General features: G+C 72.2%; 53 protein-coding genes (2 of these 53 cut by a window edge). 35 read left to right on the top strand and 18 right to left on the bottom strand.

The features are described from left to right. The 3 genes in view from ACWD0F_RS37310 to ACWD0F_RS37300 are tightly spaced (at most 31 nt apart) and all read right to left on the bottom strand, a layout consistent with a single transcriptional unit that may run on beyond the window. Positions 1-366: the 5' portion of a D-sedoheptulose-7-phosphate isomerase gene (locus ACWD0F_RS37310; RefSeq protein ID WP_449884715.1), read on the bottom strand. 234 nt of this gene lie to the left of the window's left edge; only the first 366 of its 600 coding nucleotides appear in the window; it begins with the start codon at positions 364-366; the stop codon falls past the left edge of the window. 31 nt (positions 367-397) lie between these two features. Next, positions 398-610, bottom strand: coding sequence for a HypC/HybG/HupF family hydrogenase formation chaperone (locus ACWD0F_RS37305; RefSeq protein ID WP_449884793.1), 213 nt, complete (start codon positions 608-610; stop codon positions 398-400). Positions 611-615: 5 nt separating this feature from the next. Beyond that, a complete protein-coding gene (locus tag ACWD0F_RS37300) occupies positions 616-1,116 on the bottom strand; it encodes a phosphoheptose isomerase (protein ID WP_449884713.1) in 501 nt (166 codons plus the stop codon). Between the two features lie 210 nt (positions 1,117-1,326). On the opposite strand from ACWD0F_RS37300, the gene ACWD0F_RS37295 reads away from it, so the two are divergent. Next, entirely contained in the window at positions 1,327-2,145 is an 819-nt protein-coding gene (locus tag ACWD0F_RS37295) for an SAM-dependent methyltransferase (RefSeq protein ID WP_449884711.1), read from the top strand. 9 nt (positions 2,146-2,154) lie between these two features. Here the strand turns inward: ACWD0F_RS37295 and ACWD0F_RS37290 are convergent, their stop codons facing one another. Next, positions 2,155-3,720, bottom strand: a complete 1,566-nt coding sequence (locus ACWD0F_RS37290) for an IclR family transcriptional regulator domain-containing protein (protein WP_449884708.1) — start codon at positions 3,718-3,720, stop codon at positions 2,155-2,157. Between the two features lie 116 nt (positions 3,721-3,836). On the opposite strand from ACWD0F_RS37290, the gene ACWD0F_RS37285 reads away from it, so the two are divergent. The 14 genes from ACWD0F_RS37285 to ACWD0F_RS37220 all read left to right on the top strand — a co-directional run bounded on the left by ACWD0F_RS37285 (position 3,837) and on the right by ACWD0F_RS37220 (position 16,702). Beyond that, positions 3,837-4,586, top strand: coding sequence for a CoA transferase subunit A (locus tag ACWD0F_RS37285; RefSeq protein WP_449884705.1), 750 nt, complete (start codon positions 3,837-3,839; stop codon positions 4,584-4,586). Then, the gene (locus tag ACWD0F_RS37280; RefSeq protein ID WP_449884702.1) at positions 4,583-5,212 is read left to right on the top strand and encodes a CoA transferase subunit B; all 630 of its coding nucleotides are present in this window, start codon (positions 4,583-4,585) and stop codon (positions 5,210-5,212) included. The genes ACWD0F_RS37285 and ACWD0F_RS37280 overlap by 4 nt, the downstream gene beginning before the upstream one ends. Further along, the gene (locus ACWD0F_RS37275; protein ID WP_449884699.1) at positions 5,209-6,357 is read left to right on the top strand and encodes a thiolase family protein; all 1,149 of its coding nucleotides are present in this window, start codon (positions 5,209-5,211) and stop codon (positions 6,355-6,357) included. The genes ACWD0F_RS37280 and ACWD0F_RS37275 overlap by 4 nt, the downstream gene beginning before the upstream one ends. A gap of 5 nt (positions 6,358-6,362) precedes the next feature. Beyond that, a complete protein-coding gene (gene pcaH / locus ACWD0F_RS37270; protein WP_449884697.1) occupies positions 6,363-7,103 on the top strand; it encodes a protocatechuate 3,4-dioxygenase subunit beta in 741 nt (246 codons plus the stop codon). After that, a complete protein-coding gene (pcaG, locus tag ACWD0F_RS37265) occupies positions 7,100-7,624 on the top strand; it encodes a protocatechuate 3,4-dioxygenase subunit alpha (protein ID WP_449884695.1) in 525 nt (174 codons plus the stop codon). The genes pcaH and pcaG overlap by 4 nt, the downstream gene beginning before the upstream one ends. Then, positions 7,611-8,882, top strand: coding sequence for a 3-carboxy-cis,cis-muconate cycloisomerase (pcaB, locus tag ACWD0F_RS37260; RefSeq protein WP_449884693.1), 1,272 nt, complete (start codon positions 7,611-7,613; stop codon positions 8,880-8,882). The genes pcaG and pcaB overlap by 14 nt, the downstream gene beginning before the upstream one ends. A 2-nt stretch (positions 8,883-8,884) precedes the next feature. Continuing rightward, the gene (pcaDC, locus tag ACWD0F_RS37255) at positions 8,885-9,979 is read left to right on the top strand and encodes a bifunctional 3-oxoadipate enol-lactonase/4-carboxymuconolactone decarboxylase PcaDC (protein WP_449884790.1); all 1,095 of its coding nucleotides are present in this window, start codon (positions 8,885-8,887) and stop codon (positions 9,977-9,979) included. A 92-nt stretch (positions 9,980-10,071) separates the two neighbouring features. Further along, a complete protein-coding gene (locus tag ACWD0F_RS37250; RefSeq protein ID WP_449884690.1) occupies positions 10,072-10,944 on the top strand; it encodes an alpha/beta hydrolase in 873 nt (290 codons plus the stop codon). A gap of 54 nt (positions 10,945-10,998) precedes the next feature. After that, positions 10,999-11,316, top strand: coding sequence for a YciI family protein (locus ACWD0F_RS37245; protein ID WP_449884688.1), 318 nt, complete (start codon positions 10,999-11,001; stop codon positions 11,314-11,316). Positions 11,317-11,319: 3 nt separating this feature from the next. After that, positions 11,320-12,069, top strand: coding sequence for a tyrosine-type recombinase/integrase (locus ACWD0F_RS37240; RefSeq protein ID WP_449884686.1), 750 nt, complete (start codon positions 11,320-11,322; stop codon positions 12,067-12,069). Positions 12,070-12,356: 287 nt separating this feature from the next. Further along, on the top strand, positions 12,357-13,004 hold the full coding sequence (locus tag ACWD0F_RS37235) for a hypothetical protein (RefSeq protein ID WP_449884683.1): 648 nt from the start codon (positions 12,357-12,359) through the stop codon (positions 13,002-13,004). Positions 13,005-13,439: 435 nt separating this feature from the next. Then, complete coding sequence (locus ACWD0F_RS37230; protein WP_449884681.1) at positions 13,440-14,702, top strand: hypothetical protein; 1,263 nt, start codon at positions 13,440-13,442, stop codon at positions 14,700-14,702. 102 nt (positions 14,703-14,804) lie between these two features. Continuing rightward, the gene (gene ctaD / locus ACWD0F_RS37225) at positions 14,805-16,466 is read left to right on the top strand and encodes an aa3-type cytochrome oxidase subunit I (protein WP_449884678.1); all 1,662 of its coding nucleotides are present in this window, start codon (positions 14,805-14,807) and stop codon (positions 16,464-16,466) included. Positions 16,467-16,471: 5 nt separating this feature from the next. Then, positions 16,472-16,702, top strand: a complete 231-nt coding sequence (locus ACWD0F_RS37220; RefSeq protein ID WP_449884676.1) for a hypothetical protein — start codon at positions 16,472-16,474, stop codon at positions 16,700-16,702. Positions 16,703-16,828: 126 nt separating this feature from the next. Here the strand turns inward: ACWD0F_RS37220 and ACWD0F_RS37215 are convergent, their stop codons facing one another. Next, a complete protein-coding gene (locus tag ACWD0F_RS37215) occupies positions 16,829-17,437 on the bottom strand; it encodes a Dps family protein (protein ID WP_449884673.1) in 609 nt (202 codons plus the stop codon). A gap of 179 nt (positions 17,438-17,616) precedes the next feature. Here ACWD0F_RS37215 and ACWD0F_RS37210 point away from each other — a divergent pair, with 179 nt between their 5' ends. From ACWD0F_RS37210 to ACWD0F_RS37200, 3 genes are all read left to right on the top strand, one after another. Continuing rightward, entirely contained in the window at positions 17,617-18,873 is a 1,257-nt protein-coding gene (locus ACWD0F_RS37210) for a cytochrome P450 (RefSeq protein WP_449884671.1), read from the top strand. A gap of 389 nt (positions 18,874-19,262) precedes the next feature. Continuing rightward, a complete protein-coding gene (locus ACWD0F_RS37205; RefSeq protein ID WP_449884668.1) occupies positions 19,263-20,096 on the top strand; it encodes an SAM-dependent methyltransferase in 834 nt (277 codons plus the stop codon). A gap of 191 nt (positions 20,097-20,287) precedes the next feature. Continuing rightward, positions 20,288-23,956 (top strand): S8 family serine peptidase, encoded by a 3,669-nt coding sequence (locus ACWD0F_RS37200; protein WP_449884666.1) that lies wholly within the window; start codon positions 20,288-20,290, stop codon positions 23,954-23,956. A 126-nt stretch (positions 23,957-24,082) separates the two neighbouring features. Here the strand turns inward: ACWD0F_RS37200 and ACWD0F_RS37195 are convergent, their stop codons facing one another. Then, on the bottom strand, positions 24,083-24,964 hold the full coding sequence (locus tag ACWD0F_RS37195; RefSeq protein WP_449884664.1) for a diacylglycerol/lipid kinase family protein: 882 nt from the start codon (positions 24,962-24,964) through the stop codon (positions 24,083-24,085). Positions 24,965-25,062: 98 nt separating this feature from the next. Here ACWD0F_RS37195 and ACWD0F_RS37190 point away from each other — a divergent pair, with 98 nt between their 5' ends. Both ACWD0F_RS37190 and ACWD0F_RS37185 read left to right on the top strand, forming a co-directional pair. Next, positions 25,063-25,803 (top strand): phosphatase PAP2 family protein, encoded by a 741-nt coding sequence (locus tag ACWD0F_RS37190; protein ID WP_449884661.1) that lies wholly within the window; start codon positions 25,063-25,065, stop codon positions 25,801-25,803. Then, positions 25,790-26,473, top strand: coding sequence for a phosphatase PAP2 family protein (locus ACWD0F_RS37185; protein WP_449884658.1), 684 nt, complete (start codon positions 25,790-25,792; stop codon positions 26,471-26,473). Before ACWD0F_RS37190 ends, ACWD0F_RS37185 begins: the two co-directional genes overlap by 14 nt. Here ACWD0F_RS37185 and ACWD0F_RS37180 read toward each other — a convergent pair. From ACWD0F_RS37180 to ACWD0F_RS37155, 6 genes are all read right to left on the bottom strand, one after another. Continuing rightward, a complete protein-coding gene (locus ACWD0F_RS37180; protein ID WP_449884655.1) occupies positions 26,450-28,051 on the bottom strand; it encodes a phospholipase D family protein in 1,602 nt (533 codons plus the stop codon). The genes ACWD0F_RS37185 and ACWD0F_RS37180 overlap by 24 nt on opposite strands. After that, a complete protein-coding gene (locus ACWD0F_RS37175) occupies positions 28,048-28,839 on the bottom strand; it encodes a DUF1206 domain-containing protein (RefSeq protein ID WP_449884653.1) in 792 nt (263 codons plus the stop codon). The genes ACWD0F_RS37180 and ACWD0F_RS37175 overlap by 4 nt, the downstream gene beginning before the upstream one ends. Positions 28,840-28,991: 152 nt before the next feature. Then, a complete protein-coding gene (locus ACWD0F_RS37170) occupies positions 28,992-32,333 on the bottom strand; it encodes a S8 family serine peptidase (RefSeq protein ID WP_449884650.1) in 3,342 nt (1,113 codons plus the stop codon). A gap of 260 nt (positions 32,334-32,593) precedes the next feature. Continuing rightward, on the bottom strand, positions 32,594-34,543 hold the full coding sequence (locus ACWD0F_RS37165) for a sensor histidine kinase (protein WP_449884647.1): 1,950 nt from the start codon (positions 34,541-34,543) through the stop codon (positions 32,594-32,596). Between the two features lie 85 nt (positions 34,544-34,628). Beyond that, a complete protein-coding gene (locus tag ACWD0F_RS37160) occupies positions 34,629-35,876 on the bottom strand; it encodes a sensor histidine kinase (RefSeq protein WP_449884644.1) in 1,248 nt (415 codons plus the stop codon). 149 nt (positions 35,877-36,025) lie between these two features. Next, a complete protein-coding gene (locus tag ACWD0F_RS37155) occupies positions 36,026-36,760 on the bottom strand; it encodes a maleylpyruvate isomerase family mycothiol-dependent enzyme (RefSeq protein WP_449884643.1) in 735 nt (244 codons plus the stop codon). Positions 36,761-36,959: 199 nt separating this feature from the next. On the opposite strand from ACWD0F_RS37155, the gene ACWD0F_RS37150 reads away from it, so the two are divergent. Both ACWD0F_RS37150 and ACWD0F_RS37145 read left to right on the top strand, forming a co-directional pair. Continuing rightward, on the top strand, positions 36,960-37,733 hold the full coding sequence (locus ACWD0F_RS37150) for a SigB/SigF/SigG family RNA polymerase sigma factor (RefSeq protein ID WP_449884640.1): 774 nt from the start codon (positions 36,960-36,962) through the stop codon (positions 37,731-37,733). A 303-nt stretch (positions 37,734-38,036) separates the two neighbouring features. Beyond that, on the top strand, positions 38,037-39,215 hold the full coding sequence (locus ACWD0F_RS37145) for a serine hydrolase domain-containing protein (RefSeq protein ID WP_449884637.1): 1,179 nt from the start codon (positions 38,037-38,039) through the stop codon (positions 39,213-39,215). Between the two features lie 13 nt (positions 39,216-39,228). Here the strand turns inward: ACWD0F_RS37145 and ACWD0F_RS37140 are convergent, their stop codons facing one another. The 4 genes from ACWD0F_RS37140 to ACWD0F_RS37125 form a co-directional block, all read right to left on the bottom strand. Next, complete coding sequence (locus ACWD0F_RS37140; RefSeq protein ID WP_449884636.1) at positions 39,229-39,585, bottom strand: PRC-barrel domain-containing protein; 357 nt, start codon at positions 39,583-39,585, stop codon at positions 39,229-39,231. 30 nt (positions 39,586-39,615) lie between these two features. Next, on the bottom strand, positions 39,616-40,083 hold the full coding sequence (locus tag ACWD0F_RS37135) for a proteasome activator (protein ID WP_449884633.1): 468 nt from the start codon (positions 40,081-40,083) through the stop codon (positions 39,616-39,618). Positions 40,084-40,168: 85 nt separating this feature from the next. Next, positions 40,169-41,293, bottom strand: a complete 1,125-nt coding sequence (locus tag ACWD0F_RS37130) for an acyltransferase family protein (protein ID WP_449884631.1) — start codon at positions 41,291-41,293, stop codon at positions 40,169-40,171. Between the two features lie 99 nt (positions 41,294-41,392). Continuing rightward, complete coding sequence (locus ACWD0F_RS37125) at positions 41,393-41,806, bottom strand: STAS domain-containing protein (RefSeq protein ID WP_449884628.1); 414 nt, start codon at positions 41,804-41,806, stop codon at positions 41,393-41,395. A 280-nt stretch (positions 41,807-42,086) separates the two neighbouring features. On the opposite strand from ACWD0F_RS37125, the gene ACWD0F_RS37120 reads away from it, so the two are divergent. After that, on the top strand, positions 42,087-42,461 hold the full coding sequence (locus tag ACWD0F_RS37120) for a DoxX family protein (protein ID WP_449884626.1): 375 nt from the start codon (positions 42,087-42,089) through the stop codon (positions 42,459-42,461). Here the strand turns inward: ACWD0F_RS37120 and ACWD0F_RS37115 are convergent. Both ACWD0F_RS37115 and ACWD0F_RS37110 read right to left on the bottom strand, forming a co-directional pair. Continuing rightward, positions 42,449-44,755: an FdhF/YdeP family oxidoreductase gene (locus ACWD0F_RS37115; RefSeq protein WP_449884623.1), complete on the bottom strand. Its 2,307-nt coding sequence runs from the start codon at positions 44,753-44,755 to the stop codon at positions 42,449-42,451. The genes ACWD0F_RS37120 and ACWD0F_RS37115 overlap by 13 nt on opposite strands. Before the next feature lie 85 nt (positions 44,756-44,840). Then, complete coding sequence (locus ACWD0F_RS37110) at positions 44,841-45,635, bottom strand: cyclase family protein (protein WP_449884621.1); 795 nt, start codon at positions 45,633-45,635, stop codon at positions 44,841-44,843. Between the two features lie 131 nt (positions 45,636-45,766). Between ACWD0F_RS37110 and ACWD0F_RS37105 the strand changes: the two genes are divergently transcribed. The 12 genes from ACWD0F_RS37105 to ACWD0F_RS37050 all read left to right on the top strand — a co-directional run. Beyond that, on the top strand, positions 45,767-46,576 hold the full coding sequence (locus ACWD0F_RS37105; RefSeq protein WP_449884618.1) for an IclR family transcriptional regulator: 810 nt from the start codon (positions 45,767-45,769) through the stop codon (positions 46,574-46,576). A 26-nt stretch (positions 46,577-46,602) separates the two neighbouring features. After that, the gene (locus ACWD0F_RS37100; RefSeq protein WP_449884616.1) at positions 46,603-48,012 is read left to right on the top strand and encodes a dihydroorotase; all 1,410 of its coding nucleotides are present in this window, start codon (positions 46,603-46,605) and stop codon (positions 48,010-48,012) included. Between the two features lie 9 nt (positions 48,013-48,021). Beyond that, a complete protein-coding gene (locus tag ACWD0F_RS37095) occupies positions 48,022-49,218 on the top strand; it encodes a CaiB/BaiF CoA transferase family protein (RefSeq protein ID WP_449884613.1) in 1,197 nt (398 codons plus the stop codon). Further along, positions 49,219-49,830, top strand: a complete 612-nt coding sequence (locus tag ACWD0F_RS37090; RefSeq protein ID WP_449884610.1) for an isochorismatase family protein — start codon at positions 49,219-49,221, stop codon at positions 49,828-49,830. 4 nt (positions 49,831-49,834) lie between these two features. Further along, the gene (locus ACWD0F_RS37085; protein WP_449884607.1) at positions 49,835-50,335 is read left to right on the top strand and encodes a MaoC family dehydratase; all 501 of its coding nucleotides are present in this window, start codon (positions 49,835-49,837) and stop codon (positions 50,333-50,335) included. Continuing rightward, on the top strand, positions 50,332-51,384 hold the full coding sequence (locus ACWD0F_RS37080) for an LLM class flavin-dependent oxidoreductase (RefSeq protein WP_449884604.1): 1,053 nt from the start codon (positions 50,332-50,334) through the stop codon (positions 51,382-51,384). Before ACWD0F_RS37085 ends, ACWD0F_RS37080 begins: the two co-directional genes overlap by 4 nt. Further along, positions 51,381-52,595: a CaiB/BaiF CoA transferase family protein gene (locus tag ACWD0F_RS37075; protein ID WP_449884602.1), complete on the top strand. Its 1,215-nt coding sequence runs from the start codon at positions 51,381-51,383 to the stop codon at positions 52,593-52,595. The genes ACWD0F_RS37080 and ACWD0F_RS37075 overlap by 4 nt, the downstream gene beginning before the upstream one ends. After that, positions 52,592-54,118, top strand: a complete 1,527-nt coding sequence (locus ACWD0F_RS37070) for an MmgE/PrpD family protein (RefSeq protein WP_449884599.1) — start codon at positions 52,592-52,594, stop codon at positions 54,116-54,118. The genes ACWD0F_RS37075 and ACWD0F_RS37070 overlap by 4 nt, the downstream gene beginning before the upstream one ends. Beyond that, complete coding sequence (locus tag ACWD0F_RS37065; protein ID WP_449884597.1) at positions 54,115-55,158, top strand: RidA family protein; 1,044 nt, start codon at positions 54,115-54,117, stop codon at positions 55,156-55,158. The genes ACWD0F_RS37070 and ACWD0F_RS37065 overlap by 4 nt, the downstream gene beginning before the upstream one ends. Continuing rightward, entirely contained in the window at positions 55,155-55,625 is a 471-nt protein-coding gene (locus ACWD0F_RS37060) for a MaoC family dehydratase (protein ID WP_449884595.1), read from the top strand. Before ACWD0F_RS37065 ends, ACWD0F_RS37060 begins: the two co-directional genes overlap by 4 nt. Then, on the top strand, positions 55,607-55,981 hold the full coding sequence (locus ACWD0F_RS37055) for a MaoC/PaaZ C-terminal domain-containing protein (RefSeq protein ID WP_449884593.1): 375 nt from the start codon (positions 55,607-55,609) through the stop codon (positions 55,979-55,981). Before ACWD0F_RS37060 ends, ACWD0F_RS37055 begins: the two co-directional genes overlap by 19 nt. A gap of 61 nt (positions 55,982-56,042) precedes the next feature. Next, positions 56,043-56,248: the beginning of an acetyl-CoA acetyltransferase gene (locus tag ACWD0F_RS37050; RefSeq protein WP_449884591.1), read on the top strand. The gene runs 919 nt beyond the window's last position; only the first 206 of its 1,125 coding nucleotides appear in the window; it begins with the start codon at positions 56,043-56,045; the stop codon falls past the right edge of the window.

The following is a 56,248-nucleotide window of genomic DNA, read 5'->3' as shown; positions in this document are numbered from 1 at the left end:
GGCGATGTCGCCCGCGCCGCCGAGCGCGGCGAGCTGGCGGGCGAACACCACCTCGAACCCCACGTCGTTGCCGAGCGCCGTCACCAGCGCCGTGTCGCAGGCCAGGGAGACGGCCGGCAGGCCGCGCGCGGTGAACAGCTCGGCGACCGACCGCGCGTCCGTGCTGCTCCCGCCGTTGCCGAAGGTGAACAACCGCCCGCCGCCCCGGAAGGCGGCGGCCAGCGCCGCCGCGCCCGCCACCAGCGCCTCCTGCTGCTCGCCGAGCACGCGCTGCCGCAGCTCCAGACTCTCGCGGGCCTTCGCGGCCGTGGAGGCCCGCACGTCGAGCGGGTCCCGCCGCAGGAACGGGTACAGCGTCCCGGTCACGACTCCACCCTTTCGGCCACGATCGTCCCGGTCACGGGTCCGCCGTTTCGACCACGGCGATCGCCTCGCCCGCGTGCACGAGCACGGTGTCGCCGACCCGCACCGCCACGAGCGCCACGCTGATCTCCTCGACCCCGCCGCAGGTCTCGGCCTGGGCCAGCCCCATCGGCAGCAGCGCCGTGACCTTCACCCGTACGGCGACGTCGCCGCACGTCAGGCAGGACTCGCAGGCCGCCTCGTCCATGCCGCTCACGCGCCCGGCTCCGCGTCGTAGAACACGTGAACCAGCTCCCACAGCAGGTGGTACATCGTCATATGGATCTCCCGCGCGACCAGCGGATCGTCGCTCCGCGCCGGCAGCACGTGATCCGCCTCCGCGCACGTCTCGTTCGCCGTCAGGGCGACGGTCAGCATGCCGAGCCCCCGAGCGGCGGCCAGATCGCCGGCCGCCGGCCGCACGCCCACGGCGATGTCCCGCGGCCGGCCCAGGACGGTCAGCCGGGACGGCTCGGCGCCCACGCAGAGCGCCGGCAGCGCGCGCTTGCCCACGATCACCGGATGGGCGAACTCCACCGCCACGTGCGCCGCGTCCGCCGCGCCCTCGGCCCGGCCGAAGGCCAGCAGCCCGCCGCCCTCCCGGAACCGGGCGGCCATGGCGGCCGCGGCGTCGATGACGGCGTCGGCGCCGTCCACCAGCGCCAGGCCCGCGGCGTCACGCCCGGTAAGGAACCGATCCAGCACTCCCGCCATCCCAGCCTCCCGCTTATCGCCTCACATCGCCCATTCCACCGTCCCCGGGTACGGACAGTGACGTGTTCTCCGCAACGCGTCAGGCAAAGGTCCCGGCAAGATTCGCCGCCCCGCGCAGGGCTTGAACACCGGGCCCGTGGATCACGAGAATGATCCGCGACAGGAGAGCCGTTCTCTACGCCGGCGACCGCTCCAGCCCAGGGAGACGATGTGACAGCTCCGCAACCGCACGTCCCGGGGATCGACCCGTCGATTCCCAGTGTGGCCCGGATGTACGACTACTACCTGGGCGGTAAGGACCACTTCCCCGCCGACCGCGAGGCCGCCGAGAAGATCATCGCGATCGTTCCCGAGGTGCGCGAGACGGCGCGCGACAACCGCGCGTTCATCGGCAAGGCCGTGCGCCTGATGGTCGGGCAGGGCATCAGGCAGTTCCTCGACCTCGGGGCCGGTCTGCCCACCCGGGAGAACGTGCACGAGGTCGCGCAGCGGGCCGCTCCCGGGACCCGGGTGGTCTACGTCGACAACGACCCGATCGTCCTGGCGCACGCCCGCGCGCTGCTGGCCGGCGACATCGGCACCGTCGCCGTCTGGGGCGACGTCACCGATCCGGAGGCGATCCTCGGCGACCCCGGCGTCCTCGCCCACGTGGACTTCAGCCGGCCTGTGGGGGTGCTGATCTCGGCCGTGCTGCACTTCGTGCCCGATCACCGGCGGGTGAGCGACATCGTGACGGCGCTGCGCCGCCCGCTGGCGCCGGGCAGCCATCTGCTGATCTCCCACTTCTACGCGCCGGACGTGGCGGATCCGAAGGTCAGGGCGGGGCAGCAGGTGTACAAGACGACCAGGCCGGCGGCGCTGACCGCGCGTTCCCTGCCGCAGATCGCCTCCTACTTCGACGGCCTGACGCTGCTGGAGCCCGGCCTGGTGCCGGTGCGGACCTGGCGGCCGGAGTCCGAGCCCGACCGGCTGCTCGAAGCCGACCTGACCGTCCCCGGGCTCGTCGGCGCGGTCGGCCGCCTCCCCTAGCCGCCGCGTTCAGGGGCGGACGACGTGCGTCTCCGCTGATGGCCGGGGGGTGGCCGGATAGTGCCGGAGGTCGTCCTCCATGCCGGCGGCGGCCGCGTCGAGTGCGGGCAGGACGTCGCGCAGCAGGTCCTCGGGGGTGGCTCGGCTGGCGTGCGTGGCCACGTTCACGGCCGCGACGACCCGGCCGTCCCCGTCGCGCACGGGCACCGCCATCGATCGCACGCCCTCCTCCAGCTCCTGGTCGACCAGCGCGTAGCCGTCCTCGGCCGCCTGCCGCAGGGCCGCCGCGAAGGCGCCCGGAGAGGTGATGGTGTGGCTGGTCAGCGGCTTGAGCGCGATGGCGGCCAGCCGCTCGGCGGGCTGGTCGGCCAGCAGGACCCGGCCCATCGAGGTCGCGTACGCGGGGAACCGGGTGCCCACCGTGATGTTGACGGTCATGATGCTCACCGTGGCCACGCGCGCGACGTACAGAACGTCGTCCCCCGACAACACCGCGACGGAGGCCGACTGGTGGAGGCGGGCCACCAGGTCGGCCAGGTGCGGCTGGACGACCTCGCCCAGCGTGCGCTCCGACAGGTGGGCGTAGCCGAGCTCCATCACCTTGGGCAGCAGGACGAAGCGGGAGCCGTCGGAGGCGGCGTATCCGAGGTGCTCCAGGACCTGCAGTGACCGCCTGACGGTGGCCCGGGGGAGCCCCGTGCTCCTGGCGGAGCCGGCCAGGGTCGCGCCGCCGGGCTCCGCGCCGAGCGAGACCAGCACGGCCAGGCCGCGGGCCAGCGACTGCAGGTAGCCGGGGCCCAGCTCCTTCTTGACGGCACGCGAGACGTCCACGGCGGCGGCCACCGGCCGCTGCGCGGGCGGCCGGTGCACCGGGGCGGAGGCGGAGCCGGGGACAGGACCGGGGCCGGGGACAGGACCGGGGGCGGGGGCGGGCGGGGCAGCCAGGGTGGACTCCATCTCCGCGACCGTCTTGAGCAGCCGGGGCAGGGCGTGCTCGCGCAGGCCGGCCACGGTGTGCCTGCTGCTGTGGCTGACCACGCTGACCGCGCAGACCGGCGTGCCGTCGCGGTCGCGGACGGGCACCGCGACGGCGATCAGGCCAGGCTCGATGAGCTGGTCGTCCTCGGCCCACGTCGCCGCGGGATCGAGCAGCGCCAGGCCGGCCGCGCACCGGGCGGCGGGCAGCAGGTCCCCGACCCGGAAGGCCACCGACATCGTGCGCCGCCGGGTGAACTGGCCGATGAAGCGCACCCCGTCGCCGTCCCGCACGGCCAGCGACACCGACTCCTCCAGCTCCCCGGCCAGCCTCTCGGCGAGCAGGGACAGGGCGTCGCGCAGGCCGCCGCAGCGCAGGTAGGCCGCGCCCAGCTCCATCAGGCGCGGGGCGAGCAGCACGTCACGCTCCCGCGCCCGCAGGTGGCCCAGGTGCACGAAGGTCGCCAGGACCCGGTCGACCGTGGACCTGGCCAGGCCCGTCTCCTGCACCAGGTCGGTCGCCCGCATGCGGCGCACGGGCTCGGACGTCAGCGCGCGCAGAACGCGGAGCCCGCGTTCCAGAGTCCCGGCCGGTTCCATCTCGTCTCCGCTGAGTCAGGGGCGCTTTGACAGGAATGCTGCTATGTACGCATACTCAACTGCATAATAACGAACTAAAGTTCACTATGCGAACACATCCCGGTGAATGGAGCGTCGTGCGGAGAGACAAGGTGGTCGCGACCGCCGAGGAGGCGCTGGCGGGCGTGCGTGACGGCGCGTCGTTCGCGGTCGGCGGCTTCGGCCTCAGCGGCATCCCCAACGTTCTGATCCAGGCCCTGTACGACACCGGGGTGAGCGGGATCTCCGTGGTGTCGAACAACTGCGGCGTCGACGGCGGCGGCCTGGGCATCCTGCTGGCGGCCGGGCGCATCGCCCGCGTGACCGCCTCCTACATCGGCGACAACAAGGAGTTCGCCCGGCAGTATCTGGCCGGGGACCTGGAGGTCGAGCTGACCCCGCAGGGCAGCCTGGCCGAACGGCTGCGCGCGGGCGGCGCCGGCATCCCCGCCTTCTACACGCCCGCCGGGGTCGGCACCCCCGTCGCCGACGGCGGCCTGCCGCTGCGCCACAACCCCGACGGCACGGTCGCCGTCGCCTCGCCGCCCAAGGAGGTGCGCGAGTTCGACGGCCGGACGTACGTGCTGGAGCACGGCATCAGGACGGACTTCGCGCTGGTCCGGGCGGCGAAGGGGGACCGGCACGGCAACCTGGTCTTCAACAAGTCGGCGCGCAACTTCAACCCGCTGTCCGCGATGGCCGGGCACGTCACGGTGGCCGAGGTCGAGGAGCTGACCGAGCTGGACCCCGACGAGGTCCATCTGCCCGGCGTGTTCGTCCAGCGGGTCCTGGTGCTCACCCCCGAGCAGGCCGCGGACAAGGCGATCGAGAAGAGGACCACGTCATGAGCTGGACCCGCGACGAGATGGTCGCCCGCGCGGCGGCCGAGCTGCGCGACGGCGACTACGTCAACCTCGGCATCGGGCTGCCCACCCGCATCCCGTCCTTCCTCCCGCCGGAGGTGGACGTGATCCTGCACTCGGAGAACGGCATCCTCGGCGTCGGGCCCTACCCCGCGCCGGACGCGCTCGACCCCGACCTGATCAACGCCGGCAAGGAGACGGTCACCGTGCGCTCCGGCGCGGCGTTCTTCGACTCGTCGTTGTCGTTCGGCATGATCCGGGGAGGGCACATCGACGTGGCGGTGCTGGGCGCGATGCAGGTCTCCGCGCGCGGCGACCTGGCCAACTGGATGGTTCCCGGCAAGCTGGTCAAGGGCATGGGCGGGGCCATGGACCTGATCCACGGAGCCCGCAAGGTCATCGTGATCACCGACCACAACGCCAAGGACGGCTCCGCGAAGATCGTCAAGGAGTGCTCGCTGCCGCTCACCGGCCAGGCGTGCGTGCACCGCGTCATCACCGACCTCGCCGTCCTCGACATCACCGAGGACGGGCTGAGGCTGGTCGAGACCGCGCCCGGGGTGAGCGTGGCCGAGCTGCGCGAGCGTACGGAAGCTGAGGTTCTGGCATGAAGACCGTCTACGTCGTGGACGCGGTCCGCACCCCCTTCGGCCGCTACGGCGGCGCGCTGTCCGGCATCCGCCCCGACGACCTGGCCGCGCACGTCGTCAGGTCGATCGCCGAGCGCAACGACCTGGAGGCCCCCGACGAGGTCATCCTCGGCAACGCCAACGGCGCCGGCGAGGAGAACCGCAACGTCGCCCGCATGGCCGCGCTCCTCGCCGGGCTGCCGGTCACGACGCCCGGCTCGACGGTGAACCGGCTCTGCGGCTCCGGCATGGAGGCCGTCATCCAGGCGTACCGGATGATCGCGCTCGGCGACGCCGCCACGGTCATCGCCGGCGGCGTGGAGTCGATGACCCGCGCGCCGTGGGTGCTCCCCAAACCGGACAAGGCGTTCCCGGCCGGCGGCCAGGAGCTCGTCTCCACCACGCTCGGCTGGCGGCTGGTCAACCCCGGCATGCCCCCCGAGCACACCGTGCCGCTCGGTGAGGGCGCCGAGCTGATCGCCGACAAGCACCGCGTGGCGCGCGCCGATCAGGACGCGTTCGCGCTGGCCAGCCACCAGAAGGCGGCCAAGGCCACCTTCGACCGCGAGATCGTCCCCATCAACGGCCTGACCAGGGACGAGGGCATCCGCGCCGACTCTTCGCCGGAGGCGCTGGCCAAGCTCAGGCCCGTCTTCCGCAAGGACGGCGGCACGGTCACCGCGGGCAACTCCTCCCCGCTCAACGACGGCGCGGCGGCCCTGCTGCTCACCGACGAGGCCGGGCTGCGCGGCCGCGAACCCCTGGCCAGGATCACCGCGAGCGCGTCCAGCGCGCTCGAACCGCGCTACTTCGGCCTCGGTCCCGTCGAAGCCGCCACCAAGGCCCTGGCCAAGGCGGGCAAGGACTTCGGCGACCTGACCACGGCCGAGCTGAACGAGGCGTTCGCCGCCCAGGTCCTCGGCTGCCTGGCCGAACTGCCCGCCCTCGACCCCGCGATCGTCAACCCGGACGGCGGCGCCATCGCCCTGGGCCATCCGCTCGGCGCCTCCGGGGCCCGCATCACCGGCACCGTGGCCCACCGGCTGGCCGCGGCCGGCTCCGGCACGGGGCTCGCCACCCTCTGCATCGGCGTCGGCCAGGGCCTGGCCGTCATACTCGAAAGGTAGGCACCATGACCCCCCTCACCCAGGGCGAGATCGACCGCGAGATCGCCGAACGCCACGCGGCAGGCGGCGGGGACCATCCGGCCCGCGACTACGCGCCCTACCGCAGCACCCTGCTGCGCCATCCGCGCCAGCCGCTGGTCTCGCTGAAGGACCCGGAGGCCGCCGAGCTGTCCGGGCCCGTCTTCGGCGTCTCGGACGTGACCGCGCTCGACAACGACCTGACCCGCCAGCACCTCGGCGAGCCCCTGGGCGAGCGGATCACCGTACGGGGCCGGGTGCTCGACCGGCAGGGCCGCCCGGTCCGCGGCCAGCTCCTGGAAGTCTGGCAGGCCAACGCCTCGGGCCGCTACCCGCACCAGCGCGACGACCACCCGGCCCCGCTCGACCCCAACTTCACCGGCGTCGGGCGCTGCCTCACCGACGGCGACGGCGGCTACTCCTTCACCACGATCAAGCCCGGCGCCTACCCGTGGCGCAACCACACCAACGCCTGGCGGCCGGCCCACATCCACTTCTCGGTGTTCGGCGCGGCCTTCACCCAGCGCCTGGTCACGCAGATGTACTTCCCCGGCGACCCGCTCTTCCCCTACGACCCGATCCTGCAGTCCGTGACCGACGACAGCGCCCGGCAGCGGCTGGTGTCCACCTACGATCACGACCTGTCCACGCCCGAATGGTCGCTCGGCTACCGCTGGGACATCGTCCTCGACGGCCCCGCCGCGACCTGGATGGAAGAAGGCCGATGAACCCCACCCCCTCGCAGACCGTCGGCCCCTTCTACGGCTACGCGCTGCCGTTCCCCGGCGGCGGCGACATCGCCACCGGCGGGATCACCCTCCACGGCCACGTCTACGACGGCGCCGGCGAGCCGGTGCCGGACGCGCTGCTGGAGTTCTGGCAGGCCGACGCGGACGGCGGCCTGAGCGGCGCTCCCGGCACACTCCGCCGCGACCCGGTGAACGGCGCGGTCATCGGGCGGCACGGCGTCGACTTCACCGGCTTCGGCCGGGTGCCCACCGGCCTCGACGGCCGCTGGACGCTGCGCACGCTCGTGCCCGGCACCGGCTACATCAGCGTCTGCGTGTTCGCCCGCGGCCTGCTGCACCACCTCTACACCCGCGTCTACCTGGCCCCGCACGCCTTTCTTGACACACTGCCGCCTGAGCGGGCACAGACCTTGCTGGCGGCGCGTGAGCGCGACGACCTCTACCGGTTCGACATCCACCTGCAGGGCGAGAAGGAGACGGTCTTCTTTGACTTCGGCTGACCAGCCCCCGGGCGCCGCGCCTGACGGGCTCGCGGGTGCTGCGCCTGACGGGCCCCCGGACGCTGCGGCTGACGGGCTCGCGGGTGCGGACCTCGGGCTGCTGTCGCCCATGCGGGCGGCGGTGGCGGAGACCGGCGACGTGGCGGTGCTGCAGGCGCTGCTCGACGCCGAGGCCGCGCTCACCCGTGCGCAGGCCACCCTCGGGCTGGTCCCGCCGGAGGCGGCCGACGCGGTGACCGCCGCCGCCCGCGCCGACGCGTTCGACCTGCCCGGCCTGGTGGTACGCGCCCGCTCCGGCGGCAACCCGGTCATCCCGCTGGTCCAGGACCTCAGAAAGGCCGCCGCGCCCTACGGCGAGCACGTGCACCACGGCGCCACCAGCCAGGACATCCTCGACACCGCCCTCATGCTGGTCGTCCACCGCACCCTGGCCGCCGTCCTCGCGGACCTGGACCAGGTGATCGACCGGCTCGCCGCGCTGGCGGCCGAGCATCGCGACACCCCGATGGCCGCGCGTACGCTCACCCAGCAGGCGGTGCCGACGACGTTCGGGCTGAAGGCGGCGGGCTGGCACCGGCTCGCCACCGACGCCCGCACCCGGCTCGCCGCCGCCCGCCGCTCGCTCCCGGCCCAACTCGGGGGCGCGGCCGGCACACTCGCCGCCATGCGCCCACCCGGCCCCGCCGGCACCTCCACCAACACGCCCGCCGAAACCGGCACCGGTGCTCACGACGAGGATGCCGGGATTCGGCTGATGGCCGCTTATGCCGTGGAGACCGGGCTGGCCGAGGCGGTGCTGCCGTGGCATGTGTTGCGCACGCCCGTGGCCGACCTGGCCGGGGCGCTGGCGTTCACGGCCGGGGCGCTGGGCAAGCTCGCGGCCGACGTGCTCGTGCTCTCGCGTACCGAGATCGCCGAGGTGACGGAGGGCGTCGGCGGCGGCTCGTCGTCCATGCCCCACAAGCACAACCCGGTCAGGGCCACGATGATCGCCGCCACCGCCCGCCAGGTGCCCGCCCTCGCCGCCGTTCTCTACGCCTGTCTCGCGGCGGAGGACGAGCGGCCGGCCGGGGCCTGGCACGCCGAATGGCAACCGCTGCGCGAGGCGCTCCGCCTGGTCGCCGGCGCCGCCCGCGACGCCGCCGAGCTGCTCGCCGACCTGCGGACGCATCCCGAGCGCATGCGCGCCAACCTGGACATCGACGGTACGCCCGGCTACGCGACCGCCCTGGTCGACCGGGCGCTGGAGGACAAGTGACCCTGTTGCAGCACCGGCTGGACGGCCCGGAACACGGCCTTCCCCTCATTCTCGGCCCCTCGCTCGGCACGTCGGCCCGCGTGTGGGACCCGCAACTGGCCGCGCTGACCCGGACGTTCCGAGTGCTCCGTTTCGACCTGCCAGGTCACGACGGCTCGCCCGCGCACGGCGGTGCGGGATCTGAGCTGACCATGGAGGCCCTCGCGGATGACGTGCTGGAGGTGGCGGCGGCGCACGGCATGGAGCGCTTCCACTACGCGGGCATCTCCATCGGTGGTGCGATCGGGGCCACCCTGGCCGCGCGGCACCCCGGCAAGCTGCTCTCGCTGGCGATGATCTGCTCCTCCGCCAGGTTCGGCGAGCCGGAGGCGTGGCGGGAGCGGGCGCGGCTCGTACGGGAGAAGGGCACGGCCCCGTTGCGGGAGGCGAGCGCCGCGCGGTGGTTCGCCGGCCCCGCCGACCAGGCGCTGCTCGACGATCTCGGGCGAACCGATCCGGCCGGGTACGCCGCCTGCTGCGACGCGCTGGCCGGCTACGACGTACGCGGCGATCTCGGCACGATCGACGTGCCCACCCTGGTGCTGGCCGGGCGGGACGACCCCGCGACCCCGCCCGCCCACGCCCGCGAGCTGGCCGACGGCATCCCCGGCGCCGCGCTCGTGGAGGTGCCCGCCGCCGCCCACCTCGCGAACGTCGACCAGCCGCAGCGGGTCACCGCGGCCCTCCTCGCGCACCTGCCGTCCGAGCCCGGCATGCGGGTGCGCCGCGAGGTGCTCGGTGACGAGCACGTGGACCGGGCCGTCGCCCGCACCACCGGCTTCACCAGGGACTTCCAGGACTTCATCACCCGCTACGCCTGGGGCGAGATCTGGACCAGGCCGGGCCTGGACCGTCGTACCCGGAGCTGCGTCACGCTCACCGCGCTCGTCGCCCACGGCCATCTCGACGAGCTGGCCATGCACGTCCGCGCCGCGCTCAGGAACGGGCTCACCCCGGACGAGATCGGCGAGGTGCTGCTCCAGACGGCCGTCTACTGCGGCGTCCCCGCCGCGAACGCCGCCTTCGCCGTCGCCCAGCGCGTCCTGTCCGAATCCTGAGCCCGCTTGTCACCGTGCGCGGGCCGGGCGTGCCACCCCCGGCTCGCGGGGGCGGGGACGCGAATCTTGCGTGGGCGGGGTAGGGGGTGGGGATGTTCGACGACTTCGAGACCGGCATGATCGACGTGGGCGAGACGGAGCTGTTCGTACGGCACGGCGGCTCGGGCCCCCCGATCCTGCTCCTCCACGGCCACCCCCGCACCCACGCGACCTGGCACCGCGTCGCGCCCCTGCTCGCCCCTCACCACACCGTCATCTGTCCAGACCTGCGGGGATACGGCCGTTCCGGCAAGCCGCCCACCACCCCCGACCACGAGCCCTACTCCAAGCGCGCCATGGCCAGGGACCTGGTCGCCTTGATGCGCACGCTCGGCCACGACCGCTTCGCCGTGGCCGGTCACGACCGCGGCTCGTACGTCGCCCACCGCCTCGCCGTCGACCACCCCCAAGCGGTCACGCGCCTGGTCGTCATGGACGGCGTGCCCATCGGCGAGGCGCTGGCCCGCGCCGACGCGAGGTTCGCGGCGCGGTGGTGGCACTGGTTCTTCCTCGGCCAGAGCGCCAAACCCGCGGAGCGGGTGATCAACGCCGACCCCGACGCCTGGTATCAGGGCAGCGCCGAGCAGATGGGCGCGGAGGCGTACGAGGACTACCGCCGCGCCGTCCACGACCCGGAGACGGTGCACGCGATGTGCGAGGACTACCGCGCCGGGCTGGGCCTGGACCGCGCGGCCGACGACGCCGACCGTGCGGCCGGACGTCGTGTCGCCTGCCCGACGCTGTTCCTCTGGGCCACGAAGGACGACATGGAGGATTTGTACGGGGATCCGCTGGAGGTGTGGCGGTCGTGGGCCGATGACGTGCGCGGCCAGGCGATCGACAGCGGGCACCACGTCGCCGAGGAGGCTCCGGCGGAGGTGGCGGCGGCCCTGCTGACGTTCTTGGGCTCGGGCCCATCACGCTGAGAGGCACTGGCACGGCCCCCGATGTGACAGGGAACGCGGCGATAAGCTGCGCATATGCGCTATCTCATGATGTCTAAGTCCTCCAGCACCCCACCCGGCGACCGCTTGTACGCCGACATGGGCACGTTCATCGAGGAGCTGACCGAAGCCGGCGTCCTCGTGGCGACCGGGGGGCTGGAGGCGGGCGGCATCCTGGTGACCTCCTCGGGCGACAAGGTCACGGTGACGGACGGGCCGTTCGCCGGGGCCATGGCGGCCGTGACCGGGTTCGCGCTGGTCGAGGTGGCGTCGAGGGAAGAGGCGATCGATCTGACCCGCCGCTTCCGTAAGATCGTCGGGGACGGCGAGAGCGTGATCCAGCGGGTGTTCTGAGCCGTGGGCGACGTCCATGGCACCCCCGCCGCGTCCGGCGGCACGCTCGGCGCGGCCTGCCGGGCGTTCCTGAACCGCGACGACCTGGACCCCGGCACGCTGCGCTCGTACGGCCAGACCCTGCGCCGCCTCTGCCGCAGCCTGGGCGAGCACCTGCCGCTGGCCGCCCTCACCCCCGCCGAGGTGGCCCGGGTGTTCGCCACGTCGTGGGGCACAGCGGCCCCCAGGACCTGGAACCGGCACCGGTCGGCGGTGCGCTCGTTCGCCGCCTGGGCCGCGCTGGACGATGTCGCCGCGGGCCTGGACCGGCGCCCCGAGGACAGGACCCGGACGCCTTCGCTCGGCCCGGCGCAGCTCCAGACCCTGCTGGACGATCCCGCCCCGGCTCTGCGCGAGCGCACCCTGTGGTGGCTGCTGCACGAGTCCGCCGCCGCGGTGTCCACCGTGCTCGCTCTCAACGTGGAGGACCTGGACCTGCGGGGCCGCCGGGCCCGTGCGCACGGCGGCTGGGTGACGTGGCGCGCCGGGACCGCGCGGTTGCTCGCGCACCTGGTCGAGGGCCGGGGCAGCGGCCCGGTGTTCCTCGCCGGCCGGCGGCCGGGGCCGGCCCGCGGCGCGGCGGAGGCGGACCTGTGCCCGGAGACGGGACGCCGCCGGCTGTCGTACGAGCGGGCGGAGTACCTCTTCAAGCAGGCCACCAAGCCGCTGGACCCGGCGGGCGACGGCTACACCCTGCGGCGGCTCAAGCCATAGCGCGGCCAGCGCATATCCGAACAAAGCCCGGCGGACCGCATTCCTTTACCGGATCGGTCGCCGGATGTTGCCACTTTTTCACTATTCCTTGCCTAGTACCGGATATTCGGATACGGCGTGGCGTTCTGCCCTGACCTGCGGAAACTGTAAATATCGTACCGGTCTTACCAGCTCGCGCAGGGGGCCGCAATCGGGTCTGCCGGCCAATTCGCGTCGCATTCCACAAAGGACGTCATATGTTTACCCGTACACATGTCACAGCCGCCCGGCCGAAGGCGCGTCAATCGGTGAAGAGAGCGGCGCAGCTGACCATGCGCGGCTCCCTCGCGCTGGCCCTCGCCGCCACCTTCGCCTCCCCGGCGAGCGCGGCGGGCGCCGACGGCCACGGCGACCGGCACGGTGATCACGGCGACCACCACGGTGATCATCACAGCAACACCGGCGGGCGCTGCTCGCCGCGCACCTTCTACAAGGTGCACCGCGTCTCCCCGAGGAACTTCTTCCTGCCCCGCACCCGCTACATCGACGGTCCCGGCGGCTCCATGTCGGTGTCGGTCACGCGGGAGCACGAAGTGCTCGCCTTCCTCGAAACCGAGCGGGAGAAGCAGACGCCGCTGTTTCACGACCAGCTCTCGTTCACGCCCACGGACGTGATCTCCCACCTGCGCAAGCTGGGACTGCCGCACCTTGAGGAGCGGCACATGGTCTACACCGGGCACGAGTACACCCGGGAGGTCAGCCGGGGCATGTACGGCAACATGTGGTACCGCGTCTTCGGTTACCGCATCGGCTGGTCGGCCTGGTCGGTGGTCGGCACGTGCCGCCACCGGAAGATCGCGACCGGCATCGCGAACGTGCCGGCCAGGGTGGAAGGCTGGCGTTATTGGGAGACCAAGCACCCGATGTACAAGAACCGTCGCCTGCCCTTTAACTGACCGTCCCACCGAACGCCGCGAGCCTGAGATAAACGCAGGTCAGGTGGCGTTTCGGGGCCATGGCCGGGTAGGTTGTCAACAGTAGCCCGGGCACGCCGGCGGCCTTCGTACCCGGCGCCCGTCCTGCGAGTTCGACGAGGGGGCAGCATGGCTATTCTCCACTACCTCGGTCTTCTGCCGAGGCCACAACCGACACCGGGCAACGGCGGCAGCGACACCAGCCGGAGTTCGCGCCGCCGGCGGCGCCGTCGCAACTGAGTCGTGCGTGACTCGGCGAAGCCGAGCTTGATTCAGGTCAGGCTCGGCTTTTCGTATGCCGGGCAGGTGCCGCTAGGGTGATGCGCCCGATCCCTTATCGATCAAGGAATGCGCGTGCGCCGTCACCGATTAGCCCCACTCGCCGCTTCCGTCACAGGCGCTTACCTCATCGTGCTCGTGGTCACCGCCGTGACCGCGCTGAACGGCGGGGACATCCGGCTCCTGTGGCGGCTGACGATCCTCTACGACCTCGACGAGGGCGCCCCCGGCAACTGGACGAACGTGCTCCCGCTGTCCCTGGCGGGCGGGGTGCTGGCGTGGGCGCTCTGGCAGACCTTGCGCGGCCCGGCGGCGGGCCGGCCGCCGCTGCTGGACCCGGGCACCCGGCTGCTGCGCACCGTGCTGTACGTCAACGCGGCGTCCTGGGGAGTCCGCGCGTTCATGCCGGTCTGGCCCTGGTGGGCAGGGGTGTGCGACCTGGTGCTGATGCTCGCGCTCATGCTGGCGTTCCAGCCGGCTCTGCGGCGCAACGTGCGCCACGCCGATCTCGCCCTGCTCGCGGGTGCGTCGTCCCTCGCGGTGCTGGCCGCCGATGAGGTGTTCGGCTGGCGGAACCTGGACCTGCTCGCCGCCCTCCTTCTCGCCGGGCTGCTGATCTGGACCGTGCTGGTGTTCGTGGCCCAGCGGCGGGACGGCCGCTGGGGACGGGCGACGATCCTGTACGGCGTCGCCTCCCTGCTGGGCCCGTTCGCGGTCATGTTCGCCGGCAACCTGCCCTACACCGGCAGCGCGCTCGCCACGGCCGCCGACGCCATGATGGTGATCTGGCTGGCCCGATCCGCCCACGACCTCGCCCACCCGGACACCCGGCCGGTCCCGCTCCCGCCGCCGCTCGCCCGGCCGCCCATGCTCGCCGCGGCGCTCGCGTTCACCGCCTGCGTGGCCCCGATCGTCCCGGCCGTGATCAACCTGAACCGCGGCCACCCGCTGTGGATCACGCCGTACGCGCCGATCGGGCGGCTGATGCGCCGGGCCGGTGACTTCCAGCCGATGCTCGGGCCGGCCATCGAGGTCTTCGAGCTCTTCGTCGGCGTCGGCGGGCCGGCCCTCGTGGTCCTGGTCGCCGTCCGCCTGCGGACCAGGCTCGCCCTGCTGGCGGCCATCGGCACGCTGCTCCTCACCGCCGGGGCCGGGCTCGCCGCCCTGGCGCTCTCCGGCCGCCGCGGCCCCGGTCGCGACTCCCAGCTCTGGAACATGAACCTGCCGCTCCATGCCCTGGGCCTCGGCCGGGCGCCGGTCGCCACCCCGGTGTGGATCGCCGTCGCCTGCGTGCTCTCGGCCGTTCTCCTGTGGTGGACCCACACGCTGCGGCGCCACGAGGCGGGCCACCTCATGGTGGTGGTCAAGCCCGCCCCCCGAACCGGTACGGGCCGGTATTAGGCCCAAGAGAGGGGGTAAAAGCCCCGTCGTACGGTGCTGACCTGCGAAAACGCCTCTCACGAGGGGTGCTGCGGGGCGACGGGGGCGTGTGGGGGATCTCTGGTGACCATTGACAGATCACGGACGGCCAAGCCGCCGGCGCCGGTGGAGGTCGAGAAGAGGGGCCGGCTGCTGGCCTCCTGGTTGTCGACCACCGACCACAAGGTCATCGGCTACATGTACCTCATCGCCTCCTTCGTGTTCTTCGCGCTGGCGGGCGTGATGGCGCTGATCATCCGGGCGGAGCTGATGCAGCCGGGGCTGGCGCTGGTCAGCAACCAGACCTACAACGAGCTCTTCACCATGCACGGCACGATGATGATGTTGCTGTTCGCCACCCCGCTGTTCGCCGGGTTCGCCAACGTCATCATGCCCCTGCAGATCGGCGCGCCGGACGTGGCCTTCCCCCGGCTGAACGCGGTCAGCTTCTGGTTGTTCCTGTTCGGCGGGCTCATCGCGGTGAGCGGCTTCTTCACCAACGCGGGCGCGGCCGACTTCGGCTGGTTCGCCTACACGCCGCTGTCGCTCAAGACCTTCTCGTCGTCCATCGGGGGAGACCTGTGGGCGATGGGGTTGCTGATGTCCGGCCTCGGCACGATCCTCGGCGCCGTCAACTTCATCACCACGATCATCTGCATGCGGGCACCGGGCATGACCATGTTCCGGATGTCGATCTTCACCTGGAACGTGCTGCTGACCAGTGTGCTGGTGCTGATGGCGTTCCCGGTGCTGGCCGCCGCCCTGTCCGTGCTGGAGATCGACCGTCAGTACGGCACCCACGTCTTCAGCCCGGCCAACGGCGGGGCGATGTTGTGGCAGCACCTGTTCTGGTTCTTCGGCCATCCCGAGGTCTACATCATCGCGCTGCCGTTCTTCGGCATCATCACCGAGATCCTCCCCGTCTTCAGCCGCAAGCCCATCTTCGGCTACATCGGCCTGGTCGGCGCCACCATCGCCATCGCCGGGTTGTCGATGACCGTCTGGGCGCACCACATGTTCCCGACCGGGCAGGTGCTGCTGCCGTTCTTCTCCTTCTTCACCTTCCTCATCGCGGTGCCGACCGGGGTGAAGTTCTTCAACTGGACCGGCACCATGTGGCGGGGGCACCTGTCGTTCCAGTCGCCGATGTTGTTCGTGGTCGGCTTTCTGATCACGTTCCTGCTCGGCGGCCTGACGGGGGTGATCCTGGGCTCGCCGCCGCTGGACTTCCACATCACCGACTCCTACTTCGTCGTGGCCCACTTCCACTACGTGGTCTTCGGCACGGTGGTGTTCGCGATGTTCGCCGGGTTCTACTTCTGGTGGCCCAAGATGACCGGCCGGATGCTGAACGACAGGCTGGGCAAGGTGCACTTCTGGTTGTTGTTCATCGGCTTCCACACGACCTTCCTCGTGCAGCACTGGCTCGGCGTGGCCGGCATGCCGCGCCGCTACGCCGACTACAGCGCCGTCGACGGCTTCACCGACCTGCACCTCATCTCGTCGATCGGCGCGTTCCTGCTGGGCGCGTCGACGCTGCCGTTCCTCTACAACGTCTGGTGGACCGCCCGCCACGCCGAACGGGTCACCGTCGACGACCCCTGGGGCTTCGGCGGCTCGCTGGAATGGGCCACCTCGTGCCCGCCGCCCCGGCACAACTTCACCAGCATGCCGCGCATCCGCTCCGAACGGCCCGCCTTCGACCTGCATCATCCGCATGTCGGCAAGAAGATCGAAGAGAGCTGACGACCGTGGGCCTGTCACGCGAAGAGCAGCTCATCCTCGCGGCGATCGAGCTGGAGCTGCAGTACAGCCGGCCACGGCTGGCCGGCCATCTCGACGCCTTCAACGCCAGGGCGGACCGGCAGGGGCCGCAGCGCTTCGCCTCGCACGTCAGCCGCCGGGAGCTGATCGCGGTATTCGGCGTCGTGCTCGTCATGTCCGCGCTCATGACGCTGGTCATCCTCTGCTACGGCCGCTGACCGGGCGAGCCGTCGATCGGCGCCCCCGTCCCGGCGCGGCGTGGCACGACGAAGGCCACGTCCGGCAGCCTTGCATGACGAAGGCCACGTCCGGCAGCCTCTGCAGGACGTGGCCTTCCGCGCGGGTCAGCGGCCTTCGGGAACCTCCACCAAAGGGGTGTCCACCAGGTGCTCGATCAGGAACCAGGTCTCCAGCTCGCCGGTGCGGATGACCTCCGAGACGAGCAGGTCGTTGGTGCCGTCGTCGCCCATGTCCTGGGCGCGGGCGGCGGCGTCGTGGCTGGCGACGAGGATGGTCTCGTGCGCCTCGATCAGGCGGGAGAGCATGGCCGGCACCTCCTCGGCGCCGTTGGGCGGGCGCGGGATCACGGTGATCTCCGCCACGTGACGGGGGTCGCCGATCGCGACGCCGCCGAGGGTCTGGACCCGCTCGGCGATCTTGTCGACCAGTTCGAGCTGCTCGGCCGCGTGCTTGTCCAGGAGCAGGTGGAGCTGGTAGAAGGTCGGGCCGCGCATCAGCCAGTGGTGCTTCTTGTAGAGGCTGTGCAGAATCTGCGTGTCGGCCAGGATCTGGTTGAGCCGCTGGCAGGAGTATTCACGCGCGTCCGCGGAGAGCCCGAGCGGGAACATCCGCACGGTGCCGAACTCCTGGATCTCCACGCCGTTCACGTGCAGCCACGGCTGGCTGCTGCCCTTGGGCCGGGCGGCCTTGGTGGAGCGTTTGGTGGGTGACACGCGAGTCTCCTCGGTTTTGCGACAAGGGAGTCAGTTGTCGTGGAACCTCCCCAGGGCTGAGCCAAGGACCACCACGGGTCTCCACAAAAGGTGGTCAAACCGCCGCCGCGTAATGACGGCGTGACGGGGGAATGGCACATCGTGGCCGGAAGCATCGCGCAGCGACAGGAGGTCCACCTGTGGCCACGACCATGTCCGTGGGCGAGGCGGGGCGCTCACTCGCCACCCCCGCCGCGTACACCGATGAGACCCGCCTGCACGAAGGGCTGGCGCTGCTGCGCCGGGCGTCCCCTGTGCACCGGGTGGACGCTCCCGGCTACGACCCCTTCTGGGCGGTCACCCGGCACGCCGACGTGCTGGAGATCGAGCGGGACGCCGCCCTGTGGCTGAGCGCCCCCCGCCCCGTGTTGCGCAAGGCGGAGGTCGACGCCGCCCTGGAGGCGCGCAAGGCGAAGGGGACCGCGCTGCGGACCCTCGTCCACCTGGACGATCCCGAGCACCGCGTCGTCCGCGCGATCGGGGCGGACTGGTTCCGCCCCAAGGCCATGCGGGCCCTGGAGGTGCGGGTGCGCGAGCTGGCCAGGCGGCACGTGGACCGGATGGCCGAGCACGGCGGCGCCTGCGACTTCGTCCGGCAGGTGGCGGTGCACTACCCGCTCTACGTCATCCTCTCGCTGCTGGGGCTGCCCGAGTCGGACTTCCCCCGCATGTTGCGGCTCACGCAGGAGCTGTTCGGCCAGGACGACGCGGCCAAGCGGCGCGGCGGGGCCGCCGCCCACCACCTGTCCGTGCTGACGGATCTCCTCGGCTACTTCCACGAGGTCACGGCCGCGCGCCGGGCCGCGCCCACCGGGGATCTCGCCTCGATGATCGCGAACGCGCGCGTCGACGGCGAGCTGCTGAGCGACTACGACACCGCCTCCTACTACGTCATCATCGCCACGGCCGGTCACGACACCACCAGCTCCACCATCGCGGGCGGGCTGGAGGCGCTCATCCGGCATCCGGCGGAGCTGCGGCGCCTGCGGGAGGATCCCGGCCTGCTGCCGCTCGCCGCCGAGGAGATGATCCGGTGGGTGAGCCCGGTGAAGGGGTTCATGCGCACGGCTTCCGCCGACACCCGGGTCGGCGGGACGGCCATCAAGAAGGGCGAGTCGGTGTTGCTCTCCTATCCGTCGGCCAACCGGGACGAGGAGGTCTTCGACCAGCCGTTCCGCTTCGACGTCGGGCGTGATCCCAACCGGCACCTGGCGTTCGGGTTCGGCGTGCACTACTGCCTCGGGGCGGCGCTCGCCCGGATGGAGATCCAGGCGCTCTTCGCCGAGCTCATTCCCAGGCTGGCCACCGTCGAGTTCGACGGTGCGCCCTCGTGGGGGGCCACCACGTTCGTGGGCGGGCTCAAGTCCCTGCCCGTCCGCTACACCATGCGGGGCTGAACGATGCCCGATGGATTTCGGCCGAATCGCCGGCGCGCCCGCGCCGGCGCACAACGACGATCACGTGGCACGGGTCCCGCACGGATCACTGCGCGCACAAGGACAACAAAAGAATCTTCAGCCCCGATGCGCACTCCCGAGAGCCGTGCCGGCGAGATCTTCACGCTTATTGACCTGCCATCTGACCTGCCCGAACGCCGCTTTTTCCGGTGCCGGCCGGCCGTCCGCGAGGCGTGACACGACAATAGTGGTAACAAACATTTCCCGAAGTAACTGGTCTACCGTATTGTCATTGTCTGGAATTGTTGGAACATATGGTTCGAGTCAACGAGTGAGGTCCATAGATCGTTTACCGGAATAGGTGACGGCGAGGGAAAGGGGCAACGCTCATGCGCCAACGTGCTGTCCGAAACCTGGCCAAGCTGGATACGACGCAAGCCAGGATCACGCGGATACTCGACGCCGCGGCAGGCGGGAAGAACAACTTCCTGGCGGACAAGGACATGGTGCGTTTCTTCGATCAGGCGACCCCCGTCACCACGACCGCGGCACGCGCGGTCCTGCAGTACTTATCCCGGGTGGTCCGCCACCTGGCCGCCGAAGGCGTGGACCAGTTCATGATCGTCGGCAGCGGGGTCCCGAGCGGTCTGCCGCCCGGCCAGCGGCTGCACGACATCGCCTGCCACACCTCCATCAGCCCCGACCTGCGGGTCGTCTACGTCGAGAACGACCCGATGGCGGTCACCATGGCGCAGGCCACCATCGAGCCCTTCGCCCCCATGGTCCGGGTGGTCGACGGTGACGTCCGCGAGATCGACGAGCTGCTCGCGGACCGGATCATCCACACGTTCCTCGACTGGGAGCGGCCCCTGGCCGTGTTGTTGTTGTCGGCGCACAGCCTCGACGACGACGAGCACGCCCACTACGTCATCAAGAAGTTGCGGCACGCGGCGCCCGTCGGAAGCTTCCTGGGCCTGCTGCACACGACCTTCGACGGCGTCCCGCCGGAGCTGCTCACCGCCGTCCGCGAGATGCTCGCCATGACGCTGCCCGGCCTCGCCATCCGCTCACGCGGTGAGGTCGCCGCCCTGCTGGACGGCCTGGACCTGGTCGAGCCCGGTCTGGTGTGGGTGCCCCGGTGGCGTCCCGTGGAGCGCGACCTCGCCTGCGCGGACGAGCCGAGCACGTCGGGCAACTACGGCGCCGTGGCCCGCCTTCCCTGAGGCGCGGGCGGCGGCGATCCCGTCGATGACCAGGGGCGCGGCCGGGCCCGGCGGGCCGCCGCGAGGTGGCGGAAACCCGCCGTGGCGGCCCTTCGCCAGTAACAACTCTTGGGGTGAAATACCCGCTTCCTAACAATTTGTCCTGCGCGGTGTTGATGATCAACCGCGTGGACAAGGGAGGAACCCCAAGAATGCGACCTCTGTACCGGGTTGTCGCAGCGACCACCGGCGCGGCCGTACTCGCCTTCGGGCAGGCGGCCATACCCGCAGGCGCCGCAGCGGGAGATCCGCCCGTCACGCCGGCGACCACCCACACGCTGACGCTGGTCACCGGCGACGTCATAGACGTCCAGACCTACGCGGACGGCCGTCAGGCCGCGAGCCCCCGGCCGGCGCCGGGTCGCGCGCAGCCCGCCTTCAAGACCGTCGAGCGGGACGGCGACCTCTACGTGATCCCGGACACGGCCCGCGCGCTGCTGGCCGCGAACCGGCTGGACCAGGAGCTGTTCAACGTCACCACGCTCGTCGCGGCCGGCTACGACGACGCCCACCGTGCCGCGCTGCCGCTCATCGTCAGCTACGGCCCGGCCGCCCGGCGCACGCTCGCCGCTCAGCCGGTGCCCGCGGGCGCCCGCAGGACCAGGGTGCTGACCAGCGCGAACGCCGCCGCCGTCGAGCGCGCTCCCGCCCAGGCGCAGGCGTTCTGGACCTCGCTGAGCCCGGCGGCGCCCAAGGTGGCGGCGGCGCCGTACGAGAAGGTGTGGCTCGACCGGCCGGTGCGGGCCACGCTGGAGACCAGCGTGCCGCAGATCGGCGCGCCGGCCGCCTGGCAGGCGGGCTACGACGGCAAGGGCGTGAAGGTGGCCGTGCTGGACACCGGCGCCGACGCCACGCACCCCGACCTCGAAGGCCGCATCGCCGAGAGCGTCAACTTCTCCGATGCCGCCGACACCGTGGACCGCAACGGCCACGGCACCCACGTGGCGGCCACCATCGCGGGCAGCGGCGCGGCCGACGCGAGCAAGCGCAAGGGCGTCGCGCCCGGCGCCTCCCTCTACGTCGGCAAGGTCCTCGGCGACACGGGCGGCGGCTACCTGTCGTGGATCGTCGCCGGGATGGAATGGGCGGCGGCTCAGCAGGTCGACGTCGTCAGCATGAGCCTGGGCACCGAAGATCCGTCCGACGGGCAGGACCCGCTGAGCCAGGCGCTGAACACCCTGTCCAGCCAGTCGGACGTGCTGTTCGTGGTCGCGGCGGGCAACGAGGGCCCCGACGCCGGCACCGTCTCCTCGCCGGCCGCCGCCGACGCGGCGCTCACCGTCGGCGCGGTCAGCAAGAGCGACGAACTGGCCGGGTTCTCCTCGCGCGGCCCCCGCCTCGGCGACGACGCGCTCAAGCCGGAGATCAGCGCGCCGGGCGTCGCCATCGTCGCCGCCCGCGCCGCGGGCACCTCGCTCGGCACCCCGGTCGACGACCGCTACAGCGCGCTGAACGGCACCTCCATGGCCACCCCGCACGTCGCGGGATCGGCGGCGCTGCTCGCGCAGCGCCATCCGGACTGGAGCGCCCAGCAGCTCAAGGCCGCCCTGATCAGCACGGCCAAGCCGGTGGCCGGCGACCTCGACGCGATCGGCGCGGGCCGTGTGGACGCCGGCCGGGCGGTCGCCCAGCAGGTGTACGCCAGTCCGGCCACGATCAGCCGGCCCACCGTGGCCGCCGACGGCGAGGCCGGCACCTCGGCCACCGAGATCGTCAACACCGGTGACACGGCCGTGGCCCTCGACCTGACCCTCGACGTCCGCGACCAGCGCGGCGCACCGGCCCCCACCGGCATGTTCGCCCTGCCGGCCGGCCGCGTCGAGGTGCCCGCCGGCGGCAAGGCCCAGGTCACCGTGGCGGTGGACCCGGCCAAGGGCACCCGGGGCCGCTACACCGGCCGCCTGCGCGCCAGCGCCGAAGGCGTCGAGGTGACGGTCGCGATCGTGCAGAGCGTCAGCCCGACCAGGCACCGCGTCGAGATCCCCGTCACCTACCGGGACGGCGGCGCGCCCGGCGCCGAGTCCGGCGTGGACGTGCTCGACCTCGACACCGGTGACTTCTACGACCTGACGGTGCCCGAGGACGGCAAGCTCATCGCCGACCTGCCCGCCGGTCGCTACTCCATGATGGCCACCCTGTTCGAGCCCAGGGACGCGAGTGTGCACTCCTCCGAGGTCGTCTTCGCGGGCGATCCGGACGTGGAGATCACCGGCCCGGCGACGGTGCCGATCGACGCCCGCCGGGCCGGCCGGGTCCGGCTGGACACCGCGAAGAAGGCCGACCACCTCCAGGTCACCATCGGCCACGTACGGTATGGGGAGGGCCCTGGCCTGCACTCCTCCTGGATGCTGACCTCGGCCACCGAGCGCGCCTACCTCACGCCCATGCCGAAGGCGGAGACCGGCGTGTTCGAGGTCTACCACCATTGGGACCTGTACCAGCCGGTCGCCACCGCCACGGCCGGCGGCGCGGACCTGCGGCTGGTCCACATGGACTTCGGGCCCGTCTTCGACGGGCGGCGCGACCTGCCGGTCTACGACGCCGGCGACCGCGAGGACTTCACCGGCGTCAACCTGGCGGGCAAGCTCGCGCTGCTGACCTACCGGCCGGGGGCGGACATGTTCCCCGCGATCGAGAGCGCGGCCGCGGCGGGCGCGACGGTCGTCGTGCTGGCGCTGAACGAGCGGCGCGGAGCGTTGTCGTACTGGGGCAGCGGGCTGGCGGTGCCCGCCTTCACCACCGGCTACGACGAGGCGGCGGCGCTGCGCAGGGCGGGGCGCGTGCGGCTGGAGGGCACCTCGGTGAGCCCGTACTGGTATGACGTGCTGCGCTGGCACGACGGCGTCCCGCGCGATCTGCGCTACGAGGTCTCGGCGCGGACCATGGCCCGCGTCGACGCGAGCTACCACGGCACCTCGGGCGAGGCCGGCTACGGCACGCGCGCCAGCTTCCGGCCCGCGGTGGGCGGCATGATGATCAAGCCGTCGCCGATCACCGGCGCGATGACCCGCGAGGAGTGGACGACGCCCGGTGACCTCATCGTGCGCGCCAGGTTCCAGCGCTCGGGGGAGGGCGCCGAGCTGATCAGCGCCGACCGCGTCTACCGGGCGGGGCAGCGCGTCGCCGAGCACTGGTTCGCGCCCGGCGGGCCCGGCCAGCCGCGCGGCCTGTCCAGCATCTTCGCGGAGTACGGCCTGCCCGCCCGGCGGACCGGCGACGAGGTGCGGATGATGACGCCCGCCTTCGGCGACTCCGACCCCGGCCACTTCGGCTTCGTCTCCAGCGGCGCCGACCAGGCGTCGTACGAGCTGTTCCGGGGGAGTCAGCCGGTCGCCTCCGGCGGTGAGCTGTACAACCAGGTGTTCACCTTCCCGGCCGAGCCCGCCGTGTACCGGCTGGAGCAGCACGCGGCCCGCACCGCCCCCTGGTGGGGCACGGCCACCAAGACGGACACGACCTGGACGTTCTCCTCGGCGCACACGGCCGGGCGGGAGGTGCTGCCGTTGCTGGCCATCGACTACGACCTCGGCGTCGACCTCCGCAACGCCGTCTCCGCCCGGGGGCGGCACACGTTCGCCTTCGGTGTCCGGGCGCCTGACGGGGCCGCTCCCGTCCGGGTCGCCGGGGCGTCGGCGCAGGTCTCCTACGACGACGGCGCGACCTGGGCTCAGGTCCGGGTGGACCGGCGCGGCGACGGGACGTACCAGGTCAAGACCGAGCACAAGGGGCGCAGTGGTCAGGTGTCCCTGAAGGTGGCCGCCTGGGACAAGGCCGGCACCAAGGTCGAGCAGACGATCACCAGGGCGTTCACGCTGAAGTGATCGCGGCGGGGGCTCCGCGCGGCGGAGCCCCCGCCCGCAAGCGTCCGGCGGCCTTCAGCTGTCCGGTGGTGCCTAGGTGTCCGGCGGCGTTCAGGCGTCCGGCGGTCTACGGGTGCCCGGCGGCGTTCAGTCGTCCGGCAGGCAGATGGTCAGCGCGCCCGGGAGGGCCTTCGCCTCGATCCGGGTGGTGGGCTCGCGCTCCCCGCCGTCGAGCTCGTAACGCAGCGGGGTGCCGAACCGGGCGGACACCTCCCTGGCCCGGGTGATCCGGACGAACGGGGACTCATCAGAGCGGCCCGCGGCCATCCTGCCGAGCACCCGCGCCCACTGGACCGGCCCCTTGGCGGTGGACACGCCGATGTCCAGCCAGCCGTCGTCCGGCCGGGCGTCGTCGAACGCCTCGATGCCGCCGGCGATCGTGCTCACGTTGCCCAGCAGCAGGCAGCTCGCCTCCCCCTCGAACCAGAGCGTCCCGTCGACCTCGATCGTCATCGGCACCAGCGGCCCGCCCACGTGCCGCACGGCCGCCTTGACGTAGCTCAGCTTGCCGAGCCGCCGCTTGGCCTTCCCGTCGGCGTCGGCGATCATCTCGGCCTCGAAGCCGGCCCCCGCCATCACCGCGAAGTGCTCGCCGTTCAGCACCCCGAGGTCCAGCTTCGCCCGCCGCCCGTGGAAGGCGACGTGGACCGACTCCTCCAGGTCGATGGGGATGCCGACGTTGTTGGCGAACAGGTTCCCGGTGCCCGCGGGCAGGATGGCCATCGGCACGCCGGAGCCGGCCAGCACGTCGGCGCAGCGCTGCACCATGCCGTCGCCGCCCCAGACGAGCACCAGGTCGGCGCCCTCCTTGAGCGCCCGGCGCACCTTCTTGGGCGCTTTCTTGCTCTTCGGCACCTCGAACCAGAGGAGTTCGCCGACGTCCTGCTCGGTGATGAGCACGCGCAGCCGGTCCAGCCCGGCGCCAAGTGTCTTCTTGCGGTGCGCGACAACCGCCACGGTGGGGGACATGCCTTCCGGACTACCCCCGGCGCGACCTTTCAGGCAGGAATCAATGCGCGCTCACGGGGTAGCCGATCGCGAACGCGCATCGAGGAAGGAGCGAATTCGTGAGGCGGTCATCGTTCAGGGCCCGTGCCGACCGTGCACTGGGGCTGCGTCTGACGGTGGCCAGTTTCGCGGTGGCGCTCATCATGATCCCGTTCAGCATCCTGCTGATCGTGGCGAAGATGCCGCTCAACGAGCTGGACGCGGAGGTCGCCGAGGAGCTGCACCAGTACGCGCTCGCCCACCCCGGCGTGACTAGGCTGCTCATCGTCTGGACGGACCTGTTCGGGCCGTGGCCGTGGCGGATCGCGGTCATCGCGTTCGCCGTCTGGCTGCTGCGCAGGGGCGGGCGGCGGCTGGCCGTCTGGGCGGTCACCACCGTGACCGTCGGCGGGCTGCTCGGCCTCGCGCTCAAGATCATCGTGGCCCGGACCAGGCCGCACCTGCCGGACCCGGTCGCGCTGGCGCCGGGCGACTCCTTCCCGTCGGGCCACGCGGTCAACGTGACGCTCGGCGCGGGCGTGGTCGTCCTGCTCCTGCTGCCCATGGTGTCGCGGGGGTGGCGGCGGGTGATCTGGGCCGTCGCGTGGTTCCTGGTGTTGTCGGTCGGTTACACCCGGATCGCGCTCGGCGTGCACTGGGTGAGCGACGTGGTCGGCGGGATCGTGCTGGGGGTGGCCGTGGTGGCCGCGACCACGGCGGGATTCGAGACATGGCGGCGAGGGCAGGGCCGCAGGCCCGCCTCGCCGGTGGCCGAGGGCGTGGAGCCCGAGTCGGTGAAGGTGATGCATGACCAAGACTGAGCATGTGAAGTACTACGCGGTGACGCTCTTAAGCCCGCTGTTGTTGCTGGGCGCGGTGACGTACGGCGTGGGGGAGCTGATCCTCGCCCAGCCGACCGGCGAGGCGGCCGTGAGCAGGGGACTGGCCGAGGACCGCACGTCGCTCTGGAACACGCTGACCGACTTCGGCAGCAGCCTGTCCGACACTCCCTACATCGTCGGGCTCACCGCGCTGGCCGCGATCATCTGCCGGCTCGTGTTCAAGCGCTGGCGCGAGTCGATCTTCCTCGTCGCGGCCGTCTGGGGCCAGTCGCTGGTCTTCCTGGCCACCACCGAGGTGGTCGGGCGGAAGCGGCCACCGGTGCCGCATCTCGACCCGGCGCCTCCCACCTCCAGCTTCCCGTCCGGGCACATGAGCGCCGCCGTCGCGTTCTACTGCGGGATGGCGCTCATCCTCACCACCCACATCCGCAACCGGGCGCTGCGGGTGCTGGTGTGGGTGCTCGGGATCGCCGCCCCGCTGGCCGTCGGCTTCTCCCGCCTGTATCGCGGCATGCACTTCCTCACCGACGTCCTGTGGGGGATGCTGCTCGGCGCCGTCTGCGTGGTGGTGGCCGCGCGGGCCATCCTGTACCGGCGGGACAGCCGGCGCCAGGAGCGGCGGCGGTCAGAACTCGTTCGACCCGCGTAGCCGCGGGGGCCGTCCGTCCGGGTCCACGACCATCCGATACAACGGCATGGCCATGGCCCGGCGGACGGCGCCGATCCCGGGGCGCGCGTGCGGGCGCAGCCGGCCCGGCGGGCGCGGGCCCTGGCAGCCGCCCTCGTGCCAGGCGTCGAGCCGCGCCGCCGACTCGGCGAACGCGTCGAACGCGGCCTTCGGATCGCACAGGTCGTCCAGATCCCTGGGACCCCGGCCGTCGGGGTCCAGGTCGTCGGGTTCATTGGAGCCGGGGTAGCGGTCCAGGTGCTCGGCGGCCAGCGTGAGCCGGAGGTCCCTGGCGTACCTGCGGGCCCCGGCGGGCTCGCGCGGGTCGGGCTCCTCGTCGATCACGGCGCAGCTCAGCTCGGAGTCGAACGTCCACGAGCGCAGATTGACGTTGTCGGAGCCGACGCTCGCCCACACGTCGTCGACCACGCAGACCTTCGCGTGCACGTACACCGGCGTGCCCGCGTGGTTCTCCAGGTCGTAGATGGCGACCCGGTCCCCGCCGGCGCCCAGCAGCCGGGCCAGCGCCTCCGACCGGCCGATCAGGCTGGCCGGACCGGCCAGCCAGCCGTCCTGGTCGGGATGGCGCGGCACCACGATGATCATGCGCAGCTCCGGCTCCCGCTCCAGCGCCTCGGCGAACGGCTCGACCACCTCCGTGGACCAGAGGTACTGGTCCTCCAGGTAGACCAGCGATCGGGCCCGCTTCAGCACCTTGTGGTACGCCCTGGCCACGCTCCGCTCACCCTCAGGGGCGAACGGATAACCACGGCGCAGGTGCGGATAGGTCCGCAGCAGTTGCACGGCGTGCGTCCCGGCCCGATCCGGCGGCGGACCCGGCTTGGGCAGCGGCGGCACGTCGGCCATCTGTGACAGGCGGTCGCGCAGCCGCCGGAGCGGCTGGCGGGTCTCGGGCGCCGGATCCTCCCAGCGCTCGCAGAAGACCTTCTCCACCTCGGACACGGCCGGACCCTTGATCGCCACCTGGACGTCGTGCCAGGGCGGGCGCGGGCCGTAGGCGTCCGGCATCGGCGCCGCCTGCGGGTCGCCATGGTGCTCGGCGTCGTCGCGGCGGCTGTGACACAGGTCGATGCCGCCGAGGAAGGCCACGTCCCGCTCCGGGTCGCGGTCGTGGCGCAGGATGACGAACTTCTGGTGGTGCGAGCCGCCGTGCCGTACCCGGGTGTCGAGCAGCGCCTGGCCGCCCGCCGCCTCGATGTCCTCGCCCAGGTGCCGGTTCTCGGCCGCGCTGAAGCGCAGGAAGTCCAGGTGCGAGCGCCAGATCAGCCCTCTGACCAGCGCGCCCCGCTCGGCGGCCGCCGCCATGACGGCCGCCACTCCGGGGCCGTCAGGCGTGAGCCGCTCGTCGGGGTCGCCGCGCCAGTCGGCGAACAGCAGCAGGTCGTCCTTGCCGAGGTCCCCCACGCGGCGGGCCAGCTCGGCGAAGTAGGTCGCGCCGTGCACGAGCGGGCGCACCAGGTTGCCCTCCGACCAGGGCGTCAGCTTGGTCGCGTCATTGCCGCGTTCCTCGCCGGTGAGGAACCAGTCGTCGAGATTCATGTGCGCCGCCAGCGGGCCTCTCCCAGGCAGTACCCGGCGAACAGCAGCAGCCCGAGCGCCACGATCGCCAGCAACCAGGGCCCCGCCGGGGTGTCGGCGAACGCCCGCAGCGTCGCGTCGATGCCGCCGGCCTTGTCCGGGTCGAAGGTGACGGCCGCCTGGATCACGAAGACACCGGCCAGCGCCGCGATCACGCCGCGCGCGAGGTAGCCGGCCAGCCCGAGCCGGTCCATCACCGCGCCGGCTCGCGGCGGCATCGGCCGGAGCTGCTTGCGGAACTCCTTCTTGATGCCGTGGCGCAGCCAGTAGACGCCGAGCGCGATGATGCCGAGCCCGACCGCGCCCACGATGATCTGGCCGCCGGGCAGTTCGAGCAGCATGCCCGTCACGTCCCGGGACTTCTCGTCGTCGGAAGCGCTCTTGCCCGACAGCAGCATGGTCAGCAGCGCGACGCAGATGAACGCGTACACCACGGTCCTGCCGATCGTCTCGGCCAGGTCCTTGATCTTGTGCGAGCCGAAGAGGGCCTCACACGCCTGCCAGATGGTCAGGGCCGCGAACCCCACCACCATGATCCATAACACCACGGCACCGAACGGCAGCGCGGCCACCGTGCTGATGGCGCCGTTCTTGTCGGCTTCCTTGCCGCCGCCGCCGAACGCGATCTGCAGCGCCAGCACGCCGATCAGCCCGTACAGCACGCCACGGCAGACCAGCCCGACTCGGGCGAGCCGGTCCATCGCCGGGCTGTTCGCCGCCCGTCGTGCCACGGTCTCAGCTTCACTCATGGGCTCTCCCCAGGGTAGTCAAAGACTTTCGAACTGCCCTGGATCGCGCCCTCTAGACCTCCGGCCGCCGGAACGGCCCGCACCGCCGGGTTCTGGCGCGTTCGCCAGGCCCGGCGGCGAGAGGCCGCTAATCACTCAGAGCACCGACCTGCTCACTGGACGGTGATCGTGTCCACCTCGACGGTGATGCCCTTCACCTGCGGTGTCGAGGTCGCCGTGGTGACCTTGCCGGCCCCCGGGCTGACCCCCTTGATCTTCATCGAGTACGTCAACGTCCCGCCGGGCGCGCCCGGCGTGCTCTTCACGACCAGGTCCTCGGTGGGCGGCCCGGTGATCTGGCCGCCGCCGGTGCCCTCGTCGTTCTCCGCGCCCACGGTCAGGCCGTAGCCCGCCGGCGGGGCGCCGGGCAGGTTGCCCGGGTCGTAGGCGTAGCTGACGTCCTCCACGCCGCCCAGCCCGATCCACTGCTGGAACACCTTGACGTCGGTGGTGCCGAAGAGGTTCACCCGCCACTCCACCACCAGCCAGTCGCTGACGCCGTCGGTCAGCGTCGCGGCGAGGATGCCGGGAGCACCGGTGCCGTCGAGGTCGGTCCAGTAGGAGGCGAGCACGCCGTTCGGCCGGGCCGGGTCGGGCAGCGTCTGCGGCGTGAAGGAGATGTCGTCGGATCCGGTGGTGCCGCCCACGATGCTGTAGCCGTTGGACGTCACGCCGAGCCTGGTGTAGGTCTCGCCGGCGAAGGAGAAGGACGGGACGGTGAAGTTCAGCGCCTGCTCGTCGCCGATCGGGATCGGCGTGACGCCGAAGGCGTCCAGCGGGATGTAGCCGGCCGGTCCCGCGCCCGGCGCGATCGTCGGGCTGTCGGGCTGCCTGGCGGCGAGCGTCGCCTTGGTGGTCGCCACCTGGGTGCCGACCTTGGTGGCCCCGGTCACGCTGTTCAGCCGCAGCCGGCCGTCGAGCGTGCTGAGCGCGGTCACCTCGGCGTTCTCCAGGGTGGTGTTCGCGACCGTCACCGTGCAGGTGGACTCGCCGGTGTTCCTGGGGATGGCCGCCGGCGCGCAGGTCTGGTCGACGGGCACCGCGCCCTCCTGCCGGAAGAAGGCCACCGGCAGGTGCAGCGCGCGCGAGCCGCCGACCTGCTTGAGGTCGACCTGCCCGAAGTACTGCCCGTCGGGCAGCTCGGGCGCGGTGACGACCACGCTCAGCTTGGCGCTCTTGCCGGGACCCACGGACAGGAGCGGCGGCAGCACCGTGATGTTGGCGCCGGCGACCGTCTTGCCCGAGGCGGTGAAGAGAAGCGTCTTGTTCGTGGTGTTGGTGAGCGTGCGCTTGGCGGTGATGACGCCCGGCATGGTGGGGGCGTTCACCGACGGCAGGTTGAGGTCGATGCGGTCGAGCGGATCGGTGGCCGAGGCGATGAAGTTGGCCGCGCTCTCGTCCAGGGTCAGGCCGGGGTCGCCGGCCTTGGTCAGGTCGATGCGCCCGCCGCCCATGTCGAACGGGTCCGCCGGGGTGGTGCGATCCTGCTTGGTGACCGCGGTCTTCGCCGTCGTCATCAGCGCCGACTTCACCTGGCCCGGCGTCCAGTCCGGATGCAGGGCGAACACCAGCGCGGCCGAGCCCGTCACGTGCGGCGCCGACATCGAGGTGCCCGAGATGACCTGGAACAGGTTGCCCGGCGGCCCCTCCAGCGGCGACTCGGGAGTCGGGGTCATGCCCGCCATGATGTGCAGGCCCGGCGCGGTGACGTCCGGCTTGAGGAAGTCACCGCCGGGGCCGCGCGAGGAGAAGTGCGTGATCGCGTCGCCCTGCCAGGTGGTCTTGGTCCCCTGCGTGAGCGACGCGGTCGCGCCCGGATGCGCGGCCAGGAAGCCCAGCAGGACGTCGGTCTCGGGCTTGTCGAGATGCGCCGACGGGATCCAGTGCGAGTCGGTGAAGACGTCGAACGGGAAGGCGTTGTAGAGGATCATCCCCGCCGCGCCGCCCTGCATGACGTTGAAGCCCTTCAGCACCCGGTTGGGGGTGCGCTCGCACGCCACGATCTTCCCGGTGAACGTTCCGGGAGCCGCCGGCACGTCGCACGCCGCGCGCGAGTACGGCGGCGCCGACGCGAGCACGATGGGCAGCGGCGAGGCCAGGCCGGCGGTGATGGAGGCACCCTTGACCGTCGCCGTCGCGCCGCCACCGGACAGCGTGACCGTCGACTGGAACGTCCTGTTCTGCGTGGAGGCGGCCACCGTGGTCACCCAGGGGCCGCGGTGGTCGGTGGTGTTCGCGCCGGGCCCGGAGTTGCCCGCCGACGCCGAGACGAGCACGCCCGCCGCGTACGCGTCCAGGAAGGCCAGCTCGACCGGATCGCTGTACGGATCCGAGCCGCCCGAGATGGAGAAGTTGATGACGCGCACCCCGTCGAGGATGGCCCGCGCCACCGCCTGCGCCGAGTCGGAGGGGAAGCAGCCCTCCGCGCCGCACACCTTGTAGACCGAGACCCCGGCGGCGGGCGCGATGCCGTGGATCGGCCCGCGGCTGATGCCCAGGGGCTTGGCGTCGGCGACGGGGCCGCCGGCCGAGGTGGTGGCGGTGTGGGTGCCGTGCCCGTTGGAGTCGCGGGCGCTGTCGGGGTAGACCTCGCCGCCGAAGACCGCGTTGTAGGTCTCCAGGAACGGCTGCCCGCCGACCAGCTTGCTGGTGCAGGTGAACGGGTCACTGGCCGGGGTCAGCGGGTTGTCGCCGAAGTCGCACACGCGGGGCGTGCCGTCCTTGGTCGGGCCGGGGGCCGGCAGGCCGGACGGCGCGGCGAAGGAGGGGTGCTCGGGCCAGGCGCCGGAGTCCAGCACGCCCACGATCACGCCCTTGCCCGAGGAGTCGCTGCCGCCGAGCCGGTTGTAGATGGTGTCGGCGCCGATGAACTTCGGGCTGGAGTCGGTGAGGAGCTGCTGCGGCCGGTCCTCCTGGACGGCGACCGCGCCGGGCAGCTTCAGCACCTCGGCGACCTTGTTGCCCGGGATCCGGAGCGCGATGCCGCCGTACACGGTCCTGATCCGCTGGCCGGCCACCGCCCCGGGGACCTTCGCGGCCAGCTCGCCCAGGAAGTCCTTCTCGACGGTCTCGATGTGCCGGGCGTACTTCTCGGCCTCGGCGCTCCTGGTGTCCAGGGCCTTGCCGGTGACGGCGGGGCTGGTGCCGGGCAGGCCGGGCAGGCCGCCCCGGTAGGCGGCGAGCGAGTCGTAGTCCAGCTTGACCACGACGTTGACCGGTGCGGGGGAGGTGACCTTCAGCAGCGCCTGGTCGCTCTTGGCGAGCTTGCCCGTCGGGGACTTGGCGCCGTCGACGAGCTCGGCGCCGGTGAGGGGGGTGGCCTTCCACTGCGAGCCGGGCGGGGCGGGTGCGGGCGAGGCGAGCGCCGCCGCCGGGCTCATGACCACGACGACGCTCAGGCCGATGGCGATCGAGCCCAGCCGCCGCGCCCGGGATAAGCGGGAACCGGATGACACGAGGGGACCTCCTGGTCGAGGATGTGCGTGGACTCGCCAGGCCGCCCAGGAGGCGTCGTGTCACCCCGTTCGCAGGCACACCGGAGAGAGCACCGACCCCTCCCCGGTGGGTGACGATCTTGCGGCCGCCCGGCAGGGCGGCCCGATCCGAACCAGAGTGTAAACAGCGGTGATCGGCCAGGAAACCTCCTGACTTGCCAGAATCCCTCCGGCAATCCAGCACATTTAGTGTTCGACGCGACAGGATTGCCCGCCCCGGCTCACACCGGCAGCGGAAGCACGGCCGTCACCTCGGTGCCGCGTACCGCGCGCGGCCCGATCGCGCAGGAGCCGCCGATCTCGGCCGCCCGCTCGCGCATCGAGGTCAGCCCGACCCCCGGCGACGGGGACTCGGGCAGCCCGTCGCCGTCGTCGGTGACCGAGATCCGCAGCGCCTCGGCCTCGCGATCCAGCCTGACCAGCACGGAGGCGGCCTGGGCGTGCCGGCGGGCGTTCGTCAGCGCCTCCTGGGCGATCCGGTACGCGGCCGTCTCCACCCCGGCGGGCAGCAGGTCGAGCGAGCCCGTCACCGCCACCTCGATCCGCGGCCCGGGGCCCTGCCCGAAGGCCCGCAGCGCGCCGGCCAGCCCCAGCTCGTCCAGCGCGGGCGGACGCAGCCCGTCGACCAGCTCCCGCACGGACACGAGCGTGCCGGCCATCTCCTCGCGCACGCCGGCCAGCAGCTCGTCCACCGTCGCCGGATCGTGCTCCAGTCGCCGCCGCGCCTCGTCCAGCCGCATCGTCACGCTGGTGAGCGTGGGACCGAGCCCGTCGTGCAACTCCCGGCCGAGCCGGCGCCGCTCCTCGGCGCGGGCCTCGGTGATGCGCTCGTGCGAGTCACGCAGGTCCGTGCTCAGCCGGACGGCGTGCGCCAGCTCGGCCAGGTGCGGGGCCATGACGGAGCGCTGCGCCCCGCTCTGCCGCGCGCCCGCCAGCAGCAGCCGCCCCACCTTCGCGCCGTGCCAGGTCAGCTCGGCCGCGCGCGGCCTGGCGCCCAGCTCGCCGTCCACGAAGGACAGCGCGGGCTCGCCCGACACCTCCACGCCCACACCGCGCGCCCCGAGCGAGGCCCGCACCACGGCGATCGCCTCGGCCAGCGCCTCGGACGGGTCGCCGGCCCGCTGCACGGCCCGGCTCAGCAGGTCCGCCGCCCGGTACGGGTCACGCTCGACGTTGAACAGGCGGTCGACCGAGCGTTGCAGGCGCAGGCGTACGGGATGGAAGGCCGCGCCGGTGGCCATGGCGGCGGCGAGCCCGGCCACCGCGCCGTAGTCGCCCGCCACGCTGCTGGCCGCCCAGATGAGCACCGAGTAGGTGACGCCGGCGCCGAGCGCGAGCGTGCCGTACACCAGCGTGCGGTTCAGGATGAGCCGGATGCCGTAGAGCTGGTGGCGCAGCACCGCGGCGATGATCGAGATGGGGATGCCGGCCGCCAGGATGAGGCGCAGCGCGAGCATGACCTGGTCCTGCGTGCCGGCGCTGGCCACCCAGTAGCCGACGAAGATCGCCATCGCGACGAAGTACCAGGTGATCTGGCGGCGCACCTCCGGCGTCGCGGCCCGGTGGCGGAAACCCAGGGAGATCACGCCGAGCAGGCAGAGCAGGATCATCGGCGGACCGATCCAGGACTCCACGACCTGCGGGATCCGGCCCAGCGCCGCGACGCCGAACGGATTGCTCATCGGCACGCCGAGCTCGAACGACGGGTCGGGGGACAGGCCCAGCAGCAGCGAGTGCCCGACCATGAGCGTGAGGTTGCCGTAGAGCACGGGCCGCCACCGCTTCGACGGCAGCCGCCCGTCGGGGAAGAGCAGCGGCATGATCCCGGTGAACGTCGGCACCGCCCACAACCACAACCAGATGGCCGGCCAGGCGAGGTAGGGCAGCAGCGGGCTCGGTGCGTACTCCGCCATCCAGACGGTCAGCGCGAACAGCAGCGAGTACACCGACCAGATCATGCCGGTGCCCCACATGAGCCACGGGAACAGCAGCCGGGGCCGGCGCGAGATGAGGAACGCTCCAGCGAACGGGAACATCAGCCCGATCGGGTCGACGCCCTGGTTCTCGCTCCACGCCGGGACCTGGAGGCCCAGCCAGGCCGCCAGCAGCACGGCCGGCAACGACAACACCGCCAGCGCCCACACGGCCCCGATGACGATCCGCCGCCTCATCCTGCCCCCCGCCGCGGTGACCGGCCGCCGGTCACGAATGTTGTCCCCCGCCGCGGTAACGGGCCGCCGGTCATGGTTCGTGGCCTCATCTCGCCGCACGCAGCGGGATCCGGGCGACGACCTCGGTGCCGCCGCCGGGCCTGACCTCGATCTCGCAGGCGCCGCCCAGCTCCTCCGCGCGAGCGCGCATGAGGGCGGCGCCCCTGCGGCGCTGCTCGGCCAGGCCGATCCCGTCGTCGGACACGGTCAGCCGGAGCCCGTCCCGCCGCTCCACCCTGATCAGCGCCGTCGTGGCCCTGGCGTGCCGGCGCACGTTCGCCATCGCCTCGTGGGCGATCTTGTACGCGGCCACCTCCACGGCGGCGGGCACGTCGGCCAGCGAAGCGGGCACGACCACGTCGACCCGGGGTCCCGGCGCGTCGGCCAGCATGCGCAAGGCGCCCTCCAGGCCCAGCTCGTCCAGGGCGGAGCCCGCGGGCGGGCGCAGGCCGTACACCAGGTCGCGCACGTCGACGATGGCCTCGCTCATCTCCCGGCGGGCCCGGCTGAGCAGCGGATCGACCGCGCCCGGATTGCTGGCCAGGCTGAGCCGGGCCTCGTCCAGGCTCAGCGCGAGACTCGTCAGCGTGGGCCCGAGCCCGTCGTGCAGGTCGCGGCGCAGGTTGTGCCGCTCCTCCTCGCGGGTGACGAGCATGCGCTCGCGCGAGCGCTGCAGATCCGCGCTGAGCTGCACGGCGTGCGCCACCTCCGCGAGCTGCCTGGCCAGCATGTCGAGCAGGGCCCGGTCGCGCGGCTCGCCGGAGACCATCAGCCGGCCCATCGACCTGCCGTGCCACTCCAGGCGCACGACCGACGGGCTCTCGCCCAGCTCGCCGTCGGCCACGCTGCGCACCCGGCCGCCCGGCAGCACCACCTCGACCGCGACGCCGGCCGCGCCGAGCGCCCGTCTCGTCGCCGTCGCGGCCGAGGCCAGGGCCTCAACGGGGCCGTTCGCCTCCTGCATGCTGCGGCTCACCCCGTCGGCCAGCCGGTACGGGTCGCGCTCCGACTCGAACAGCCGGTTCACCGCGTCCTGGAGGCGGAGGCGTACGGGGTGGAAGAGCGCGCCCGCGACCAGGGCGGCGATCAGGCCCGACCACGAGCCGAGGCGGGAGCCCAGCGTGATGATCCCGAAGTAGACGATGCCCAGCACGGCGGTGAGGGCGAGGTAGACCAGGCCGCGATTGAGCACGACGAGCGCCCGGCCGCGGCCGTCCAGGCCCGACAGGACGGTCGCCCGCACCAGCAGCGGCCCCGCCGCTCTCAGCAGGACGAGCCTGATGTTCTTCCGCATATGCGCGCATCATAAGTGGCACGTGCCACACCACGGCAGCCCCGCCGCGGAACCGGGACGGCGATCGTGCGGCGGGTGGCTAGGCAGCGTGGTCGCGAGACCGGGGCGGTGGTCGTGCGGCGGGTGTTCAGGTGGTCGTGTGGCGGGCGTCAGGCGGCGTAGTTGCGCACCACGCGCAGTGCGGCGGCGGCGTGCGGGCCCTCGGCGGCGAGGCCGGTCTGTTCGGGCGTGCGGCGCCGGGCGCCGACCCGGCAGAACTCCGCGGCCAGGCCGGTGATCCGGGACGGGGCGGCCGGGTCGCCGAAGGTCCAGCGGTCACCGTCGGGACCCGTGAGATCGCAGAACACCGGCGCGTCCGGGAGCCCGGCGACGGCGAAGGCGTAGGGCAGCGTGCGATGGGCCAGCCAGGCCACATGGCGGATCCGGGCCGTGTCGGGGTAGGGGATGTCCAGCGGAAGGGTGATGTCCAGGGCGTGCGCCCAATGCTCGGCGATCCTGGTCGTGGCGAGCGTGCGCGGTGAGAGCGGCCTCCTGACCCAGGACAGGCGTGTGCCCGGGGGATGGGCGCGGAGCGCGTCCGGGGTGGCGAAGGCGGCCGCGCGCCAGCGCGCCAGCACCTCGGCCGGCGCCGCCCCGCGCTCGGCGGTCACGCTCTCCTCGGCCATGCCGTCCACGGTGCTGCCGCCGGCGGGCAGGAGGACCGTCCCCTCGCCGATGGAGGGGCTGTTCGCCGCCTCCTCGGTCTGGGCGAGATGCAGGACGACGTCGGAGACGGTCCAGCCCTCGGCCGCCGAAGGATGGGACCACTGACCTGGGCTGAGAGAGCCGAGCACCGCGTCCAGCCGCCGGTACTCCGCGGCCAGATCCTCGAAGACATCCGTCATCGGGCCAGCATACAGAACTTTGTTCTGTGACGATGTAATCATCTTGTTATCTAATCTGGCGACCAAGCGGGCGTAATGCGGGCATCATTGACCCCAGAGTCCAAGCAGAGGGCTTTTCACTACGTGACATCGTGGCGTGCCTCTGCATGGACTTTTTTGTTGTGCGGGGCCGCCTGAAGACCTACTTGCGGAGTATCAGATGGCCGTCCTGGATATCGCTTTCGAAGACCTCACCGCCGAGCAGCTCCTGACCGACATGAACCGGCCCGAAGCAGCGGAGTCGCACAAGGTACGCATTCGTGAGCGCGTCGTGAACATGTACGCCTCTCTGGTCAGCGACGTCACCCGCCGATACCGCTACCGCGGCGAGTCCGCGGACGATCTGCGCCAGGCCGCGTACGTCGGCCTGATGAAGGCCATCAACGGCTTCGACCCCGAGCTCGGGCACGAGTTCAGGGGCTACGCGATGATCACCATGGTGGGCGAGGTCAAGCGGCACTTCCGCGACCGCACCTGGGCGATCCGGGTGCCCCGCATCTACCAGGAGCGGCGCCTGGAGCTGAACAAGGCCACCGCCGAGCTCACGCAGACCCTCGGCCACTCGCCGACCGTCGCGGAGCTCTCCGCCAAGATGGGGATCTCCGAGGAGGACGTGCTGCTCACGCTCGACGCGTCCACCGCCTACAGCACGCTCTCGCTGGACGCCCCCGTCGGAGGCGGCGACGAGGACGGCGCCGACCTGGGGGACTTCCTGCCCGCGCAGGACGACGCGCTGGACACCATGCTGGGCAAGTTCGCGATCAAGCCGCTCATCGACGAGCTCCCGGAGCGGGAGCGGAACATCCTGCTGATGCGCTTCTACGGCAACATGACCCAGTCCGAGATCGCGAGCGAGTTCGGCATCTCGCAGATGCACGTCTCCCGCATCCTGCGCTCCGTCCTCACCAAGCTCCGCACCGCGCTGCGCGACTGACGCGGAAGGCCGGCCCTCTTCCGGCAGATGGTTGGATATGCCACGAATTCGACCGTCGGAAGAGGGCACTATTACGTTGGCGCGGGTAGCTTTCCGGCAGGTCATCGGCCAAGCCGGAATGCGGGCACGATGACCGTGGCGGCCGTTCACCACATCGGGGGGATGTGAACGGTGCGGCCACGATGACGATGGGCCGGGCAGGTCTACGCTGCCCGGCCCAGGCGGTCCCCTCCATCGTTCGCGGTGATGCTCGCTCGTCCGCCGCCGATGCGGCCTCCCGCCTCGTGCCGGTAGGAGCTCGTCATGGCCGACGTACAAGGAATCTGTCACCCGCGCTTCGCTCCCGTCAGGGACGCCTTCCTGGCCAACTTCGCCGAAGGGCGGGAGCTCGGCGCGTCCGTCTGCGTGTACCAGGACGGGCGGCCCGTGGTCGATCTGTGGGGCGGGCTGGCCGACGGCCGGAGCGGGGCGCCGTGGGAGCGCGACACCATCGCGCTGCTGGCCTCGACCACCAAGGGCATGGTCGCCGCGGCCGCCCTGCTGCTGGTCGACCGGGGTGTGCTCGACCTCGACGTGCCGGTGGCCGCGTACTGGCCGGAGTTCGCGGCCGAGGGCAAGGGCACGATCCCGCTGCGCTGGATCCTCGGGCATCGGTCCGGCGTCGTGGTCATCGATCCGCCGCTGACCATGGAGGACATCGAGCTGCGTACGCCCGTGGCGGCGGCCCTGGCGGCCGCCCGCCCCGCCTGGCGGCCGGGGCGCGCCCACGGCTACCACTGCCTCACCATGGGCTGGCTCGTCAGCGAGGTGATCAGGCTCACCACCGGGCTCACCGTCGGGCGCTTCTTCGCCCAGGAGATCGCCGCCCCGCTCGGCCTGGACCTGCACATCGGGATGGGCGGCCAGCAGGAGCGGCGGATGGCCGGCGTGGTGGCCCCGACGGACTCGGAGCTGCGCAACGGCCGCTCCGACCCGCTCCTCCAGCAGCTCAACCAGGCGATCTGCGAGCCGTCCTCGCTGCTGCACCGCGCCACGTACGGCAGCGTCGTGCTCACGGCGGAGCTCCTCGGCGGCTCCCGGCTGCTCCGGGCCGAGGTGCCGTCCTGCGGCGGGGTCGGCAACGCGGCCGGGCTGGCCAGGTTGTACGCCGCGCTCATCGGCGAGGTGGACGGCATCCGGCTGCTGCGCCCCGAGACGGCCGATCGCGCCCGCGCCGTGCAGGCGCGGGGCATGGACCTGGTGCTGCGTTGTCCCACGGCCTACAGCACCGGCTTCATGCTGCCCGGCGGGCCGATGTGGCCGGAGTTCGGCGCCCCGAACGCCTTCGGGCACGCCGGCGCGACCGGTGCGTTCGCCTTCGCCGACCCCGACACCGGCCTCGCCTTCGGCTACGTGCCGAACCGCATGTCCGAGCTGATCGAGGGCGGTGACGACCGCGTCTGGCGGCTCATGAAGGAGAGCCACCGGTGCGCGCGCGGGTAGCCGGGCCCCCGCGTCACCCCGTGCCGGGGAAGCGGGCGTAGTAGCCGCCCACCTCGTCGCGGTCGCGCTTGTCGGCGTGCCGGTCCTCGTGGAACGGCGGCGCGTTCTTGATCTCCTCCTTGGTACGCGCGACGTAGATCTTGGCCGAGTCGTGGTCGATGTCGGTGACGGTGCTGGCCGGCAGCAACACCTTCTTGCCGAAGATCCACGGCCCCGTGTCCACGACGAGGTAGCGGTCGCCCACCTCGTTGTTGTCCTGGTCGACCTTGCCGACCTTCCCGTCGGGCGCCTCGACCTCGTAGCCGACCAGCTCCACGGACTCGGTCATGCCGAGGTCCGGCCGGTACTGCCAGATGTTGTCGATCGTCATGGTCATGCTCCCCGTCTGGTCACCCGCTGGTCAGAGATAAGGGCTGCCCTCTGGCGGCACCCCTGGCACGGGCAGGTCGGGGTGCGGCGTCCACATCGCCCCCCGCTCGGCCTGCTGCAGGGCCAGCCCCGCCTTGATGCCCTGGAAGACGCCGTCCAGCCAGCCGACCATCTGGCTCTGCATGATGCGTACCTCCGACTCGCTGGGCGGGTCGGACGGCTCGGGCAGCAGGCGTTCCAGCTCGCCGCGCAGCTCCGGCGCCACCGAGCCGGCGATCTCCGCCACCGCCTGGGTGTGGATGCGCCGCAACTGCTCGCGGGCGTGCTCGTCGAGCGAGAGGCCGCGGACCTCCTCCAGCAACGTCCGGACCATGGCGCTCATCCGCAGCAGCCGGGCCGGCTCCTCGATGCGGGCGATCTCGGTCTCGGCGCTCGTCGAGCCGGACCTGACGCCGTCGTCTTCCTCATGTGGCCGCGACGGGCCTGGTGTAGCCGTCATGTCACCATCCTGACGTGCTGGTTCGCGGTAAACGCGGTCACCGCGGCCCCTGCCCACGCATCGGCCTCTCACGCCGCCGGGCAGGTCAGCTCCGCTCCGCGCCCCTGGCGGCCAGGCGTTTGCCGAGGCGCTGGGCCGGCGCCTCGATCAGGTGGTACGTCACGAGGCTGAGCGGGATCAGGGTCAGGAAGAGCAGCGGCAGGCTCGGCACCACGTGCAGCAGGATCGGGTGCAGCAGGTAGAGCGAGAAGCTGATCACGCCCAGGTGCGCCGGCCAGCCGGGGAAGGCCCGCCGGCGCAGCGCGTACGCCAGCGCGAAGACGCCGAACGCCAGCACGATCGCCGGCGCCCACCCGGAGTCGTCCTTGGCGGGGATCCCGCACCCCAGGACCACCACCACCGCGACCAGGGCGGTGCGCCACGAGATCGCCCCCTGCTCGGCGCGGTGCACCGCCGTCCCCGTGAACATCGTCGCCAGGATGATCACACCCTGCCAGGTGCCGCCCCTGCTGCCCAGGATCACCAGCGCCAGCCCGAGCAGCCCGCCCGCGACGGCGGCGGCCGTCCGCGTCCGGCCGCTCCCCAGCGCGGTCACCGCGACGGCCGCGACCACCGCGAGCCCGAGCAGGGCGGCGGCCAGGTCGGCCCGGCCGCCGATCACCGCCCGGGGCAGCAGCAGGCCCAGCGGCACGGCGAATAACGCCAGGCCGATGGCGATGCCCGCCGACCTGTGCGCCTGCCGCACGGCGAACAGCGCGACGCTCATCAGGTAGAACGCCATCTCGTACGAGAGCGTCCACGTCACGCTGACGACGGCGGGCAGGTTGAGCAACTCCTGCAACATCGTCAGGTTGCCCAGCACGACCAGGGGCAGCGGGCGCTCGCCGAGCCCGGCGGCGAGCGGCAGCAGGCCCGTGCCCGCGAGCAGCAGCACCAGGCAGCAGGCGGCGAGCAGCAGCGGGAGGAGACGGAAGGCCCGGCCGGTCCAGAACGCCCGCGGGTCGCCCCGCCGCTCCAGGGAGGCCGGGATGATGTACCCGCTGACCAGGAAGAAGACGAACACGCCCCACGTGCCGAAGTCGATCCGGCGGTCCACGACCGCCCACACGGCAGGGAGGAAGGTCCAGCCGGCGTGGTGCATCGTGACGGCCAGCGCGGCGGGCCCCCGCAGGGCGTCCAGCCAGGCCAGCCGGGCGGGGGCCAGGAACATCTGCCGGAGTCTATGGCATAACGGGCAGGGCGTTACCGCAGGCGGGATGGGGGCCGGGCAGACCTGTCAGGGCGTGAGCGCAAGCGGGGTGCGGGCCGGTCAGGGCGCGCGGAGCTCCTGGATCGAGCCGGCCAGCGTGGGGCGGAGGTCCAGCAGGCGGTCCAGCCCGCGCCGGCGGAAGGTCGCCCGCAGCAGCGGCCCCGAGGCGCAGACCAGCATCCGCCCGCCGGCCGACCGGGCATACTGGTGCGCCGCCATCAGGACGGTCAGCCCGAAGGAGTCCGCGATCATCAGCCCGCCGGCCTCGATCACCAGCCGGGGCGGCTGGTAGAGGTCGAGAGCCTGGGCCAGCTGGGCCTGCAGCAGCGGGCAGGTGTCCATGTCGAGATCGCCGCCGACGGAGATCACGACGATGCGCGCGTCGACGTGGTAGTCGGTGACGCTCAGCCGCGCGGGCGAGACCTCCTGCGCGGCGGCTTCCGCGAAAGCGTCGGTGCGAGGATGGACTGGCATGATCACCTTCCGGGAGCGCGACCGTACGTGCCGACCAGCCTTCCTGCGCTCATCCAGGGACCCTAGCAGATCCCTTGCATGCGGCAATGTTTAGTTTGCGCAACGAACGCGGGATCGTGGGCAGGCCGTTCACCCGGCGGGCGCGTTCCCGCGGCCGACCGGCCAGCGCGCCGGCCGGTGCCCCGCCGCTGATCGGCCGATCGGCTGACGTTGACGCTTCAAGTCCCATGCCTTTATGGTTCGGTTGAAACGTCAACTTGATCAGCTGGATCGGACTTCCATGAACGTCGTGCTGTGGATCATCGCCGGCCTGCTCGCGCTCGCCTTCCTGAGCGCGGGTCTGATGAAGGCCACCCAGCCGAGGGAGAAGCTCGCGGCGTCCGGCCTGGCCTGGACCGAGGACTTCTCCGCGGGTGCGGTCAAGGGCATCGGCACGCTGCAGATCCTCGCGGCGCTCGGCCTGATCCTGCCGGCCGTCACCGGCATCGCGCCGGTGCTCGTGCCGCTGGCCGCGCTCGGCCTGGTGCTGGTCATGATCGGCGCGGTGGTCGTGCACGTGCGCCGCAAGGAGCACCAGGTGATCGTCGTCAACGTGGTGCTGCTCGTGCTGGCCGCGCTGGTGGCCTGGGGCCGCTTCGGCCCCTACGCCTTCTGACGGCCGCCGCTCCGCCAGCCGGCGCTCACCGGCTCCAGCCGGACGACGACCGCCTTGGACGTGGGCGTGTTGCTGAAGTCGGCGACGCTGTCCAGCGGGACCAGCACGTTCGTCTCGGGGTAGTACGCGGCGGCGGAGCCGGGCGGGGTGGGGTAGGAGACGACGGTGAAGGCGGGGGCGCGGCGCTCCACCGCGTCGTGCCAGACGCTGACCAGATCGACCACGCTGCCGTCGGCGATGCCGAGCTCCGCCAGGTCGGACGGGTTGACCAGGACGACCCGGCGGGCGTTGTGGATGCCCCGGTAACGGTCGTTCCCGGAGTACGGGATCGTGTTCCACTGGTCGTGGGAGCGCAGGGTCTGCAGGATGAGATGCCCTGCGGGGGCGTTCAGCATGGTGAAGGCGTTGCGGCTGAAGACGGCTTTGCCGCTGGGGGTGGCGAAGCTCCGCCGGTTGACCGGGTTGGGCAGCCGGAAGCCGCCGGGGTGCCGCACCCGGGCGTTGAAGTCCTCGAAACCGGGCACGACGCGGGCGATGCGGTCGCGGATCGTGTCGTAGTCGGCCTCGAACGCCTCCCACGGGAGGTCCGGCCCAGCGCGCAGGGTCAGGCGGGCCAGCCGGCCGATGATGGCGACCTCGCTCAGCAGCGCGCCGGAGGCGGGCGCGAGGCGGCCACGGGAGGAGTGCACCTGGCTCATCGAGTCCTCGACCGTGACGAACTGCTCCCCGCCGGCCTGCACGTCGCGGTCGCTGCGGCCCAGCGTCGGCAGGATCAGGGCGGTCTCGCCGCAGACGGTGTGGGAGCGGTTGAGCTTGGTCGAGATGTGCGCGGTCAACCGGCAGGTACGCATGGCGCGCTCGGTGACGTCGCTGTCGGGGGTGGCGCGGATGAAGTTGCCGCCGACGCCCAGGAACACCTTGGCCCGGCCGCCCGCCATCGCCTGGATGGCGCCCACGGTGTCCAGACCGTGCTCGGCGGGCGGGGTGAAGCCGAACTCCCGCTCCAGGGCGTCCAGGAACGACTGAGGGGCGCGCTCCCAGATGCCCATGGTGCGGTCGCCCTGCACGTTGCTGTGGCCGCGCACCGGGCAGACGCCGGCGCCGGGCCTGCCGATGTTGCCGCGCAGCAGCAGGAAGTTGACGATCTCGCGGATGGTGGGCACGCCGTGCTTGTGCTGGGTCAGCCCCATCGCCCAGCAGACGATGATCTTCTCGCTCTTCAGGACCCGGGCGTGCACGCGCTCGATCTGCACGCGCTCCAGCCCGGTGGCGGCCAGCACGTCAGGCCAGCTCAGCTCGCGGGCCTGCGCGGCGAAGTCGTCGAAGCCGGTGCTGAAGGTCTCGATGAACGCCCGGTCCAGGACGGTGCCGGGGCGCTCGTCCTCGGCCTGGAGCAGCAGCAGGTTGAGCGCCTGGAACAGGGCGAGGTCGCCGCCGGGGCGGATCTGCAGGAACTCGTCGGCGATCCGCGTGCCGTGCCCGACGAGCCCCCGGGCCTTCTGCGGGTTCTTGAACCGCATCAGCCCGGCCTCGGGCAGCGGGTTCACCGCGATGACCTGCCCGCCGGCCCGCTTGGTCTGCTCCAGGGCCGAGAGCATGCGCGGATGGTTGGTGCCCGGGTTCTGGCCGACGACGAAGACGAGGTCGGCGTCGTGGATGTCGTCCAGGCTCACGCTGCCCTTGCCGATGCCCAGGGTCTCGCCGAGCGCGACGCCGCTGGACTCGTGGCACATGTTGGAGCAGTCCGGCAGGTTGTTGGTGCCGTACGCGCGGGCGAAGAGCTGGAGCAGGAAGGCGGCCTCGTTGCCGAGCCGGCCCGAGGTGTAGAACAGCGCCTCGTCCGGATCGTCCAGGCCGCGCAGCTCGCCGGCGAGCAGGCCGAGCGCCTCGTCCCAGCCGATCGGCTCGTAGTGGTCCGAGCCAGGGCGCTTGACCATGGGCTCGGTGAGCCGGCCCTGCTGGTTGAGCCACTGGTCGGAGCGGCCGGCCAGCTCCGAGACCGGGTGGCGCAGGAAGAAGTCGGCGGTGACCCGCTGCGTGGTCGCCTCGTCGGCGACGTGCTTGGCGCCGTTCTCGCAGTATTCGTTCACGTGCCGCCGCCCCGGCTCCGGCCAGGCGCAACCAGGGCAGTCCAGGCCCGTGGTCTGGTTGACGTTGAGGAGGGTCAGCGCGGTCCGCCGGATCGACGTCTGGCCCAGGGAGTATCCCAGCGCGTGGGTCACCCCCGGCAGACCGGCCGCCCAGGTCTTGGGCGGGGTCACGGAAAGGTGTTCGCCATCCTCTGGCCTGCTCATCGGTCGCCGAGCCTTTCTCCCTGCCGCCTGCCAACGGTGTACGGTAGCTCACCGCCGTAACCGGTCATGACAGCAGGCCCGGCCCTCACACCAGCGCGAGCGGCCTGACCGGCGCTCCCGTCGCGCCGACCAGCGGCAGCGGGGCCACGATGAGCAGGACCTCGCGGTGGCCCGAGTCGAGCAGCTCGGACAGGCGCATCGTCTCGACGATGTTGATCCCCGACTCGACGAGCAGGATCCGGTGCACGGGCAGCGTGGCGTGACCGCGTCCCGGCGCGATGTGCTCGAAGGCGATGCTCTCGGCTCCCACCAGGCGCGGGCGCCGCTCGGCCAGCCAGCGCCCGGCCGCCGCGCCCGGGCCCGGGGCGCCGTGGGACTGGCCGGTGAACAGGCCGGGGTCGGCCCAGTGGCGTGACCAGCCGGTGCCGATCAGGAGGGCCTCGCCGGCGCGGACGTCCAGGCCCCGCGCCGCCTCGTCCAGGTCGTCCGGGGTGATCTCGTAGCCGGGGGGCAGTGTCGCGACGCCGTGGACGGCGGCGACGTCGAGCACGACGGCGCGGCCGACGTACGGGTCGAAGGCGTCGATGCCCAGGGCGGTGAAGCCCTGATGGCCCTGCACGGCCGCCGCGTCCTGCCCGCCGTGCAGCAGGCCGTCCTGCGAGACGTGGGCGAGCGCGTCGACATGGGTGCCGACGTGGCCGCCGGTGACGATGACCTCATTGGCCGCCGAGCCGCCGTCGGCGCGGACCACGTCTCCGTGGCGCCGCTCCAGCAGCATGCGGAACGGCGCGTGGTTCGGCGACTGCGGCATGCCGGTGCGCAGGGGCTGGGCCAGGTCGAACACGCGGGCTTCGGCCAGTGCCGCCCAGGGAGCGTCCACCAGATCGCATCCTTCAAGGTGTTCCAATATGAGGAAAGCTGTTCCAAACTGTACGGGACGAGCGGATCGACAGGAAGGCCCGCCGAAGTGAGCTGCCGCCAGCGTTCCCGGCCTCGCGCCACCGGCCGCCGATGAGCACGGTCAGGCGTCGCGGCAGGGCCGAGGGCACGAGCCAGACCGTCGCCACCGTCGAGCGCGCGGCCGACGTGCTCGTGCTGTTCGCCGACTCCGGCGCGGACACCCTCGGCGTCACCGAGATCGCCGAGCGCCTGGAGCTGTCCAAGGCGGCGGTGCACCGGATCCTGGCCTCGTTGCGGTTGCGCGGCCTGATCGACCTCGACGAGCGGACCAAGCGCTACTCGCTGGGCCTGACCGCCATGCGGCTCGGGCTCGCCTACCTCGACCGGCTTGACCTGCGCCGTCTCGCGGCGCCGGAGCTGGTCGCACTGTCCACGGCCCTGTCCGAGACGGCGACGTTGTCGATCCGCACCGGCTTCTCGCGGGTCTACGTCGACCAGGTGACGCCCAGCCGCGAGGTGATCATGTCGGTGACCCTCGGGGTGCCGTACCCGCTGCACGCGGGCGCCTCCTCGAAGGCGTTCCTGGCGTTCCTGGCCGACGAGGAGATCGACGCCTATCTCCGGGCCGAGCCGCTGGCGCGGCTGACCGAGCACACGCTCGTCGGCGAGGACGTCGTGCGCCGCGACCTCGCCGCCATCCGCCGCCGCGGTTATGCCCGGTCCCAGGCGGAGCGTCAGGCGGGCTCCGCCTCCGTCGCCGCGCCCGTCCTCGACCACCACGGCCGCCCGGCCGGGGTGATCAGCGTCTGCGGGCCGCTGGAGCGCTTCCGCGGCGAGGAACGGCGGTGCGCCGAAGCGTTGCTCGAAACCACCCACAGGCTCTCGGCCCGGATGGGCCACCTCACCCGGGAAAGGGGGTGACGGCCGGACCCCCCGCCGGCCGCACCATGACGCGATATGACCTGCTCGTCAAGGACGGCACCCTGGTCGTTCCCTACCATGGCGAGGTCCGCGCCGACCTGGCCGTCCGGGACGGCCGGATCGTCGCCATCGGCGAGGATCTCGGCGACGCCGAGGAGACGATCGACGCGGCCGGCAAGGTGGTGTTACCGGGAGCGGTGGACGCCCACTTCCATATCGGGATTTATCGTGAGTTAGGGGTGGACGCCTTCGAGGAGACCCGCTCCTCGCTGGTCGGCGGCGCCACCACCGTGCTCTCCTATTTCCGGACAGGGCAGCACTACCTCGACAAGACCGGCCCCTACGCGACGATCTTCCCCGAGGTGCTGGACGCGGTCGCCGGCCGCGCCTGGACCGACTACGGGTTTCACCTGGCCCCGATGACGACCGGCCAGATCGACGAGATCCCCACGCTGGTCGCCGAGCACGGCGTCACCTCGTTCAAGTACTACATGTTCTACAAGGGCTTCGACCTGGCCGCCAACAGCCGCGACGCCCAGGCGTTCACCATGGGCGACGAATACGACCTGGGGCACCTCTTCCTCATCATGGAGAAGCTGGCCGAGACGCAGCGCGACCACCCCGGCCGCCGGCTCTCGCTCAGCCTGCACTGTGAGCAGTCGGAGCTGATGCGGGTCTTCATCGACCGCGTCCAGAACAGCGGCGCCCCCCAGAACCTGCGCGCCTACAGCGCGGCCAGGCCGCCGCTGACCGAGCAGGTCGCCATCGCCGAGGCGGCCACGCTCGCCGCGCACACCGGCGTCAACGTCAACCTGCTCCACCTGTCCAGCGCCGAGGCGCTGGAGGCGGCCGCCCGCACGCCCGCCAGGCGCGAGACCACCCTGCACCACCTCTGCCTCGACCACGACGACCTGGACGCGCGCGGCGGCCTGGGCGGCAAGGTCAACCCGCCGATCCGCACCCGCGAGCACAACGAGGCCCTGTGGGCGGGGGTGGCCGACGGGCGCGTCGACTGGGTGGCCTCCGACCACGCCTGCTGCATGGAGGAGCACAAGGGCGACGCCCTGTGGCCCGCGCGGCCCGGGTTCGGTGGCACGGCGCTGCTCTATCCCGTGTTGTTCTCCGAAGGCCACCTGCGGCGCGGCCTGCCGCTGACCAGGATCGCCGAGGTGGCCTCGGCCAACCCCGCGCGCGCGTACAACCTGTGGGGCCGCAAGGGCAGCCTGGCCGTCGGCTTCGACGCCGACCTGACCGTCCTCGACCCGGCGCTGACCAGGACCGTCACCACGGACCTGCTGCTGTCGGGGCAGGACCACTGCCCGTTCGATGGCGTCGAGGTGACGGGCTGGCCGGTGACGACCGTCGTCGGCGGCCGGGCCGCCTTCCACGAAGGAAAGATCACTGGAGAGCCGTCGGGCTCCTACCTGCCTCGCTGAGGAGCGGACATGACCGATCTGCCCCTCGACGACCTGCGTGTCGTCGAACTCGGCCAGTTGCTGGCCGGCCCGTTCTGCGGGCAGTTGCTCGGCGACTTCGGCGCCGAGGTGATCAAGGTGGAGGACCCCGGGCGGGGCGATCCGATGCGTCAGTGGGGCCGGGAGAAGCCGTACGGGCAGTCGCTCTGGTGGCCCGTCGTGGCGCGCAACAAGAAGTCGGTCACCTGCGACCTGCGCACGCCGGAGGGGCAGGAGCTGGTCAAGCGGCTCGTGGCCGGCGCCGACGTGCTGCTGGAGAACTTCCGGCCGGGCACGCTGGAGCGCTGGGGCATGTCGCCCGCGGAGCTGCACGCGGTCAACCCCCGGCTGGTGATCACGCGCGTCACCGGCTTCGGGCAGACCGGGCCTTACGCGCCGCGCGCCGGATACGGCTCGATCGGCGAGGCGATGGGCGGCCTGCGCCATGTCACCGGCGACCCCGACCGGCCGCCGTCGCGTACGGGGATCTCGCTCGGCGACTCGCTCGCGGCCACGCACGCCTGCGTCGGCACCCTGATCGCGCTGCACCAGCGGGACCGCTCCGGCCGGGGCCAGGTCGTGGACTCGGCGATCTACGAGGCCGTGCTGGCGATGATGGAGTCGCTCGTTCCCGAATGGCAGCACGCCTCCTACCAGCGCGAACGCACCGGCCCCGTGCTGCCGAACGTCTCGCCGAGCAACGTCTACCCCACCGAGGACGGCGACTCGGTGCTGCTCGCGGCCAACCAGGACAGCGTCTTCACCCGGCTCGCCCGGGTGATGGGCCGGCCCGAGCTGGCCGCCGACGCCCGCTTCGCCACGCACGGCGCCCGCGGCGAGCACATGGCCGAGCTCGACGACCTCATCGCCGCCTGGACGGCCGGCTTCCCCGCCGACGAGCTGCTGCGGACGCTGCACGAGGGCGGGGTGCCCGCCGGGCGCATCTACACGGCCAAGGACATGTTCGCCGACCCGCACTTCGCCGCCAGGGAGGCCATCGTGCGGGTGCCGCATCCCGAGTTCGGCGAGCTGGCCATGCAGAACGTCGTCCCGAAGTTGTCGGACACCCCCGGCGCGGTGCGCGCCCCCGGCCCCGCGCTCGGCGCGCACAACGCCGAGATCTACGGCGGGCTGCTCGGCCTGACCGCCGGGGAGCTCGCCGCCCTGAGCGAGAAGGGGATCATCTAGGTGGATCCCTTCGACGGCACCCTGCCGTTCGGCGAGCGTCCCGCGCTGGTCCTCATCGACCTGATGCGGGCGTACTTCGAGCCGGGCGCCGAGCTCTACGTCGGCTCGCGCGACTGCCTGCTGTCGGCCGCGCGGGTCCTGTCGGCGGCGCGCGCGGCGGGCGTCCCCGTGATCCACACGCGGGTGGCGCATGGCCCGGGCGGAGTCGACGGCGGGCTGTTCTACCGCAAGGTGCCGCCGCTGCGCCGGCTGAGCGGCCCGCTGGGCGACCTCATGCCGGAGGTGGCGCCCGCGCCGGACGAGGTCGTGCTCGTCAAGCAGTACGCCAGCGCGTTCTTCGCCACCACGCTCGCCTCCACGCTCACGGCCCTGCACGTGGACACACTGGTCATCGTGGGGGTCTCCACCAGCGGATGCGTGCGGGCGAGCGCGGTCGACGCCGTTCAGCACGGGTTCGTCCCCATCGTGGTGCGGCAGGCGGTCGGCGACCGATCGCCGGGGCCGCACGACGCCGGCCTCTTCGACATCCAGGCCAAGTACGGCGAGGTGTGGGAGGAGCAGGCGGTGCTCGAACGGCTGCAACGGCCGCAACGGCCGCGCGGAAAGGAATGACCTGATGACGGGCCGCTACTACGAGGACTTCACCGTCGGCGACGTCTACCAGCACCCGCTCGGCCGCACGATCAGCGAGGCCGACAACACCTGGTTCACGTTGCTGACCATGAACACCAACCAGAACCACTTCAACGCCCACTTCGCCGCCGGCTCGCCGGCCGGGAAGATCATCGTGAACTCCGGGCTGACCGTGGCGATCGTGCTCGGCCTGTCGGTGAGCGACGTCAGCCAGAACGCCGTCATGAACCTCGGCTGGGAGGAGATCAAACTCACCCATCCGGTGTTCGTCGGCGACACCGTCTACGCCGAGTCGATCGTCACCAGCCTGCGCGAATCGGGCTCGCGTCCCTACGCGGGCATCGTGAGCTGCCGCACCCGCGGCCTGAACCAGGACGGCGACGAGATCATGTCCTGGCGGCGCACGGTCATGGTCTACAAGCGGGACGCGCCGCACGACAAGGGCCACTTCCCGCAGGCCGCGAACGGGCCGCTGCGGCCATGAGGATCACCTACGGCCCCTGGGGCGAGACCCTGCGGGAGCTGACCGACGCCGCCCGCGCCGCTCGGGAGGCGGGCGCCGAGGTGATCTGGCTGCCCGAGCTGCACCGCAGCGCCGTCGTCAGCGCCGCCGCCGTGGCCGGCGCGGTGCCGGGGGCGGGCGTCGGCACCTCGGTGGCGCTGGCGTTCACCCGCAGCCCGATGGTGACCGCGCTGGAGGCGCTCGACCTGGACGAGCTGACCGGCGGGCGGTTCATCCTGGGCCTGGGCACCGGCACCCGCAAACTCAACGCGAACTGGCACAACACGCCCTGGGAGCGGCCGGTGGCCCGGCTGCGCGAGACGGTCGAGGTGATCAGGGCGGTCGTGGCGGGGGAGGCGCTGGAGTACGCCGGGTCGGTGCAGCGGCTGGACGCGCGGGGGTTCCGGCGGCCGTACGCGCCGGTTCGCGGGCACATCCCCATCTACCTGGCCGCCGTCGGGCCGCAGCTCACCCGGCTGGCCGGGCGCGTCGCGGACGGGTGGCTCTCCCACGAGTTGTGCTCGCCCGCCTACCTGCGCGAGCACGTGCTGCCGAACCTGTCGGCCGGGCTGGCGAGCCGCGCGCCGGTGGATGGTCCGGCGGCTCGCGGTTCGGAGCCGGGTGAGCCGGTGGGTGGGCCGGTGGGGGGTGGGCGGGAGGCGTTCGACGTGGTCGTGTCCGCCTGCTGCTCGATCGACCCCGACCCGGCGCTGGCCCGGCGCCGGGCGGCGGGGGTGCTCGGCTTCTACGCCTCCGTCGCCACGTACGCGGACTTCTTCGCCTTCCACGGCCTGGCCGGTGAGCACGCCGCCGTGGTCGCGGCCTTCCGCGCGGGGGAGCGGCCCGTCGTACCCGATCGCATGATCGACCCGCTGGTCCTGGCCGGGACGCCGGACCAGGTGGCCGAGCGGCTGGCCGGCTATGCGGGACTGGCGGGCACCGTCAAGCTCAGCCCGGCCGTGTACGGCAACACGCCGGCGGAGATCCGCCAGAACCAGGCCCGCATCATCGAGCTGATCGGAAGGTTATGAGACCGCTGGAGGACGTCAGAGTCGTCAGCCTGGAACAGTACGGCGCGGGGCCGTTCGGCAGTGTGCACCTGGCCGATCTCGGGGCCGAGGTCATCAAGATCGAAGACCCCCGGGTCGGCGGTGACGTTGGCCGATATGTCCCGCCTTATGCGGATGAAGAGGACTCGCTGTTCTTCGAGACCTTCAACCGCAACAAGAAGTCCATCTCCCTGGACCTGTCCGTCCCGGCGGGCCGGGAGGTCTTCGACGACCTCGTCCGGCACGGCGACGCCGTCTACTCCAACCTGCGCGGCGACGTCCCCGCCAAGATGCGGCTGCGCTACGACGACCTCAAGCATCTCAACCCGCGCATCGTCTGCTGCTCGCTGTCCGGCTTCGGCATGACCGGCCCGCGCGCCGCCGAGCCCGGCTACGACTACATCCTGCAGGGGCTGGCCGGTTGGATGGACCTCACGGGGGAGCCGTCCGGGCCGCCCGCCAAGTCGGGGTTGTCGCTGGTGGACTACTCCGGCGGGCTCGTCGCCGCGATCGCCCTGCTGGCCGGGGTGCACGCCGCCCGCCGCGACGGCACCGGCATGGACTGCGACCTGTCCCTGTACGACACGGCCATCGGCATGCTCACCTATGTCGGGACCTGGGCGCTCAACACCTCCTTCGTCCCGGCGCGCACGGCGAACTCGGCCCATCCTTCGCTGGTGCCGTTCCAGAACGTCGAGGCCGCGGACGGGTGGCTGGTGGTGGGGTGCGCCAAGGAGAAGTTCTGGCGGCGGCTGGCGGTGCTCCTCGACCAGGCCGCCCCGGACGCGGGCTTCGCCACCGACCCCCGCTACGCCACCTTCGCCGGCCGCCGCCTGCACGCCGGTGACCTGTTGCCCCGGCTGTCGGCGGTCTTCCGTACCAGGACCGTGGCCTCATGGCTGACGGAGCTGCGTGCGGGGGGCATCCCGTGCGGGCCGATCAACGATGTGCGGCAGGCGCTCGACGAGCCGCACACCGCCGCCCGCGGGCTGGTGGTGGAGACGTCCCATCCCCGGTACGGAGCGGTCCGGCAGCTCGCCTCGCCGGTGCGGGTGGGGCCGGAGGCGGTCGAGCATCGGCGGGCGCCGGGGCGGGGGGAGCACGGTGCGGAGATCGTACGGGAGTTGCTCGGGTATCCGGCTGAGCGCGTCGCCGCCCTGACCGCCGCCGGCGCCTTCGGCGCACCCGCATGACGTCCCCCGGCGGCACCGCCGGGCCCGTTTCGGCGGCAGGCTCACCGACGGCAGCGGCGCAGTTTGCCGAATGGGCGCTCGGCCTCACCCTGGACGCTGTTCCCGAGCCCGCCAGGGCGGCAGTGATCCGGCACCTCATCGACGGCTTCGGCTGCGCGGTCGCCGCGCCGCGCGGGTCGCCCGCCGTCAGAGTGGCACTGGAGCTGGGCGGGCCACCGCAGGCCACGGTCATCTGCGCCCGGCCCGCAGACGCCCAGGCCGCAGACGATCGGCCCGCAGACGATCGGCGCCGCATCGGCGCGCCCGCCGCGGCGCTGGCCAACGGGGCGCTCGTGCACGCGCTCGACTTCGACGACACCCACGCGGGCGGGCTGGTGCACGCCACCGCCCCCGTGTTGCCGGTGGCGTTCGCGGTGGGGGAGGAGACCGGGGCGTCCGGCGCCGAGGTCCTGGTGGCGGCGCTGATCGGCTACGAGGTGATCTGCCGTCTCGGAGCCGCGGCGCCGCACGGCTTCCACGCGCGCGGGCTGCACGCGACGTCGGTGTGCGGAGTCCTCGCCGCCGCCCTGGTCGCCGCCCGGCTGTACGGTCTGCGGCCGGCTCAGGCCGTACACGCGCTCGGCATCGCGGGCAGCCAGGCGGGCGGGCTGCTGGAGTTCCTGAGCACCGGGGCCGACACCAAGCAGTTGCACCCCGGGCTGGCCGCCCACGCGGGCATCCTCGCCGCGCGCCTGGCCCGAGCGGGCGCCACGGGGCCCGGCACGGTGCTGGAGGGCAGGCACGGGTTGTACGGTGTGCTGCTCGGCAGGCCAGGGCTGCGGCCGGACGGAGAGCTGGGCGAACTCTGGGAGGTGACCCGGATCACCGTCAAGCCCTATCCGGCCTGCCAGCTCCTGCACGCCGCCCTCGACGCCGCCCGCACCCTCGCCCCCGCTCTCGCCCCGGCTCCCGACATCGCCAGGACGCCGCCGGACGGGCGGGGGGTGATCGAGGAGGTGGTGGCCGAGGTGCATGCCGATGCGGCCTCGATCGTCTGCGGGCCGGGCAAGGCGCGGCCGCGGACGCCGTACGAGGCGAAGTTCAGTCTGCCGTGGAGCGTCGCGGCGATGTTGCTCGACGGCGAGGTGACCGTGCGGACCTACGAGCGGGTGGACCGGCCGGAGGTGATCGCGCTGGCCGAGCGGGTCAGGCATGAGGTGATCGCGTTCCCCGGCGTCGCCGCCGACCAGCCGGGGCGGCTTCGGGTGCGGTTCGCCGACGGGACGTGGGTGGTCGCCGAGGTGCCGCGGAGCTCGGGCGGGCCGGGCGATCCGGGCATCGATGAGCTGGTCCGGAGCAAGGCTCTGGCCAACGGGCTGCCCAGGACGGTGCTGGAGCAGGTGGAGCGGCTCGCCGAGCTGGACGAGGTGTCGGCGTTGATGTCCGCGCTCGTCGTACACGAGGAGGGACGGTTGCCGGAGCTCGCCGTACACGAGGAGGGACGGTTGTCCGGGCGCACCGTACATGGGGAGGGGAACGGATGATCGTGTCGTTCGCGCACGGCACCGCACGGCTGCCCGCGCTGGCCGCGCCCACGGCGGCGCGGGCCTACGCACGGGCCGGGTCGGCTCTGGCGAAGGCCGGGCTGAGCGCCGAGGATGTCGTCCAGATCGTCGAGTACGTCACGCCGGACGCCATCGGGCCGGCGGGGAGCGCGGCGCGGGATGCGGCCGGGTTCGGCGGGGTGACCGTGTCCAGGGTGCCGGTCGAGCGGCTGATCGATCCGGCGGACCGGGTCGCGGTGGAGGTGACGGCGTACCCCGGCGGCGGGGAACGGGTGTCCGATCACGGCGGTGGCGGGGACCCGAGGGTCGTCACCGTGGCCGATGAGATCGTCTATCTGCCGGGCGTCCTGCCCGCCGACCTGACCGCGGGCTTCCGCGACCAGTACCGTTCCTGCCTCGAAGTAGCCGCTGACCTGCTCAGCGCCGTCGGCCTGGGGCTGGACGCACTCGTACAGACGACCGACTACACGGCCACGGCCACGCGCGGCGAGTACCCGAGGTGCGGACGCCCCCGCAAGGAGCTGCTCGGCGGCATGAACGGGGTGTATCCGGGCGCGGCGGGCATCCTGGTCGACCATCCGGTGGCGGAAGGCGCGATGGTGTGGCTCGACGCGGTCGCCTCGCGGCACCCGCTGCGGGCGGTCAACCCGGGGTGGGCGCGGTACGACACGCTCACCTATCAGCCGGGCGTGGCGGCGGGGAACACGCTGTTCATGTCGGGATTCGGGGCCCTGGATCCCGTCACCCAGCAGGCCGTCCACGAGGGCGATCTGCTGGAACAGGCCGAGTTCACGTACGCCGCCATCGCGGCGGTGTTGCGCGAGGCCGGGCTGGCGGGGGACGCGGTGGTGCGGCTGGTCGAATACCTCACCCCCGCAGGCTTGCCGAAATATCAAGACATAAGCGACGCACGGGATCGGCACTTCCCCGGCGGGTACGCGCTCACCTCCGTGGTCTGCTCCGCCCTCCTGCGCCCGGAGTTCCTCATCGAGGTCGTGCCCACGGCGGTGTTCCCATGACGATCGACGAGATCAAGGCCATGATCGGCCAGGAGGCGTCCTACACCGCGCCGGAGGAGCTCGGCCGGGCCGCCATCCGCTACTTCGCGCAGGCGGTGGGCGACCACAACCCGCTCTACACCGACGACGCCTACGCCCGCGAACACGGCCACGCCGGCATCATCGCCCCACCCACCCTGATCTGCGAGACCAACCAGTACACCGGCCTGCCCAGGGACGCGGACGGCTTCGCCGGCCACGGCTGGCACCTGGAGCTCCCCGGCACGCGGCTGGTGCGCGGCGGCAACGCCTACGAGCTCCACCAGCCGGTACGCCCGGACGACGTCCTCACCGTGACCTGGCGGATCGAGAACGTCGAGGAGAAGGCGGGCAAGCTCTTCGTGACCTCCCGCGCCACGTACACCAACCAGCACGGCGACCTGCTGGCGGTCAACGAGGAGACGCTCATATGGATCCCGGCACAGTGATCCCGCCCCTGGAGCGGCGCATCGAGCTGCCCGACATGATCGCGTACGCCGGAGCGACCTGGGACTGGCACCGGCTGCACTACGCCCCCGAGGGCCTGGACCGGCCGGTGGTCGACGGCCAGGTCTTCGGCGCGCTGCTGGCCGAGCAGCTCCAGGACTGGCTGGGGCCCGGCGCGCGCGTCGTCAGGTTGCACTTCCGGTTCAGGAGCATGGTGTTCGCCGGCGAGACCGTGCGCTGCACCGGCCGGGTGGCGAGCGAGGCGGACGGCCTGCTCACCGTCGAGCAGCAGGTCGAGGTGGTCGAGGACGGCCGGATCGCCGTCGCCCAGGCCGGCGCCACGGTGGTGCTCCGGTGATGGCGGTCGTTGTGGGCACTCCGGTCAGGGCGGCCGTAGCGCGGGCTTCGGTGGTGTTCCGGTGACGGTGGCCGTCGTGGGGGTGGCCGAATCCGATCTCGGGGTCACCGGCAAGTCCATCCTCCACCTCCAGACGCAGGCGATCACCCGGGCGCTCGCCGACGCCGGTCTCTCGCTCCGTGACGTCGACGGCCTGGCCACGGCCGGGGTCTCGCGCTTCTCGACCCCCCAGGTCGCCGAGTATCTGGGCATCCAGCCGGCCTGGAC

It is taken from the genome of Nonomuraea sp. NPDC002799, assembly GCF_053592075.1.
The sequence above is the reverse complement of the archived record's forward strand: the minus strand, read 5'-3'. Positions and strand labels throughout refer to the sequence as shown.

Excerpts from the sequence above, each read along its gene's own strand:
- ACWD0F_RS37305 (WP_449884793.1), bottom strand. The coding sequence starts at position 610 with ATGGACGAGGCGGCCTGCGAGTCCTGCCTGACGTGCGGCGACGTCGCC.
- ACWD0F_RS37300 (WP_449884713.1), bottom strand. The coding sequence starts at position 1,116 with ATGGCGGGAGTGCTGGATCGGTTCCTTACCGGGCGTGACGCCGCGGGC.
- ACWD0F_RS37290 (WP_449884708.1), bottom strand. The coding sequence starts at position 3,720 with ATGGAACCGGCCGGGACTCTGGAACGCGGGCTCCGCGTTCTGCGCGCG.
- ACWD0F_RS37280 (WP_449884702.1), top strand. The coding sequence starts at position 4,583 with ATGAGCTGGACCCGCGACGAGATGGTCGCCCGCGCGGCGGCCGAGCTG.
- ACWD0F_RS37275 (WP_449884699.1), top strand. The coding sequence starts at position 5,209 with ATGAAGACCGTCTACGTCGTGGACGCGGTCCGCACCCCCTTCGGCCGC.
- pcaH (WP_449884697.1), top strand. The coding sequence starts at position 6,363 with ATGACCCCCCTCACCCAGGGCGAGATCGACCGCGAGATCGCCGAACGC.
- pcaG (WP_449884695.1), top strand. The coding sequence starts at position 7,100 with ATGAACCCCACCCCCTCGCAGACCGTCGGCCCCTTCTACGGCTACGCG.
- ACWD0F_RS37250 (WP_449884690.1), top strand. The coding sequence starts at position 10,072 with ATGTTCGACGACTTCGAGACCGGCATGATCGACGTGGGCGAGACGGAG.
- ACWD0F_RS37245 (WP_449884688.1), top strand. The coding sequence starts at position 10,999 with ATGCGCTATCTCATGATGTCTAAGTCCTCCAGCACCCCACCCGGCGAC.
- ACWD0F_RS37205 (WP_449884668.1), top strand. The coding sequence starts at position 19,263 with ATGCGCCAACGTGCTGTCCGAAACCTGGCCAAGCTGGATACGACGCAA.
- ACWD0F_RS37200 (WP_449884666.1), top strand. The coding sequence starts at position 20,288 with ATGCGACCTCTGTACCGGGTTGTCGCAGCGACCACCGGCGCGGCCGTA.
- ACWD0F_RS37195 (WP_449884664.1), bottom strand. The coding sequence starts at position 24,964 with ATGTCCCCCACCGTGGCGGTTGTCGCGCACCGCAAGAAGACACTTGGC.
- ACWD0F_RS37185 (WP_449884658.1), top strand. The coding sequence starts at position 25,790 with ATGACCAAGACTGAGCATGTGAAGTACTACGCGGTGACGCTCTTAAGC.
- ACWD0F_RS37180 (WP_449884655.1), bottom strand. The coding sequence starts at position 28,051 with ATGAATCTCGACGACTGGTTCCTCACCGGCGAGGAACGCGGCAATGAC.
- ACWD0F_RS37175 (WP_449884653.1), bottom strand. The coding sequence starts at position 28,839 with ATGAGTGAAGCTGAGACCGTGGCACGACGGGCGGCGAACAGCCCGGCG.
- ACWD0F_RS37165 (WP_449884647.1), bottom strand. The coding sequence starts at position 34,543 with ATGAGGCGGCGGATCGTCATCGGGGCCGTGTGGGCGCTGGCGGTGTTG.
- ACWD0F_RS37160 (WP_449884644.1), bottom strand. The coding sequence starts at position 35,876 with ATGCGGAAGAACATCAGGCTCGTCCTGCTGAGAGCGGCGGGGCCGCTG.
- ACWD0F_RS37155 (WP_449884643.1), bottom strand. The coding sequence starts at position 36,760 with ATGACGGATGTCTTCGAGGATCTGGCCGCGGAGTACCGGCGGCTGGAC.
- ACWD0F_RS37150 (WP_449884640.1), top strand. The coding sequence starts at position 36,960 with ATGGCCGTCCTGGATATCGCTTTCGAAGACCTCACCGCCGAGCAGCTC.
- ACWD0F_RS37145 (WP_449884637.1), top strand. The coding sequence starts at position 38,037 with ATGGCCGACGTACAAGGAATCTGTCACCCGCGCTTCGCTCCCGTCAGG.
- ACWD0F_RS37140 (WP_449884636.1), bottom strand. The coding sequence starts at position 39,585 with ATGACGATCGACAACATCTGGCAGTACCGGCCGGACCTCGGCATGACC.
- ACWD0F_RS37135 (WP_449884633.1), bottom strand. The coding sequence starts at position 40,083 with ATGACGGCTACACCAGGCCCGTCGCGGCCACATGAGGAAGACGACGGC.
- ACWD0F_RS37130 (WP_449884631.1), bottom strand. The coding sequence starts at position 41,293 with ATGTTCCTGGCCCCCGCCCGGCTGGCCTGGCTGGACGCCCTGCGGGGG.
- ACWD0F_RS37125 (WP_449884628.1), bottom strand. The coding sequence starts at position 41,806 with ATGCCAGTCCATCCTCGCACCGACGCTTTCGCGGAAGCCGCCGCGCAG.
- ACWD0F_RS37120 (WP_449884626.1), top strand. The coding sequence starts at position 42,087 with ATGAACGTCGTGCTGTGGATCATCGCCGGCCTGCTCGCGCTCGCCTTC.
- ACWD0F_RS37115 (WP_449884623.1), bottom strand. The coding sequence starts at position 44,755 with ATGAGCAGGCCAGAGGATGGCGAACACCTTTCCGTGACCCCGCCCAAG.
- ACWD0F_RS37105 (WP_449884618.1), top strand. The coding sequence starts at position 45,767 with ATGAGCACGGTCAGGCGTCGCGGCAGGGCCGAGGGCACGAGCCAGACC.
- ACWD0F_RS37100 (WP_449884616.1), top strand. The coding sequence starts at position 46,603 with ATGACGCGATATGACCTGCTCGTCAAGGACGGCACCCTGGTCGTTCCC.
- ACWD0F_RS37095 (WP_449884613.1), top strand. The coding sequence starts at position 48,022 with ATGACCGATCTGCCCCTCGACGACCTGCGTGTCGTCGAACTCGGCCAG.
- ACWD0F_RS37085 (WP_449884607.1), top strand. The coding sequence starts at position 49,835 with ATGACGGGCCGCTACTACGAGGACTTCACCGTCGGCGACGTCTACCAG.
- ACWD0F_RS37080 (WP_449884604.1), top strand. The coding sequence starts at position 50,332 with ATGAGGATCACCTACGGCCCCTGGGGCGAGACCCTGCGGGAGCTGACC.
- ACWD0F_RS37075 (WP_449884602.1), top strand. The coding sequence starts at position 51,381 with ATGAGACCGCTGGAGGACGTCAGAGTCGTCAGCCTGGAACAGTACGGC.
- ACWD0F_RS37070 (WP_449884599.1), top strand. The coding sequence starts at position 52,592 with ATGACGTCCCCCGGCGGCACCGCCGGGCCCGTTTCGGCGGCAGGCTCA.
- ACWD0F_RS37065 (WP_449884597.1), top strand. The coding sequence starts at position 54,115 with ATGATCGTGTCGTTCGCGCACGGCACCGCACGGCTGCCCGCGCTGGCC.
- ACWD0F_RS37060 (WP_449884595.1), top strand. The coding sequence starts at position 55,155 with ATGACGATCGACGAGATCAAGGCCATGATCGGCCAGGAGGCGTCCTAC.
- ACWD0F_RS37055 (WP_449884593.1), top strand. The coding sequence starts at position 55,607 with ATGGATCCCGGCACAGTGATCCCGCCCCTGGAGCGGCGCATCGAGCTG.